This window comes from Rhodospirillales bacterium, from assembly GCA_016710335.1.
GTDB lineage: Bacteria > Pseudomonadota > Alphaproteobacteria > Rhodospirillales > Defluviicoccaceae > JADJXQ01.
Genome location: JADJXQ010000003.1, coordinates 1 through 57,234 on the forward strand (window position 1 = coordinate 1; position 57,234 = coordinate 57,234).

Here is a 57,234-nt window from a genome sequence, read left to right on the forward strand (position 1 = left end):
CAGCGGCGCCAGCACGGCGACGGCGAACGCGCGCCAAGGCGCCCACCACCGCAGGTCGGAGGCGTGCGCACCACAGCACGGAACGCCGCCGCGATGCATGCGACGCCTGGATCACGTACACGACCGCCACCGCCTCGTAGTGGCGAGCGCATCCAACGTCCAGCAGCTTGTGGTGCACGTGGTTGCGGTCGCCGCTGAACGGCGAGCGCCCTCCGCCAGGCGCACCGTCATCACCATCAGCGTGTCCACCACCGGTACGCCGAGGAGCAGCAACGGCAGTTCCGGATTGAGCGCCGGATCGGCGCCCGATGACCCAGCACGCCTCACACCGCCACCGTGAAGCCGACCAACGGGCGCCGGCAACGCCCGCGAAGACGTTGGCCGGGTGGGTGTTGAAGCGCAAAAAGCCGAAGATCCCGCCGATCACCGCGAGCCGCGATCAGGGCGTAGCCAGGAAGCCGTCCCCTTGTGCGGCAAGAACCCCGACGGCGAGCAGGCTCAACGCCGCACAGCCGCCGGCCAGGTCTTCCAGCGCCGTCGAACAGGTTAAAGGCGTTGGTGACTGCTCGCGAGGAGGAAGAGGGCCGTGACCGGATAGGTCGCCCACGGCGGCGCCGGGTCCATCCTGAAGAACGGCAGGACCCACCTCGAAGACGATCCCGCGGCACAGCGCCACCGCGACGGCGATGCCCTTACGGCCGAAGAACTGCCCACGCGTTCATGCCGCGGAAGTGCGTCGATGACGCTGAAGGCGACGACGACGGGGGCGTTTCGCGATATAGCGCCGGCCAGGGCATCGTCCACTTGGGAGCCTACATGAACATCGGCACCAGCGCCGCGCGGATGATGGCGAGCCTGCCGCGCAGCGCGGCACGGCGCTGGCATTGTGGACCTTGCGTTCGCCCGGCGCGTCCACCAGTTGCAGCCGCCACGTGAGCCGCATCAACAGCGGCAGCGCCACGAAGCTCGCGAAAGCGCAATGTTGGAAACTGAATATCAACACTTCGCGCCGCGGAATAATAGACCGAAGTGGGAATCCGCTCGCCGGGAAGAGAAACCCGTCCCTGTGTCCGTTTGAGGGTACGGACCCGTTTGATCTACCATACAGGCCCATGTGATCTAGTGCACAGACCCATTTGAACGATTCCGACGAATGGAGTTGTGCCTTAGAATCAATATGTTACGTGCGGTGGTGAATTCTTTGCATGCACCGCCCGCACTAGCGGGCGCCGCCGGGCAGCGTTCAGCCCCCTTGCCGGCGCGCGGCCCCGCCGCCGGCCCAGTGTCCCGCTGAGTTTCGGTCAGTTGCGATCCTTTCGCAACAGTGGCCCCGGCGGCGCACGCCAACACCATGACGTCGGCATTGTGCAAGCAGGGGGTTGCGGCCGGCGCGGGCGGGGCAGCAGGCATCGCCGCGACCGTGGTGCGCGCCGAGAAGGCTGTTGCTTTATCTTTGCCGGTGCGGTACAAACCGGCCCGCTGATGAGAAGGCTTTTTCGTCGTTCCGTCGGGAACAGCGTCGAGCGAGCCGCAACTACCTGCCGATCCAGGCTCAGAAGCAGCCGGCGGCCAAGACAAAAAAGAACAAGGATGGGCTAGAGGACGGGGGCGATCATGAGTGTCTATCTTTCTGTCTGCGCCGTCGCGGTGCTGGCGTGCGTCTATCCGCTTATGCCTGCAAATGCGGAGCATCCAGTTCCGCCAATGCACAACTAATTGGTGAGCGCGGCGAGCGGGCGGCGCCGGTTGCGGCTCAGGCGGCCGTGGCGCCGGCCGCGGCCAACCGCGTGCGCCGGGTCCTCGGCGGCCCTTTGTGGCGGCGCCGGCTGCGCCGGGAAGCCTCCGCCTCGCGTGCGGTGACGACGCGCTCCGGCTCGCGAGCGGCAACGACACGTTGACGGTCGGCACGCTGATCGCGGATCCGGCGAGCGCCGCCGCCGCGGTCGCTTCGACCCGGCGTCGACGCCGCTGCCCTTGAGCTGCCGGCGGAATGGCTGCTGGGCGCGGTCCTCTCGGCCTTGTCACCATCTCCCGCCGCAGCGTCGATCAGGCGCCACGGCCGGCGGACGCGGCCGTCCCCGTCGCTGCAGCCCTGCCGCGGCTGCTCCGCTTCGCCCGAAGCTGGCACTCCGCCCTAGCCGCCGCGGTTGCGCCGGGCGCCCGACCCGCGACCGCAACAAGCCGCGGCGCGGGTCCCGTGGCCCAGCCCGACGCCGAGAGCGACCTGCTGCCGGCCTGCCCCGCGCTCGCCGCCACCGCCATTCCGTCATGAGCGCCGACCGACCCGTCATGAATGGACTCCCCTGAGCGCCGAGGCCCCGCCGCGGCGCGAGAGACACGTACGACGACCCGCCGGCCATCCCGGCGGCAATGTAAAGTGCGAGCGCCCGCACTCCGGTGAACCCGCTTTCACCCGGAGTGCGGTAGCGTGGGGCAGGCACGGCAGCCGAACCGACGCCACGACCGGACTGTGCTTCCTCAGCCTTCCTCGATTGAGGTTTGCCAACCGTGGCGGAAGGTGCAGGCGAACGCACTTCGGTATCGTGAGTGGTGTCACGGTTCACCCTGCTGCGATTGAACTCGGTGAGGGCGAACTTGACTACAACACCGGCGGCAGGCCGACCACGTTGTGACGAAGGTCGCAAACCACCCCCTACTGAAACCGCCCGCTTTTGGCGACTCTGCACGGTCCTTCACTATGGCGTGCGTCTTGGGCGAGTTGCGATATGTCGAGATTGTCGTGCTTGGCCTGCTCCTCTTGAATCTGCATAAGGCTGTTCGGTGTCTTGGCCGCTGGGAACAGCGCTTCGTCATTCTGTTCTTGCTCGCGGCTTCCGCGCAGATCGTCTCGGACCTCATCAACGACGCATCCATCGACGGCACGTTGAAGCGTGCCGGAACCTACGTAATACTTGCGCTGCTGGTCATTGCGATAAAGTGGCTGTCTCGTGGAGACCCCGCGCGTCTCCGTCTGATACTGGCGGGCTACTGCATTTCCTACGTTTTCATCTTGTTGGTCGGACAGAGCGCTAGCAAGAACTATGGACTCCAACCCTGGCGACTCGGACTCGGCACATCGGCGACCATTTTTTTGTGCCTGTTGTCTACAATTCTCCACGCCTTCAACGGTTTGGCGGGCCCGCCCTTATCGGAATGGCCCTCGTGCATATAATTCTGGGCGCTCGCGGGATTCTACCGGACGAGCTACAGCTTAAAATGGAGCAGCAGTTCTCGAATCCCTACGGTCTGCTCGCGGCGGCGCGCCCCGACACGATCGCAGCGCTCTATGCCATATCGAAACGCCCGCTGCTTGGTTTCGGTTCGACCAACGTAGACTCGAACGTTTACGACTTCTGGGTCGATGTTTCCACTGCGAGCTATCTCGGGCAGGATAATTATTATTCGCTGATGCAAAACCACCAGGCACGCCAGTGGGAGCTCGGTACGCCGAGCCATAGCCACCTGTTCGGTGCCTGGGCCGACGCCGGCATCCTCGCAGCTCTTTGCTGGTTCGCGGTGCTTGGACTCTCCATCTATGTGCTTGCACGCAGCATGCTGTGGCGTAACCCTTACGCGCCTCTGTTCGTCTACATCACACTCGACACGATCTGGAACGTACTTTTTTCGCCTGGTCCGCACCGCATGGATGTGGCCCTTCACCTGATGGTGCTGGTTTATGCAGCTGAGGCCCTGAGATCGTTCGACGTGCGGGCGATTGCCGCCACCGCGATGTCGCCGACGCGAGGCTTCACATCCGCAGGCAACTTCGTGCGCCCGCTGCGCTGACGCCGGCGGAAAATTGGTATCTCTGTGGGGCTCTATGTTCAGTACGGCTGCGGGCTTAGCTGCCCTGAGGGCTGGTCCAATTATGACATCTCGCCCCGCCTGCGTGCCGAGAGGGCGCCAGCCATAGGTGGCATCATCCACGCTGCCGGTATAGCGCTTTTCCCGAAGGGTGTCATGTATGGGAGCATCGTTCAGGGCTTGCCGCTGAAGAACGCCTCGGCCGATGGCGTCTATTGCAGCCATGTCCTGGAGCACCTCGATCGTCAGAGCGTCGCGGTTGCGCTTCGCAACACCCACGCGATGCTAAGACCGGGCGGCGTGTTCCGTCTCGTCGTCCCCGATCTGATCTGGCGCGCCCGCCAGCTCGTCGAGGAATCCGAGGTTGGCCGACGCGATGCCGCCGACCGCTTCATGCGTATTTCCTATCTCGGCGAGGAGACCCCGATCAGGTCGTTGGTTCAGCGGCTACGGGCGGCCTACGGCAATAGCGCACACCGCTGGATGTACGATTATGGCCTTATGACCTTCCTGCTCGAGGAGTCGGGCTTTACAGCCATTCGCCGCTGCAAATTTGGGGATGCCGAAGATCCGATGTTCAACCGCGTCGAGGAAGTAGACCGGTTCTACGACAGCAGTAACGAGGAACTTGCTATCGAGTCGCAACGGCCGAGTTCATGAGGCTCGCCATTACCTCGGTGGCAGGCCATCCGCTGGACGTTGGGACGTGGTCGGCGGCGCCGGCCAACCTGTCGGCGGCGCTGAAGAGGCGGACCGTCGACATCGTCGCAGTGGACAGCTCGCTCCTGACGCGGATCGACAAGGCGGTGATGGCCGCGGGCAATAGCATGCGCGGCTACCCCTGGAACGCCGTAAGTTGGTTTGCTCCGGCGCGGCAGCGGCGGGGGGCGTACGTAGCCGAGCGTGCACGCCGCGCCGGCGCGGATCACGTTCTCTGCACCGGTTCGCTCGACGTGCCGCTCGGTACCGATGTGCCGTACTCGATCTGGATGGACAACACCTGGAACCTGCTCCGCAATAGCCGCGTCGCACCGAGATTCTCCACCACCGCCATGGACGAGGTCGACCGACTCGAGCGGTCCGCGCTTGCCGGCGCAGCCACTGTGCTCACTTTCTCCGCCCACGTGCGTGACGACGTCGTGGCCCACTATGAGGTGCCGAGCGAACGCGTCTTCGCTGTCGGCTGTGGCTCAGGTGAACTTGCTCCCTTCGAAGGCGAAAAGGACTACGCGAACGGCCACTTGCTGCTTGTCGCAAAGCACCTCTTCGCCGAGAAGGGAGGCGAAATCGTCCTTGCTGCGCTTTGAGATCATCCGGCGAGAGCGGCCGCAACACGACTGGTGTTGGTAGGCAGCCGGCAAGTGGTGGTGAGCTCAAGAATACAGCCGGCGTAGAGGCTTACGGGTTCGTAAAGCGCGAGACGCTCAGCCGTTTGTTTTATGGCGCGGCGATGCTTGTTCAACCGATGCTAGCTGATCCCTGGGGACAGGTTTATCTCGAAGCCATGAAGGCGCGCGCGATTGTCATTGGCAACAACGTCGCGGCATTGCCCGAGTTGACCGAGAACGGTCGGCTCGGCGTGCTCGTCGACGAGCCCAGCGCCACAGAGGTTGCTGCGGCAGTGCTGGCCACCTACGCTCGCCCGCAACACGAACTCGAACAAATTGCCCTGGAGGCACAGGAGCGAACACTGCGGCTATACAACTGGGATGCCGTTGCTGACCGCTTGCTCGCGGCATTAAGGGGCGGTGGCAACTTGAAACAAGTGTCATGATTGTCATCTGCAACGGGATGCTGCGCTCCGGCTCGACGCTCCAATACAATATTGCGGCTATGGTGCTCGAGACGAAGTACAATCTGGAACGTGTCGGATTCTTGGGCCACTTGATTAGGCCCAAGGAACGGGCCCGCCTCGAGTGGCTCAGGCAGTCCAATCGCTGGGCCATTGTAAAGACCCATGACCCGCCACTTCCGCAGGACTTTTACACCGACCGGGTCCACGTGTTGTTCAGCTATCGCGACGTGCGCGATATCGCCGCTTCGATCAAGAAGAAGTGGGCTTATCCCTTCGAGCAAATTCTTTCCGATCTTGATGCAACGATCGCGATAGAAAATTCCTTCGTCGACATTCCCGGCGTGCTCGTGCAGCCGTACGATCTGCTCTTTGCCGATATTGCCTCCGCGGCGCGCCAGATAGCCCACCAACTGGGTGTGGCGCTTGCGGATGAGCGGGTATTCACGATTGCTGATTTCCTTACAGCGGGTTCGCGCCAGGACGATATCAGCGGGAGCGGATATATCCTAAGGCGGCTCGCGTCGCGGATAATTAATCGCACAAACTACGACCCGGAGACATTGCTGCATAGCGACCACATCTCGGCATCCTGCGGGAACGATGGCGACTGGGCCAACCAGTTCTCAGCCAGCGAGATCGATGTTCTCAATGATCGGTATGCTGGTTGGCTCGCATCTCACGGCTATCCGATGCCATGACCAAGACTTCGATCGTTCAGTAGGTCTTATCGGGAACCGTCCTTGGATACTGCGCTTCTTAAAAGGCTCAAAGCGTGCTCGCGGATGACCATGCAAAGCAAGGCGCAGCTGCTTTGTCGGAGGCCCTGGAGCGCCGTCAAGCCATATGCGCTCGCGCGGGTGGGGCGCATCTGCTGCACCGAGGCGCAAACATTTTTTGGTCGCCGTATGCTCGTTGTCCTTCCTGAAATGGTTTCGGTAAGCATTTGGCGATACGGCGTATTCGAGCAAGACGTTGCGTTCTACATGATGCTGACGCTCAACCCCGGCGACACCTTCATCGACATCGGCGGCCACTTCGGCTTCTTCTCCATGCTCGGCCGCGAGCTGGTCGGGCCAGACGGAACCGTTGTCATCTTCGAACCGATGCTGGATACGCGCGCCATTCTTCAGGAGAACATGGAGCGGTTCGCGGCATCAGCTCGGCATCACCTGATCGCTGCGGCGGCAGGCTCGGCCCCAGGCAAGCTCACATTCAAGGATTTCGGCCTCGCAGGATCGGCCTTTGCTACGTCCGGCGCAGAGCGCAATGCGAATCTCGTCTTTCGGGGCGAGGTCGAGATCGACGTATGCACCGTCGCGATCCGGTTGTGAAGGAGCTCGGACTGACAAGCTGCAAGCTTGTGAAGATCGATGCCGAGAGTGCCGAGATGGATGTCGTGCAGGGCGCCCTCTCGACCATCGGGCGGCTTAAGCCCAGGATCGCTATAGAAACCGGCGACAGCAGCCAGAGCGGTAGCACGACCCGGCAAGTCCTCGACGTTCTCCTCGCGCAAGGTTATCTCCCGTACGAATTTCGGGACTGGGAGCTGCATCCCCATTCACCAAAAAAGAAGTACGGTTATCAAAATTTGCTGCTCGTCCACCCGGAGTGTGACGCGAACTAATGTTGGGTGTCGCTAGTCCAAAGCCATGAAGCAGCGTGAGGCCTTGGCCGCGGCAGAAGTCGAGCGACTCAGACGTGTTCGTTCCACTCTTTCGAAGCGCATCTCCCTCGGGGCTGGCCGCGCGGAGCAGCTCCAGCCCAGATCGGAGTTATGCTCGGCCTGCGCGCCTATCAGCTGGGACTGGGCTTCTTCATCTCCGTCGCTGTAGCCCGTTATCTCGGCCCCCATGAATTCGGTCGGCTGAGCTTCGCCATTCTCATCGTCACCATGGCGACACCGTTGGCGACATTCTCGGTTGAAAAGCTTGTCATGGGCGATTTGACATCTAACCGACCGGATAAGCCCGATATAGTCGGAGGCGCAACAGCTCTCCTATTTGGGCTCTCGCTCGTAACGTTCACTGCGGTCGTCGTTGCATCCTCCATGCTCGAAGGTGATCGCAGAGATTTCTGGTTGCGCGCGATCCTTGCCTGCTCTCTGCTCCTACAGGGCAAGACCATCTTGGAGGCTTTCATCCAGAGCCTTCGCTATGCAGAGTGGCTTGTCATCCTTAAAAGCATATCCCTCTCGGTGGCGGCGGTATGTCGAGTTTGGCTGATCGCGGGAGGTGCGGAGACGTTCTATTTCGCTGCAGTCAATGTCGGCGAGATGGCGATGTACTCGGCCCTTCTGTTTGTCAAAGCACGGAGCGACGGGTTCCGGCTTTCCCTGGGAGCGGACGCGCTGCGGCAGGCATCCGCTACTTTAAAGTATCGCCGTGGTATCTCTCCTCAACCCTTTGCATCATGGTATTCCTACGGGCCGATCAGTATGCCGTCGCGTCGCTGCGCGGCGAATTCGAACTTGGCCTATATGCGGCCGCGATCACAATCTCGCAGATCTCCTATGTCCTTGCCGATATCATCATGCTGACTTCGGCCCCAAAACTGACGCGCGCCTTCCACATCGATCCGGCAAATTTTAGGGCGACACTCCTAAAATCAATGGGCGCGATGGGCTTGCTGGCCGTACCGATCGCCCCTGGCTTCTCCGCACTCTCCGAACTAATCCTGCCCGCGGCCTACGGGCCTGCTTATTCCAGCGCCGCCGCGGTGCTAGGCGTACATGCCTTTGTAGCGATCCCTGTATATGTCGGCTACGTGCAACAATACTGGTACACCGTCAATGGCAAGATGCGCCTCCATGCGTTCAACATGTTTCTCGGCGCGACGCTCGTCGTGGGACTGTCCTACGGGCTCGTTTCCATGTTCGGCGCAGTCGGAGGCGCATGGGCGGTCCTCATCGCGCAATGCGCTGTCGCATTCGTATTGAACATGCTGCCTTTACTTCGCATCCCGGAGAGTGAATACGTTGGGGCGAGCGCCAAGAGGCGCTGACAGTTGGCGATCCCCGTCCTTCTCATGGCATTCAACCGGGCCGAGCCGACGCGGCAGGTCTGCGAAGCTATTCGCGTTGCTCAGCCAACAAAAGTGTATGTGGCCTGCGACGGCCCGCGTGCGCAAAAGCCGAGCGACGCAGAGTCTTGCAGCGCTGTCAGGCGCCTCGTCAGCGACTTTGACTTCGGCTGCAAGAAAGAGCTCAACTTCCAGGGTCAGAATCTCGGCTGCCGCGGCGGGGTTGCCGCGGCCATCAAGTGGTTCTTCGGGCGCGAGGAGGAGGGAGCGGTCCTAGAGGATGACATCGTTCCCGATCCGGCCTTTCTTCCCTTCTGCGAGGCTCTGCTCGATCGCTACAGGAGGGACACGCGAATATGGTCTATCGCCGGCATCAACCCGGTCGAGAGCGCAACGAGCAGGATCGAGGGCGACTATTTCTACTCTCGCTATTTCGAGGTTTGGGGGTGGGCGAGTTGGCGCTCGCGTTGGTCGAATTACGATTCGAAAATGGCAAACTGGCCGCGCGAGCGGGCGCGCTTCCGTGTCGGGTCTGGCTTGACAAGCCGGCTGCAAACCCCCCATTTCCGCCATTTGCTGGATGCCACCTATTCGGGTTTGGTCGACACTTGGGACTATCAACGGATCTATGAGCAAATCGCGGGCGGCGGGCTGTCGGTGGTTCCGAAACACTGGCTCGTAAAGAACATTGGCTTCTCAAAGGATGCAACACACACGACGCGTCCACCCCAGTGGCTTTCTGAACCCCGCGGTTGGACACCGCATGCTGTCCCGCGCGGTCCGGAAGAGGCAATATCCATTGAGGAATGGGACTACCTAATCGGTCGGGTGCGCTACGGCGCGGTTTTCTCGAGATATGTGAAGAACAGCGTCAGGAGATACGTGTTGCGTCTCCGCGGCCGTGCTAATATCCCGGGGACTAACCCTGATGTCGAATTTGGCATGACAAACGATCCTGAGTAAAGCCTAGATAAAAGAGATGTTCCTGGTGAAGTTGAATTTTTCGAACACAAAACTTGATTTACGTCGATCGATTTTCGGCTACTCGAAAGTGCAGCGTATTGTCTCCGCTTTGATCCGCAATAGGATAGTGTTCGCAAATAGGAAGAAGAAAGGCTGCTATCTGGACCTTGGATGCGGCCAGAATGTTAGCCCCGATTTCTGTAACCTCGACTACGGCTGGCATCCCGGCACCGACATCTGCTGGGACGTGACACGGGGGCTTCCCTTCCCAGAGGGGTATGTATCCGGCATCTTCTCGGAGCACATGCTGGAACATATCCCGTTTGCCGATGCTCTGAAACTCCTAGCGGAGTGTCGACGCATCTTGCGCAAAGGCGGCACGCTTCGACTTGTGGTCCCTGACGGGGAACTTTACCTCTCACAGTATTGTAAACACCAAGGAGGAAACAGGGCTTGCATGCCCAACGCTGACAGCGACAAGACTTACTTTGCGATCGTAACTCCAATTGTTAGCGTTAACCGCATTTTCAGGTTCTACGGTCATCAATTTATTTGGGATTATGAAACGCTGCGGCTGGCATTGTATCGTGCAGGATTCGAGAATGTCGAGAAGCGTACGTTTGGAGAGGGCGCCGATGTACAACTGCTTCGCGACACTCCAAGTCGTAGCGTTGAGTCTTTGTATGTCGAGGCAAGTTGAGGACAAAGAGTGAGGCGCTGAATGCACCGGCGGTGTCTAGGCGTAAAAGCCTGAATTGGGGGGCGCATGTCGAACCTGAGAAAGTTGGTGCGCAGGACGGGGCTGATGCCGCTGATCAAGCCCATCGCCCAGAGGTTAGTCAACCTTTTCGGTTTTACGTTGCTGCAGAGTAGGCAGGTGCCGAACGCGCTCTGGAACGGCTTGAGCACCTATCCGATGCGCACCATCCTTGATATCGGCGCCTGTCGCGGCGGATTCGCGCGCGAAATACTTCATGAGAACTTCCCAGCGGCCACCATCCACAGCTTTGAGCCCTCTCCTGTCGCGTTCGAGACCCTGAGAGTCGTCGGCGCCAATTCAGGGGGGGCGATCGTCGCACACAACTTCGGTCTCGGCGAGCAGGCTGGCACTATGACGCTTTGCTCGACGGTCGAATCGCTGCCGTCATCCTCTTTGCTGCCGTCGACAGCGGAGAACACGACGGCATTTCCGCAGATCCGGCGCACAGAGGACCTAAGTGTCGAGCTCAAGGTGCTCGACGACATCGCTTCTACTCTGAAGCCGTCCATCGCGGACGACCTGCTCGTGAAGATTGATGTGCAAGGGTTCGAGGACCGTGTCATTCGCGGCGGGAAGAAGACGATCGCGCAGGCAAGGGCCGCTATCATTGAGGTGCAAGTCGCTGGGCTTTACGTCGGTCAACCCTCTTTTCGCGATCTGTTTCTGCTGATGGACGAAGTCGGCTTCGCCTTCATCGGCGTGCTCGATCAGTACTGCGACTCAGATGGCCGTGTGCTCTATTTCGACGCTGTTTTCCTGAAACGGTGAACCGGACAGTTACTTTGCTCCCATGACTGCTCCGTTCCTGTCCATAGTGACTATCTCGTTCAATCAGGCGCAATACGCACGCCAGGCGGTCGAATCCGTGCTGTCGCAGCAGGGCGACGACGTCGAGTACATTGTCGTGGATCCGGGTTCAACCGACGGTAGCCGCGAGATCCTTGCCGGGTATGGCCACGCTATCGACCATTTCGTCTTCGAGCCCGACAACGGCCCTGCCGACGGCCTCAACAAAGGCTTTGGGCGTGCAACGGGCCGATGGATACCTCCTAAACTCTGACGATTTTCTTCTCCCTGGTGCCATCGGGCGCCTGCGCACGGCATGGCAGGAAAACCCGGACGCGGATGTGTTACTTTTTCGAGGTTGGATGGTCGATGGTGATGGCCGGCCACTGAGGGAGATGGTGCCGACCCCGCTCAGCGTAAACGCGCTGGTGCATGGCCGCGCCGTGATCGTCCAGCAGGGCTTTTCATTCCGCATGTCTACGTTTCGCGACATCGGCGGGTTTAATCCGTGCAACTGCTCCTGTTGGGATTACGAGATTCTCTGCCAACTGGCGCAGCGGAGAGTTGGTTTCCGGCTTTGCCGCGACCGGATCGGGGTTTTTCGGTTACACAGCGGTAGCCTGACCGGTGGCGTTGCGGGATCCGCCCACGAGGCGAGGTATCGAGAGGATCTGGAACGCGTCCATAGGAATGTTCTGGGCAGAGATCCGGTTTGGCTTATGCGATTATATCGGGCGCTCGGTCCTGCCATCAAATACCTGAAGCAACCAACTCAAGCACTGGCGTTGGCGGAAAGCCGCTTGTTGTCGAGACGGCTCGCGCGTCGTTGGCAGGCTGATAATCGAGACTCGAAAACCGAACGGCTCTTCGGATGACGTCGATCGCGGTGGCGTGGATGGGGATGCCCGACTACGCGGCGCGGTGCATTAAGGCTTTTGTCGACGACTTTGGCGGGGATGTGGAAGTCGTCGCAACGCGGCCAGATGTACCAATTGCAGGAATGGAACGTTCGCTTGGGCAGACAGTGCATTGGATAAGGAGCGACTGCCGCGGCCTTTGTTGGCAGGATCTCGGTATCAACCGGCCCGACATCCTGCTCCAGGGAGGCTACTCTGTACCCTCGTTCCGCTCACTAGCGGCGGATGCTCGCAGCATCGGCGGCAGGGTGGTGTTGGCATCAGACATCAACTGGCAGGGTACCCTGCAGCAACGCTTTGTCGATCGGTTACGACACAAGTTGCTGTTTCGCCGGAAGTTCGACGCGGTAATGACGCCAGGTGCCGCTGGAATTCGGTACATTCGTGCCATGGGATACTCTGCAGACCGGACTGTGCCCGGCTTGTATGGCGCAGATCCGAGCCTGTTTAACGGTGGCGCGCCGTTGATCGAACGATCGCAGACTTTTCTGTTCGTCGGCCAATACATCGCGCGCAAGAACGTTCTCGATCTTGCCGAGGCGTTCTTGAGCGTCGTCGAGGATCATCCTGACTGGAGCCTGGTACTGTGTGGCAGCGGCTCGCTACATTCTGCGATCCCGGTCCATCCTACGATCCGCGTTCTTGATTTTCTTCAGCCACCACAACTTGCCGAGTTGATGCGCCATTCGCGTTGCGTGGTGCTGCCGTCACTCGAGGAGCACTGGGGCGTCGTGGTACACGAGGCGGTGCTTTCGGGTTGTGCTTTAGCTCTCGCCAATGTGGTCGGTGCGGCCCCCGATTTCGCGCGCCCGGAAAACTCAGTGCTGTTTAGACCCGGCGACAAAATGGCGATCGCGTGCGCGCTGCGCCAGATCATCTATTGGGACGATGCGCATTGGGCCAAAGCCGAGGCGACGTCGCGGGCTCTTGGAGTGCAATTCGGGCCGCATCGATTTTCAAGTGAATTACGTCAGCTTATCGACCGGCTCCTAAAAGCTTAAGCATCGTGCGGAAACCTCGCATCCGATACCCTCGCATGTTCTTCGACTTGGCACGCACTCTAGAAATCTCATGTATTGTGAGTCTACCCTGTTCCAGCGCCATGTATACTATGTTGTAATGCGCCTGCTTTACGTGTCCCCTAGCTATTACCCCGCCGTGCGATATGGGGGTCCTATTGTCTGCGTTCACGCTTTAGCGCAGGCTGTGGTGGAACTGGGGCACGAGGTGCACGTCTATACGACGAACATCGACGGCGACTCGAATTTGGACGTGCCTTTAGGTCAACATGTAAAATCGGCGGGGTACACGTTTGGTATTTTCCTGTTGGTGTGTTCCGACGTGTCTGCCGATCCCGTGCAATGCATCGTGCTCTACGACTGAACGTGCCAAAGTTCGATGTTCTGCACCTACATTCAATCTTTCTTTGGCCGACCACCGCAGCGGCAGTGTCGGCGAGAATGCATCGGAAACCATACGTTCTCACCACGCATGGGATGCTTGTTCCGGATCTCATCTGGCGAAAGAACTGGATGGCGAAAATGGCATGGATCAGTCTCTTTGAGAGGCGGAATATCGAGAATGCAGAGGCCATCCACTTTACGTCACAACATGAGGAAAAGGAATTCCGGGCGTTACGGCTGAAGCATCGGCGAGCTGTTGTGATACCAAACATCGTTGATCCACCGCATGCGGATGATCTGATAAAGAGTGGTGGTAATTGGCTTCCCAATAGCCGCTTCATTCTATTCCTTGGCCGAGTGAGTCAAGAAAAAGGGCTGGACAGGCTGATTCCCGCAATGGCCGCAGTCCGCGATGCCGATCTCGTGATCGTGGGAAACGATGAGGAAGAATACCAGCGCTCACTCAAAGGGCTGGCTTTCCGTGAAGGGGTCGCCGATCGGGTTCATTTTCTTGGCCCCGTACATGGGCCCGAAAAGTGGAGCTGGCTTAGGGCGGCGGCAATGCTTGTGCTGCCCTCGTATTCTGAGAATTTCGGTATGGTCGTGCTGGAGGCGATGGCCGTCGGTTGTCCGGTCGTTGGTCACGCCGGAGGTTGGGCTACATGCTGACACTGTGCGGGCTTCAGGGAGCGGCGTTGTTGTCGATGGCGCGCCACAGAAGCTCGCCGAAGCCATCAACCACTTGTTGCGTGACGACGCTGCTCGGGCGGCAATGGGTGAGGCAGGCCGCCGAACCGCGCGCGAGGAGTTCAGTTGGAGCGCAATCGCGGAGCGGATGGAGCGCGTATATATGGATTGCCTGCAATCAAAGCAGCTAAGCGATCACCCATCCGCCGGCAAGACGCTGTAGTGACCGAGCCCCTCCTCTCCGTCATCGTCCTGACTAAGGACGAGGAGGCCAACCTGCCGGCCTTGCTGGCGTCGCTGGAAGGACTGCCGTGCCGCGTGTTCGTCGTCGATTCCGGCAGCACCGATCGAACGATCGAGATCGCGCGCTGCGCCGGCTGCGAGATTGTCGAGCATCCGTTCGAAAACTATGCCGCTCAACGCAACTGGGCATTCGACAACCTCCCGGTCACGACGGCCTGGACGCTCTGCCTTGACGCTGACGAGCGACTGACCCCGGACCTGAGAGTGGAGATCGCCGGCGTGTTGGCATCCGACACACCCGGCTTCGATGGCTACATGCTCAGGAAGCAGACCTGGTTCATGGGCCGTTGGCTGCGACACGGTGGACAGTACCCGTCCTGGCATTTGCGCCTTGCCCGCATCGGCAAGGTCCGCTGCGAGGATCGACTGTACGATCAGCACTACGTCGTCGATGGCAATGTCCGCAGGCTCGAGAACGACTACATCGACATTCTGACCGATAATCTCACGAGTTGGACCGACCGCCATAACCGTTGGGCCACGCTCGAAGCGAGAGAACTCCTTTCTGATCAGGATCGCGTCCAGATCCAGCCCCGCTGGTTTGGAACGCCCATCGAGCGCAAACGCTTTTTGCGCATGAAAGTTTACAGAGCCTTCCCGCTGTTCGTCCGACCCCTCTTCCTTTTCTTGTTCGACTACGTCATCCGCCTCGGTTTTCTCGACGGTCGTCCAGGTCTCGTTTTTCATGTCCTGCAACGCTTTTGGTTCCGCTTCCTCGTCGACGCCAAGCTTTGGGAGATGCGGTTGAACGGTAGCAGAGGAAGGGGGACGAGCCAGTGACGATGGATCCGCACGCGGTGTCCGAATACCGGTACGCCGACGCCCAGCCGACCTGCGCCCACGCCTACCTCTGGGATGCACTGCGCTCCATCGTCGAAGAGCACGCCTTTCGCGACCGCCGCGCGTTCGATCTCGGTTGCGGCAGCGGCGCGACGGCGAACATGCTCTCGGAAATGGGCTTTGAAGTCACCGGCGTCGATACGTCGAGGTCCGGGATCGACAATGCCAGAAACGCCTACCCGGATCTGCGGTTCGCCCTCGGGAGCGCCTATGACGATCTGGCGGCGACATACGGGACGTTTCCGCTCGTGGTCAGCCTCGAAGTGGTCGAACACCGCGCGACCCGCGGCGCTTTGCCCGCAGCTTTTATGCTCTCCTGGAGCCGGGGGTAGGGGGTCATCTCCGCCCTACCATGGTTACCTCAAGAACCTTGCCCTCGCGGTAACCGGAACGTGGGACCGGCATCTGACGGCCCTGTGGGACGGCGGACACATCAAGTTCTTCTCGATGGCCACCTTGCGCGCGGTCCTGGAAGAAGCCGGCTTCTCCGACATCCGCTTCCAGCGCGTCGGCCGCATCCCGCCCCTCGCCAAGTCGATGATCGCCGTCGTCCGCAAGTCCTGACACCACTCGCATAGGTTCATCCGTGCCCCACATGCCCATCCTCGGCCTGAACGCCTACCACGGTGACGCCTCGGCGTGCCTCGTCGCCGATGGGCGCATCGTCGCCGCGGCGGAGGAGGAGCGGTTCCGGCGGGTGAAGCACTGGGCCGGGTTCCCGTCCGAGGCGATCCGCTACTGCCTCGCCGAGGCCGGCATCGGGCTCGGCGGTATTGAGCACGTCGCCGTCAATGCCGACCCCCGCGCCAGCTTCCTGAAGCGGGCCCGCTATGCGCTGACCCAGCGCCCGGACCCGCGCCTCATCGTGGACCGCATCCGCAACCAGGCGAAGCGGCAGTCGGTCGAGAACGAATTGCGGCAGGCGTTTCCGGACGCCGCCTTCCATGGCAAGGTGCACCGGGTCGAGCACCATCTGGCGCACCTGGCCTCCTGCTTCCTCGTCTCGCCGTTCGAGGAGGCCGTCACCGCCTCGGTCGACGGCTTCGGCGATTTCTCCAGCGCCGCGTGTGGCGTCGGCCGCGGCTCAAAGATCCGCATCGACGGCCGCGTCTCGTTCCCGCACTCGCTCGGCGTCTTCTACCAGGCGATCACCCAATACCTCGGCTTTCCGCACTACGGCGACGAATACAAGGTCATGGGCCTCGCTCCCTACGGCGCGCCGCGCTACCTCGCAGAGATGCGCAAGGTCGTGCGCCTCGACGGCGACGGCGGCTTCCGCCTCGACACCGCCTACTTCCGCCACCACCGGGAGAAGATCGCATACGAATGGTCGGGCGGTTCGCCCACCGTCGGCACCCTGTTCAGCGACGCCCTCCCTGGCCTGTTGGGGCCGGCGCGGAAGCCGGGCGAGCCCCTCGAGGACCGCCACCGGGACATCGCGCGCTCCGCCCAGGCCATGTACGAGGAGGCGTTCTTCCATCTGCTCGACACCCTCCACGCGCGCTACCAGGTGGGCGCGCTCACCCTCGCCGGCGGCTGCGCCATGAACTCCGTCGCCAATGGCAAGGTGCGGCGCATGACGCCGTTCAAGCGGGTCTACATCCAGTCGGCGGCCGGCGACGCCGGCGGCGCCATCGGCGCGGCGATCCACGTCTCGCACGCGCTCAACGGCAACGGCGCTCGACCGGCCGCAGCGTCGCATCCGGATCCGCGTTTGATGGCGGCCTCGTCGACGCCGCTTCGTCCTGGACCACGCCTCGGTCCGGCGTGCAGCAACGGGGAGGTTGCCTCGCTGCTGGAAAGCCGCGCGGGCGAACTGCGCGCCCAAGGCTGCGACGTTGCCCACATCAGCAACGAATCCGAGCTTTGCCGGCAGACGGCGGAGGCCGTCGCCGCGGGCCTGGTCATCGGCTGGTTCCAGGGGCGGATGGAGTGGGGGCCGCGGGCGCTCGGCAACCGCTCCATCGTCTGCGATCCGCGCCGCGCCGACATGAAGGACATCCTCAACTCCAAGATCAAGCGGCGCGAGTCCTTCCGCCCCTTCGCGCCGTCGATCCTCCGCGAACACGTCGCCGAGTGGTTCGAGGAGGAGGCGGACGTCCCCTTCATGATGCAGGTGTTCCAGATCCGCGAGGAGCGGCGGGCGCAGATCCCGGCCGTCACCCACGTCGACGGCTCCGGCCGCCTGCAGACCGTCCACCGCGCCACCAATCCCCGCTACTATGCCTTGATCGAGGCGTTCCGCGACCTCACCGGCGTGCCGATGGTCCTCAACACCTCCTTCAACGAGAACGAGCCCGTCGTCTGCCGTCCCGAGGAGGCACTCGACTGCTTCCTCCGCACCCGCATGGACGTGCTGGTTGTTGAGGATTACTTCATCGAACGGTGTGCCGGTGACTGACAATACGACATTGTTGATGCCTCGCGGGGGCTTAACCTTCCTCGCCCATCTACTTCCGTATTCAGTTGCCACGTTGGCAGCGCTTATCGCCCTATACGCAATATTCGGCGGCCAAGGCCAAGATTTCGAAAACTTTGCTCTCGGTGAAGAAAACAAAGCTGCATATGGCGAATACGAAGGCGAGCCCATTCATTGTCACGATGTGACGGACGCTGAGCGATGTCTGGCACCGGCGCGGGAACGCGACTTGGCGCGTTCAATCCTCTGGCTCGGCAACTCTCAGCTTCACGCCATCAATCAAATGAAGCCGGGCGAGCGGCCCGCATCGGCGCTGCTTGCTGAAAGGTGGCGCCCGCGCGGAGTCGAGGTCCTGGCATTCAGCCAACCAAATGCGTCGCTCCGTGAGCACTATATCCTGTTCGAGTATCTTTTCGCTCAGCGGCGGTTTACGATTTTGGTTCTGCCCTTGGTATTCGATGATACACGCGAGAATACAATCCGCTCCGAAATCGCGGCAGCCATCGAGACGCCAAGCGTTCGTGAGCGACTTGAGGAGGAGCCGATCGGAAAGGTAGTTCTTGAGCAGCTTTCGTCGGATGCGACTGAAGATGAGTCTGGCTCTCCTACTACACTCCAAGACAGAACAGAAGCATGGATCACCGACCGCCTCGAAGACTGTTGTCGTTGGAAAACCTTAAGTTTACAGGGGCGCGGCCAAATAGCGCTCGATCTCTTTTACTTTAGAAACCTCGCGTTCGGCATAACGGCTAGCAGCAAACGCCGTGTTATACCCGCGCAACTGGCTTTGAACCTCGAAGCTCTCGATGCACTGCTGCGAAGGGCGGAAGAAGCGGGGACGAAGGTGATCGCATACGTCGTACCCCTGCGTTCCGACGTACCACCGCCGTACGTCGAAGCCGAGTACGCCAGCTTCAAGGGGACAGTCGGCGAAATGGTGCGTGCGCATAGCGGTATCTTTGTGAATCTTGAGGGACTCGTACCCGGTGAGTTCTGGGGCACGAAGGACTCAACCGATCTGACGGGCGGCCAGGAACTGGACTTTATGCATTTTCAGTTCGCCGGTCATGTACTATTACGGGATGCAGTCAGCGGTTCTTTAAAAGACCAATTACAATGATCTTCAATTCATTTGTATATGTTGTTTTTCTCATCGTTGTTGTCGCGTCGTATTGGCTTCTTGCACGGAAGGCGCGACTTATACTCATCTTTCTGTCGAGCATAGTGTTTTATGGGTTTTGGCGATTTGATTTTGTGCCGCTACTTCTGATTTCGGTTGTGACAGACTATGTGGCTGCTTTGGCGATATACAGAAGTCACACCGCCCTTCATCGCAAAGTTTGGCTAGGAGTGAGCCTTTGTATCAATCTCGGGCTTCTTGGATTCTTCAAATACTACTATTTTTTTGCGGATTCGCTCAGCGGTCTTGGGGCGCTCGCGGGTGTTAATATATCGCCGCCGGCTCTCGACATTTTATTGCCCATAGGCATAAGCTTTTATACGTTTCAGTCGATCAGCTACACCATCGATGTTTACGCGGGTTCATTAAACCCTGCCGGGAGTTCGTTCTCTTCGCAAATTACGTGATGTTTTTCCGCAACTCATCGCGGGCCCGATCCTGAGAGCGCGAGAAAATTATATGGCAGTTGGATGTTCGGCCGAAGTTCGAATCTGCCAACATCTTGATTGGCATCGAGAGAATATTGGGCGGACTCTTCCTGAAAGTGGTGCTTGCTGATAACATCGCTGGCTTCGTTAATGACGGATTTGCGGTCCCGGCAGGGGAGCTTTCGGCGATCGATGTGATGACACTCGCGTTTTTGTTCGGGTTTCAGATCTATTTCGATTTCGCGGCGTATTCGCACATTGCATTGGGCTCGGCTCGGCTCATGGGGATCACGTTTCCCGAAAACTTTCGCTATCCGTATCTCGCCAGCTCGCCGCGGGAATACTGGAGACGGTGGCATATCACGCTGTCGAGCTGGATCCGCGACTACTTGTACCTTCCGTTAGCCGGTGCGCAAGTTGAAGACAGATCCACCGGCGGGCTCGCCGCCGCGACCCTCCCTGATCAGAGAGCGACGACGTCTGGATCGAGAGCCTGGGTCGCGTTGTTCCTGACCTGGGCGATCATGGGTCTGTGGCATGGCGCGGCGTGGGCTTTTGTGCTGTGGGGACTGTGGCATGCCGGCCTGATCGCGATATACCGCGTGTCCGGTCCGCTCCGAAGCCTGTTCCCGGGTCGGATAGGGGAGGTTGCAGGCTGGCTGTGGACGCTACCGTTGGCGATGCTGGCCTGGATCCCTTTCCGTACCCAGTCCATTGATGAAACTCTGATCATGTGGGGTCATCTTCTGGAGCCGAGCCGCTGGCTCTATCTTGGCCTGCGGGAAAACTACTACTTGATCGCGGCGATCGTCATGATCCTTGTAATCACCGCGCCCTATGTCGTAAGGACTCTATCAGCCCTTAAAGAGTCAAACGGCTTTGCGGCGAATGCGGCGCACACGGCTGTTCTTACTGTCGTTATCGCACTGGATCTTCTATACCTTCGGCCGGTAAACCAGTTCATATACTTTCAGTTCTAGTCGTGTACAATGGTTGTAACGGGAATCCGGCTGGATTCCCCATCGTCCTCAACACCTCCTTCAACGAGAACGAGCCCGTCGTCTGCCGCCCCGAGGAAGCCCTCGACTGCTTCCTCCGCACCCGCATGGACGTGCTGGTGATCGGCGACTGGCTGGTGCGGCGGCGTCAGCAACCCGGCTGAGCCCCGCGCGCCGCCGCTTGATTCGGCGCGTCTCTTGAACCTGACCGTCTCCTTGCCGTAAAGTAGGGAAGTACGGCATGAAGTAAGGTACCAGAAGGAGCGTCTGCGATGGCGACCGCCACGATCACGACGAAAGGGCAGACCACGATCCCCAAGTCCGTGCGGGAGTGTCTGCACCTTTCGCCCGGCGACCGGGTGGAGTTCATTGTCCAGGATGACGGCACCGCGCTGATGGTCCCGGCGACGCTGACGCTGACGGACCTGAAGGCGGCCATCCCGGCGCCACCCCGCAAACTCGGTCTCCGCGACTTTGAGGACGCCATCCACAGGCATGCGGCGGAACGGACCCACCGGCGGTGAAGGGGCTCGACACCAACGTCGTTCTGCGCTTGCTGCTGCGCGACGACTTGGAGCAGGCGGTCGCCGCCGACGCCTTCGCTGAGGCCGAATGCTCGGCAGAGACGCCGTGCCTGATCAACCGGATCGTGCTGGTTGAGATCGCCTGGGTGCTGCAGAGTGGGTACGGAGTCGCCCGCCCGCAGGTGGCCGCGATCATTGAGGGCATCCTCCGCACCGAGGTGTTCGCAGTTGAGAACGCACCCGAGGTCTGGGCGGCACTCCGGGACTACCGCCACGGCCGGGCGGACTTTGCCGACTGCCTGATCGGGCGCACCAACCGCGCGCGCGGCTGCGGGATCACGGCAACGTTCGATAGGGCGGCGGCGTCCCTCGACGGCTTTGTCCTTGTCGCCACTGCTGGACAGGACCCGAGGAGCTGAGGGGGCGTGCGCCGAACTCCGACCCGCAAGGCACCAGAAGGAGCGAACGCCATATGATCAAAGTCGCGCGCAGGTTAACAACATGATCCCGATTGCTCATCCCGGCCGTCTGCTCAAGCGCGAGCTGGACGTCCTTGGGCTCAGCGCGTCTCGGCTGGCGCTGGATCTTGCCGTTCCCGCCGGACGGATCACCGACATTCTCGATGGCCGGCGCTCATCACCGCTGATACGGCGGTTCGCCTTGGCCGATACTTCGGCAACGGTGCGCAGTTCTGGCTCGATCTGCAGGGCCAGCATGACATCGCCAAGATAGAACGCGATCTCGGGGCGGACATCGCCCGCCGGGTGCATCCGGCCGAGGACACCGCCGCCTGAGCGCCCCCCCACCGCGGCCCTCGACCGCTTCCTCCGCACCCGTGCCGGTCATCTTCCTCAACCGCTATTTCCACCCCGATCATTCGGCGACGAGCCAGATGTTGTCCGAACTGGCGTTCGGGCTCGCCGCGGCGGGCCTTGATGTCCGCGTCATCGCCAGCCGCCAGCGCTACGACGATCCCGGCGCAGGCCTGCCGGCGCGGGAGACCATCCGGGGCGTCCAGGTGCACCGGGTCGCCACCACCCGCTTCGGGCGCTCCTGGCTGCCGGGGCGGGCGCTCGACTACCTCACGTTCTACCTCGCCGCCGCCTGGCGACTCTGGAGGCTCGCACGCCGGGGCGACGTGGTCGTTGCCAAGACCGACCCGCCGCTGCTCTCGGTCGTCGCGGCGCCGGTGGCGCGTCTCCGCGGCGCCCGCCTGGTCAACTGGCTGCAGGACGTGTTCCCAGAAGTGGCCGAAGCCCTGCACGTCGGCGGCCGCGCCGGCCGCCTGCCGTTCGCCCTCCTCCGCCGGCTCCGCGACCGTTCACTCCGGGCCGCGGCCGTCAACGTGGTCCTCGGCACGCGCATGGCCGAGACCCTGCAGCGCCGGGGGATCCCCGCCGACCGCATCCGCATCGTCCCGAACTGGGCCGACGGCGCCGCCGTCCGCCCGGTCGCGCCCGCCGGCAATGCGCTTCGCGCCGCATGGGGCCTCGACGGCTGCTTCGTCGCCGGGTACTCCGGCAACCTCGGCCGCGCCCACGAGGTTGACACCCTCGTCGACGCCATGGTCCGGCTGCAGCCCACATCCCCGTCCGCCCGCGGCGGGGACGCCGCCGACGACCCTGCAATCCGGTTCCTCTTCATCGGCGGCGGTGCCAGGACGCCGCAAGTGCAAGCGGCGGTGGAACGGCACGGGCTCCGCAATGTCCGCTTCGAGCCGTACCAGCCGCAGCAACGCCTCGCCGAAAGCCTGTCGGCGGCGGACGTGCACATCGTCTCGCTGATCCCCGACCTCGAAGGCCTCATCGTCCCCAGCAAGATCTACGGCATCGCCGCCGCCGGCCGCCCGGCCGTGTTCGTCGGCGACCCGGACGGGGAAATCGCGCGCATGCTCGCCGGGCACGGCATCGGCGTGACGGTGCCGCCGGGGGACGGCGAACGGCTGGCGCAGGTGCTGACGGACCTTGCCGCCGATCCAGAGCGCTGCCGCGCGATGGGCGGGCGGGCGCGCGCGGTGTTCGAGGACCGCTACGACAAGCCCCGGGCGGTCGCGGCATGGCGGGAGTTGCTGGCCGGCCTTGCCTGACCGGCTCGCGCGTCTACGCCTTCGCCGCGTGCTCCAGGTTCCACCGGTACGTGTTCTCCACGAACCACCGGTACGTCCCCTCCAGCCCCTCCCGCAGGCCGATCGTCGGGCGCCAGCCGAGGGACTTGATCCTGTCGGCGGCCATCAGCTTGCGGGGCGTGCCGTCGGGCTTCGACGGGTCGGTGACGATGTCGCCCGTGAAGCCGACCACGTCGGCCACCAGCCGCGCCAGCTCCAGGATCGTCACGTCCTCGCCGGAGCCGATGTTGACGTGCTCCGCGTCCGAGTACACCCGCATCAGGTGCACCAGCGCGTCGGCGCAGTCGTCCACGTGCAGGAACTCGCGCCGCGGCGCGCCTGTCCCCCAGATCACCAGCGTGCGGTCGCCGCGGATCTTCGCGTCGTGCGCCTTCCTGATCAGCGCCGGCAGCACGTGGCTGGTCGCGAGGTCGAAATTGTCGCCGGGGCCGTAGAGGTTGGTCGGCATCGCCGCGATGAAATCGCAGCCGTGCTGGCGGCGGTAGGCCTGGCAGAGCTTGATGCCGGCGATCTTGGCGACGGCGTACCACTCGTTGGTCGGCTCCAGCGGCCCGGTCAGCAGCGCCGCCTCGGGGATCGGCTGCGGCGCGAACTTGGGGTAGATGCAGGATGAGCCGAGGAACAGCAGCTTCTCGACCCCCGCCTTCCAGGCGGCATGGACGATGTTGGCCTCGATCATCAGGTTGACGTAGAGGAAGTCCGCCGGGAAGGTGTCGTTGGCGAGGATGCCGCCCACCTTCGCCGCCGCCACGAAGACAGCCTCCGGCCGCGCCTCGGCCATCCACCCCTCCACCTGGTCCTGGCGCACCAGGTCGACCGTCTCGCGGCCGGCCGTCAGGATCTCGCACCCCTCCCGCTCCAGCCGCCGCAGCAGCGCCGCGCCGACCATGCCGCGATGGCCCGCGACCCAGACGCGCTTGCCCGCGAGGTCGTAGCGGCCGTTCGTCACGTTCCTGCTCGCTTCCCGATCACGACGATTTTACGCGCCCGCCCGGTCACGGCGATCCTACTCGCCCGCCCGGTCACGGCGATCGCGCTCGTTCGCGACCGCTTTGAGGTCGCACGTCACCATCTCCGCCACCAGGTCCGGGAACGGGGTTTGGTGTTGCCAGCCGAGCCGCTCCCGCGCCTTGCTCGGATCCCCCAGCAATTGCTCCACCTCGGTCGGGCGGAAGTAGCGCGGGTCGATCTTCACCAGGATGTCGCCGGGTCGGCATCGAAGCCGATCTCGTTCTCGTCGCGGCCGCGCCACCCGATCGTCCGGTTGACCTGTTGGAAGGCGAGCTCGACGAACTCCCGCACCGAGTGCATCTCGCCGGTGGCGAGCACGTAGTCGTCGGGCTCCCGCTGCTGCAGGATCCGCCACATGCCGTCCACGTAGTCCTTGGCGTGCCCCCAGTCGCGCTGGGCGTCGAGGTTGCCGAGGTAGAGGTGCTTCTGGAGGCCGAGTTCGATGGCGGCGACGGCGCGGGTGATCTTGCGCGTGACGAACGTCTCGCCGCGGGTCGGGCCCTCGTGGTTGAACAGGATGCCGTTGGAGGCGTGGAAGCCGTACGCCTCGCGGTAGTTGACGGTGATCCAGTACGCATAGAGCTTGGCGGCGGCGTAGGGCGAGCGCGGGTAGAACGGCGTCGTCTCCCGTTGCGGCACTTCCTGCACCTTTCCGTACAGCTCCGAAGTGGAAGCCTGATAGAATCGCACCCGGTCCTTCATGCCGAGAATCCTGATGGCCTCGAGCAGGCGCAGCGTGCCGAGCGCATCTGCATTGGCGGTGTACTCGGGCGTCTCGAAGCTCACCTGCACGTGGCTCTGGGCGGCGAGGTTGTAGATCTCCGTGGGCTGCGCCTCCTGCACCAGCCGGATCAGGTTGGTGGCGTCGGTGAGGTCGCCGTAATGCATGAAGAAACGCGTGGGGTCATCGTGCGGATCGACGTAAAAGCCGTCGACCCGGGCGGTGTTGAACGACGACGACCGCCGCTTGACGCCGTGCACCGTGTAGCCCTTGTCGAGCAGCAGCTTCGCCAGGTACGCCCCGTCCTGTCCGGTAACGCCGGTGATCAGCGCAACGTTCGTAGACTCAAGAATCTGCTAGCCCCCCATTGCATGTTGCTCAGGCGAATGGCTTCGCACTTGCCCGCGCGCAGGCATGATAGCCGCCGCCGACGGCCCGCGCGAGCGCTATTTTTCCCCGTCTCGCGCTACCCGTTGACGGCGCGGAGGCGCGACGCCACGTGCGCCGGGGGCTTGAGGGTGCGGAACGGCAGCACGGTGATCTCCGGCATGCGGGTCGGGAAACGGCGATAGCCGGCGACCACCAGATCGGTCGCCTCCAGAGTGATGTCTTCGACGACGCGAAACGCCCAGATCACGTCGCCGACCTCCACCTGGCCCGCGGCCATCCGCCAGTAATCCGTTTGCATCAAGTCCTCGAGCGCGTCGGAGGTTACGTACTCCCACAGCCGGCGATGGGCGAACGTCTCGAGCGGGCGCAGGGACATCGGCGAAAACGACATGATACCTCCTTGGACCTTTGAACCGGACGACGAGGCGCCGACCGGTGGCGACATCTGAGCCAGGATGAATTCCTGGCGTAGAAAATGTACCTGATTTGTTCCAGATCAAGGGAATTCTTGCCGACGATCGTCGATTTTCTGCGCGCCTGCGCTCGCGCCGCCGGGAGGGCCGCGTCCTTGACCGGCCGGCGCCGGGGACCTATGTGCCTTGAATTGCTCTGCCCGGTAGGGCGGGTCAGCAAAGCGTGACCCGCCGCACCGCTCGACCCCGTTTACGCATACATCCGCATACATCCGCATACATCCGCATACATTCTCGACGTCGAAACGGACACATTTCCATTATTCGCAATGCCTTGACCCCGAAACGCACGACTCGAACCGACACAAACCGCGGAAAACCATTCCGGAATGGCGATTGCGAGCATGTTCCATGAACAAACTCGCAATCGCGTCGTCTTTCAATGGTATTCGCGAGCCCGGCTGAAGTATAAGGTCAGATCCGCCAACTAGAAGCTGGCCTGAAGGTAGCCTATGACACGCGCTTCGCAGAACTCCGTTCCGCCGAAGCAGTCGTTGTCGGAGAGATCGGTGTCGACGTAGCTGACGCCGAGCGTCAGCATCTTGTAGGTCATCGCCGCGCCTAGAGACCACGTCCAGTAGTCAGGGGTTCCGAAGACGTCGTTGTCCTGGATCCACTGGCGGCCGAGCCCAGCGGCGACATCAAGCCCCAAGCCATATTTGGTCATGCTGTCCGGCAACGGGATGCCGACTGTCGTCGTCGCCTGCAGGTAGTGGGCGCTGCCGGACGACGCAAAGTAATCAGGGGAGTAGTTGTAGCCCAGGCCGACCTCTATAGTGTCGGTGATGGCGCGGCTGACGCCGGCGGTCAGCTCGAAGAAGTCGTAGTTCAGCGAATCGGAAGCGCCGGGATAGAGGTAGCCGATGACGCCCCCGTGCCAGTCCAGGCCCATGGCGCTGCCGGACAGGCCGCCGTACAGGTCGAGTTCCAGCGAGGCTTCGTCGCCGTCGTTGAAGTCGACATTCGATCCCCAGACGCCGAGATACAGCGCGGTTTCTTTGAAACCGGTATCGAGTTCGTAGTCGATCCCTCCCTGTAGTGCCAGATTGTCGTCAGACTGCGAAATCCCGCGAAACTGATAGTCGCTGAAGATGCCGACGTTGGCGCTGAACTCGCCCGGGATGCCGGCGTCCTGAGCGACGACCGGAACCGAGACGAGGCCGAGCAATGCTGCGCCCACAAATGGGGCGGACTTGAGAGTTTTCATGGGGGGTGGTCCTCTTATTGGTCTTGGATTTCGATGTTGGTGTGTCACCTCGCGCCACTGGAAGCAGGATGCGTGCCACTCCCGGCCGGGCCTGTTGATGTCCTCAGCGGCCGCGCGAACCGGGGCGCCAGCACACGAAATCAATGACTTGAACCGGAAGTGTGGATTGCGCCGGCGCCGGGGCCTGCGCAGCCGATGCACGGACTGCCTGTTTTTACGTCACCAAAACGCAATGCCTTGGAATGCGTCAATCACCGGCGCGTCACAACGCCGGGGGCGCCCGGGTTGTGCACAAGCCCATGTTTGTGAGACTGTTCCCGGCCGGCCGCACGGAACGCACGGCAGTACGGCAGAGACGGTGACCGCACCTGCAATAACACAACGCTGTCAAGGCGTTACGGAGTTGCCCAAGAATGAGGCAGACCGCAGAAGCCTCAGGGATGCTTGTCTTTTTTTCGTCACACTGGAATTTGCCAACAGGCTTATCCCCAGCGTCCGTGGATGATCTTCTATGCTCCGGTCATATTGGCGGCAGACCGGGGAGCGCGCCACGTCGGCCGCAACCGAAAAGCCACGGAAAGGCAGCCGATGAACAGGGTTCCGGCGCGCTCGTTGTCCGACCAGTGCACGAGCGGGAAGCCATAGGCGCGCATGTGCGCGGCGCGATAATCTTTCCAAACGAGCGTCGGGCGGTGGCGCCAGTCGATGCGGCGCAAGGCTCTGCACACGGCCTGCATTCTCGCTTTTTCCTCGTGGTGGTTCCGGTTCTGTCTGGGTGTTTTAGGCGAAAATCCTTTGCAACAAGTGAACGCCCGGCAACAATCGGCGGGCCAAGAGGGAGGGAAGGACACGATCATGCTGTCCTACGAGACGGTGCTTTGCAGCAGCGGCGACGGCGTCGCCGAAATCCGCCTCAACCGGCCGGAGCGGCTCAACGCTGTGATCGAGCAGCTTTATGACGAGGTGCTCGCCGCTCTCGACGCCGCCGAATCGGACCCGGAAGTGCGGGTGGTGGTGCTGACGGGCGCGGGCAGGGCGTTCTGCGTCGGCGCCGACCTCAAGGCCCATGCCGCCGCGCACCGCAGCGATATCCAGAAACGCCAATACCTTATCAAGGCCAACGCCGTCTGCCGGCGGATCCGCGCGCTCGCCAAGCCGGTGATCGCCGCCGTCAACGGCTACGCTTTGGGCGCCGGGGCGGAAATGGCGGTGGCGGCGGATTTCATGCTGATCAAGGAGCAGGCCCGCATCGGCTTCCCGGAGGTCGGCATCGGCACCTTTCTCGGCGGCGGCGTCACCCACGTGCTGCCGCGGCTGGTCGGCCTCGCCAAGGCGCGCGAGCTGATCTTTACCGGCGTCCGCGTCGACGGCCGCGAGGCCGCAGCCATGGGCCTAGCCACACGGGCGTTGCCCGACGACCAGTTCGAAGCCGGCGTGCGCGCCTTTGCCGCCGAGATCGCCGCCAAGGCGCCGCTCTCCATGGCTCTCGCGAAACAGCACCTCAACGCCGGGACGCGGGACTACGACACGGCATTGGTCACCGAACTGGAAGGCATCCTCGCCTGCATGATGACCCGCGACTGGCAGGAAGGCATCGACGCCTTCGCCGAAAAACGCGCGCCACGGTTCAGGGGGGAGTAGGGATGACCCGCGGCGCCCTAAATTTCCTCGCTCCCCGCTCGATCGCCGTCATCGGCGCCTCCAGGGATCCGACCAAGCGCGGCTACCAGGCGCTCCGCTATTTGATCGCCGACAACTTCCCGGGCGGCATCTTCCCCATCCATCCGAAGGAGCCGGAAATCCTTGGTATCCCGGCGTATCCGTCCGTCGCAGCGGTGCCGGAGCCCATCGATCTCGCCCTGGTGTGCACACCGGCGCGCACCCTGCCGGCGCTGATGGAAGATCTGGGCGCCAAGGGCGTGCGGGGCGCCATCGTCGTTGCTGGCGGCTTCGCCGAGGCGGGAGACGAAGGCGCCCGCATCCAGGCGGAGATGCTCGCCGCCGCCCGCAGACACGGGGTGCGCATCATCGGCCCCAACACGTCCGGCGTCTTCAATCTGCCTTGCCGCATGAACCTGGTCGGCATGCCGGACGTCAGGCCCGGCGGGCTCGGCATCGTCTCCCAGTCCGGCAACATGGCGCTCTCGATCGTCACCGAGGCCACCGCCGGCGGGCATCTTGGCTTCTCCACCTACGTCGGCGTCGGCAATCAGGTCGACGTCCGCTTCAACGAATACCTGCGTTACCTGGGCGACGACCCGGCAACCGACGTGGCGATCCTCTACGTGGAGGGCTTCCGGCACGGCCGCACCTTCCTTGAAGTCGCCCGCGACGTGACGCAGCGGAAGCCGGTCGTGGTCTACAAGTCGGGCCGCAGCGAAGCCGGTCAGGCATCCGCGCGGTCGCACACCGGCGCCATGGCGGGCAGCTACGCGATGACCGCCGATCTGCTGCGCCAGGCCGGGATCACGGTGGCGGCCCAGGCCGACCACGTGGTGCCGCTGGCAGAGTCGCTGAGCCTTCTGCCGCCGCCGGCGTCCAACCGCGTCGCCATCCTTGCCGACGGCGGTGGCCACGCCACCATTGCCGCCGACGCCATGGTCGAGGCCGGCATCGCCATGCCGCCGCTCTCCAACGATACCCGCGCCAGGCTGGCGGCGCTGCTGCCGCCGGCGGCGTCGCTGGTCAATCCGGTCGACGTCGCTGGCGGCACCGATAGCAATCCCGGCGTGTTCGCGGACTGCGCCGCCGCCATACTGGAAGACCCCAGCATCGACGCGCTGCTGATCGTGGGGCTATTCGGCGGCTACAAGCTGCGGTTCGCCGCCAGCCTCGGGCCGATCGAGAACGAGACCGCGATCCGCCTCGGCGCGCTGCTCCGCCGCTTCGGCAAGCCGATTCTCCTGCAGAGCCTCTACGCTCCGGTCAAACCCGAGGCGTTGCAGATCCTGCGCGGCGCCGGCGTGCCTGTGCACCACTCGGTCGAGACCGCCGTCACATGCCTCGCCGGCCTGATCGATCGTGGCGCGGCCCGCCGCCGCAACGCCGCAGAAGCGCCGCCGGCAAAGGCTGAGCCGCCCGCCGATGCGGCGGCGATCATCGTCCGGTGCCGCGACGCAGGTCGGCGCTCGCTGCTGGAGCCGGAAGCGATCGACCTGCTGACCCTGCACGGCATCGCTACGCCGCCCTATGTCCTCGCCCGCAGCGAGGATGACCTGGCGGCGGCGACTGCCGCGTTCGGCGCGCAGCCAAAGGCAATGAAGATCGTTTCGCCGGACATCCTCCACAAGACCGAGGCCGGCGGCGTGCGATTGACGTTGCGGCACGAGGACACCCTGCGCGAAGCCTTCCGCGATATCGTCGACGCCTCTCGCCGCTACAAGCCCGACGCCCGCGTCACGGGCGTGCTCGTCACGCCGATGGCTGCGCCTGGAATAGAAGTGATCATCGGCGTCACCGACGATCCAATCTTCGGTCCCGTCATGATGTTTGGCCTCGGCGGGACCTTCGTCGAGGTGCTGAAGGACGTCACGTTCCGGGCCATCCCGCTTACCCCCGCCGACGCCGCGGAAATGCTCGACGGCATCCAGGCGAAGCGCATCCTGGACGGCGTCCGCGGCGCTCCCCCGGTCGACCGCGCCGCACTGGTCGACCTGATGGTCAAGATCTCGTCGCTGATCCAGTCCCACCCCGAGATCGCCGAACTCGACCTCAACCCCGTGTTCGCCCATCCTGCCGGCCTTACCATCGCCGACACCCGGATCATCCTGCGCGATCAGGGGAACGGCGTGCAGGGTTGAACGCGCGGCCGCATCCTGCGCCCGCATCCCGAGTGGCAGGCAGCCGCTCACTCCTCGTCCTCGATGCGCTCCATGTCGTCGTCGGAGAGGCCGAAGTGGTGGCCGATCTCGTGGATCAGGACGTGGCGAACGATGTGCTCCAGATTCTCACCGGTGTCGCGCTGGTAGGCGAGGATCGGCCTGCGGTAGAGAAAGATCATGTCCACGTCGCGCGGCGGATCGGAGACGCTTCGGCGGTCGAGCGACACGCCCGAGTAGAGACCGAGCAGGTCGAACGGGCTTTCGAGCCCCATCTCCTGACGGATCTCGGGGTCCGGGAAGTCCTCGACGCGAATGAGAACCCCGTCGGTGTAGCGGCGGAACGGCTCCGGGATCGTTTCCAGCGCTTCCGCCGCCATGGCCTCCATGTCGCGGACGCTCGGCGTCAGGCTTGGCAGGGTGGAGCGCGTGCGGATCATGCTTCTTAAATGGGAGAGGGCGCGAAAAAGGCCACCGCGCATCGCGATGGCCTCTTCGCGCAACCGCGCGGTTGCGGTTCACGCCTAGTACATGAACTGGCCGCCGTTGACCGACAGGGTCTCGCCGGTGATCCATTCGGCGTCATCGGAGGCGAGGAACGAAACCGCCTTGGCGATGTCCTCAGGCTGGCCGATGCGCGCCATGGGGATTTTCTTGACCTCGCCGTCCAGGATCTCCTTCGGCATCGACGCGGTCATCTCGGTAAGGATGAACCCGGGGCAGATGGTGTTGGCGGTGACGCCGCCGCGCGCGACCTCCAGGGCAACGGAGCGCGTGAAGCCGATTACGCCGGCTTTCGATGCCGAATAGTTGCTTTGGCCGAATTGGCCGCGCTGGCCGTTCATGGAGCTGATATTGATGATCCGCCCCCAGCCGCGCTCGACCATGCCGCCGGCGCAGACGTTGCAGGTGTTGAACACGCCGCCGAGGTTGACCGCGATCACCGGATCCCAGTTCTTGTCGCGGGTGAACTTGACCATGCGACCGTCGCGGGTGATGCCGGCGTTGTTGACGAGGATGTCGATGGGACCGACCTCTTCTTCGATCTTCTTGACGCCCGCTTTCACCGACTCGTGGTCGGCGACGTTGATGTTGTAACCGGGAATGCCCGTCTCCTCGGTGAACGACTTGAGCTGTTCCTCGACCACGTCGCAGACGACGACGGTGTGGCCCACGTCCTTGAGCCGCTTGGCGATGGCCGCCCCGATGCCGCGAGTGCCTCCGGTTACCAGTGCCACACGTGCCATAGATCCCTCCTCCAAAAGTTGATTTAGAAATAGTCCCTCGTCCGCAATGCCATAAGCGCCGGCGAAACGTGCTTCTCGAGGCCCGGACCCAGGACCATGCAAGCATCAAAAGCCTGCAGTTCCAGCCCGAACGGCCGTCCGCGACGTTTTAGTGCCCGTCTCGCCGCTTGGCAAGGAAACCACCCGCCGCAGTGCGCCGGGGCGACCAGCGAGGCGCAAGACCCAGCTCATCTTGCGGGTCGGTGCGCGCCCGGCTTATCCTGCAGATCGATCTGCGCCGAGGCTGCCGGCGATGCTCGACCTCTCTATCTCTATGGCGGACGCTGCTCAATGATCGTCATCTCTATGGCGGACGCTGCCGCCGCCCGGTCTCACTGGATCGACAGGTCGATGCGGAAGCCGGAGGTCTTTCCGGTGTCGGCGTCGTTGCCCATCTGGTAAACGCGGATGGTGTAGTCGCCGTCCGAGGGCAGCGGTACCGTGGTGCTGTTGCCGTTGATCGAGCTGTTGTAGATCGCCTCGCCCGACGATCCCGGCGGTAGGATGTTGAAATAGACCGAACCGGTGCCGTTAGTTCCGTCCACGGTCAATTCGACAAACAACTCCTGCCCGGCCTTTGCGCTCAGCATGTAGTCGACGAAATCGTCGGCTTCGATGGTGCCGTTGACCATCGTTCCGAAATTGCCGGGCTCGAATTTCACGACGGATTTCATTTGCGCAAGGGCCGGCGAGGCAAGCGGGGCTGCCAAGGCGAGGACAAGCGCGAGGATAGAGAGGGTGCGGTTCATGCTCTGGGCTTTCGAGGATGGGGTCAAGGTTCAGATGGGGTGTCCGGGTCCAGACGTCTGCGCCGGACCGTTCGGGCCCGGCGCAGCGGTCGGCTTACTCGGCGATTGCCAGAACGAAATCGCTCCAGCGGAAGATGCCGCCAGCGGCGGCATCGGTAAACTCCACTTCCTCGGGGCCATGCATCCAGTTAGACTGACCGCGCTTGCCGGCGAACAGGAACGGCGCGCTGTCGCCCATCTGGACTTCGAAGATCGTGTTGCTGCCGCTTTGGGACTGCTTAACCGTACACGTCCCCTCTTACAGTGCGACGCCTTCGGCGGTATTCGTGAGCTTGCAGGTCGCGGATTCGGAGAAACTCTGCGCCGACGCGCCGCTGGACAGCAGGAGGCCGAGTGCCAGGGCGGTCAGTGTCTTGTAGAGCATAGTACTTCCTTGTGTTGTGAGTGGGTGCGCGAATCGGATCGTTCCACCAGTCGGCATGGCGGCTGATCAGTACCCCGTGCCGCGTATCGTGTAAATCCATCGTCGCGGTCGTTTGCCCACGTGGCTACTCAACGCTGACCTTGCCGTCGGGCATTACCTCAATGATCGTCGTTCAGATCACGGACACTCACATCACTGCCCCCGGCCGGCGCATCGCCGGCGGCATCGACACGGCGCCGGCGTTGACGCGCTGCGTCGATGCCGTCAACGCCCTCGATCCGCAGCCGGACGTGGTCGTCATGAGCGGCGACCTCGTCGACAGCGGCCGGCGCGAGGACTACGAGCATTTGCGCCGATTGCTGGCGCCGCTGCGGGCGCCGGTCCATCTGCTTCCCGGCAACCACGACAAGCGGGAGCCGCTGTGCGAGGTGTTCGGCGATCTCGCCTATCTGCCGGCTGCGGGGCCGCTCGACCACGTCGTCGACGACTTCCCGCTGCGCCTGGTCTGCATGGACACCAGCGTGCCAGGTGCGGTGCACGGCGAACTCGACCGGGAGGCATTGCAGTGGCTTGATCGGTGTCTCGGCAATGCCGCCACGCGGCCGACCATGGTGTTTCTGCACCACCCGCCGTTCGCAACGGGCATTGCCGCGATGGACGACAGCCGCTTGCGCAACTCGGACGACCTTGCCGAGGTTCTCGGCCGCCATCCGCAGGTTTTGCATGTGGCCTGTGGTCACGTCCATCGGGCGATCCACACGCGCTGGCACGGCATCCCGGCCAGCATCGCCCCCAGCCCGTCGCACGCCGTCGCCCTCGATCTGCGCGCCGCCGCCGATCCCGCCGTGCTCCTCGAACCCGGAGCGTTCCACGTCCACGTCTGGCATCCGGATCCGGGGCCGTGGGGCGCCATCGTCACCCACATTGCCTATAGCGGTTCCTGAGGGCACAGGGAGAGGCGCGGAAGCCTTGGCTTCGTGAGGGCGGGGCCGGTAGGATGCGCGCGCTTGTGCCGGTCTCGCGCCACTGGCCCATCTCCTGAAAAGAGGTCATTTCGATGAAGTACGCCGTAATCCCGGTCACCCCATTCGTTCAGAATTGCTCGCTGGTCTGGTGCCCGGAGACGATGAAGGGGGCCGTCGTCGATCCCGGCGGCGACATCGACCGCATCCTTGCAGCGGTGTCCGACAAGGGCGTCACGATAGAAAAGATCCTGCTGACCCATGGCCATCTCGACCATGCCGGCGGCACCGCCGACTTGGCGGAACGCAAGGGGGTGCCGATCGAGGGACCGCATGTGGACGACAAGTTCTGGATCGACGGCATGGCGCAGCAGGCGATGATGTTCGGCGTTCGCGGCGCACGCTCGTTCACGCCCGACCGCTGGCTGACGGCGGGCGAAACGGTCGGCTTCGGCAAGATCACGCTCGAGGTGCGCCACTGCCCCGGCCATACCCCCGGGCACGTGATCTTCTTCCACAAACCGTCCCGGCTCGCCTTGGTCGGCGACGTGCTGTTCGCAGGCTCGATCGGCCGCACCGACTTTCCGAAAGGCGACCACGCCACCCTGATCCGCTCGATCCGCGAGCAGTTGTGGCCGCTCGGCGACGATGTCACTTTCATCTCCGGCCACGGCCCGATCTCGACATTCGGCACCGAGCGCCGCACCAACCCCTTCGTCGCCGACCACGCCGCCACCACGTTCTGACCGCCGCTCCGCCGCCTTCCGCGGCAGTGCGCGCCGCGCCCGCCGCTTGTGGATAAGCTGCACTTTCTTGTTGAGAAAGCCGGGAACTACAACCTCGGGCGGTGACTTGGCGGCCCGGATGTGGAATCCTGCCGCTCATGAACGCGCCATCACGTGAACCCTCCGACGCGGCTCCGGCAGCAACGGCCGCGCCGTTCGTGCATTTGCGTGTGCACACCGCCTATTCCCTGTCCGAAGGCGCGATCCGCGTGGGCGCACTGGCGACGCTGTGCCGGGAGCACCGCATGCCGGCGGTCGCCATCACCGACACCAACAACCTGTTCGGCGGCATGGAGTTCTCGGGCGCTTTGGCCAAGGTCGGCGTCCAGCCCATCATCGGCTGCCTGCTCGGGGTTCAGCGCGAACAGTCCGAGCGCCGCCGCATGCAGGCGCCGCAACGACCGAACGAGGCGTGCGAGTCCGTCGTCCTTCTCGTCCAGAACGCCGCCGGCTACCGGAACCTGTTGAGCCTGCTGGCGATCGCCCATCTCGGCGGGGGTAGCGATGCGGAGGGCGAGGCAGCGCCAGGCGCCGGGCCGGCGGTGCCGCTCGGCGCCCTTGCGGCCTATGGCGGCGGCCTGATCGCGTTGACCGGCGGACCCTCGGGCCCCGTCGGACGGCTGCTCGCTGCCGGCCAGGCCGACGCCGCGGAAGCGGTGCTGCAGCAGCTCAAGGCAGCGTTTCCGAACCGGCTCTATGTGGAGCTCATGCGCCACGGCATGGAAGTGGAGCGCCTGATCGAGCCGGAGCTGATCGCCCTCGCCGAGCGCCACGGCCTGCCGCTGGTCGCCACCAACGACGTGTTCTTCGCCGACCGCGACATGTTCGAGGCACATGACGCGCTCCTCTGTATCGCCCAGGGCTGCCACATCGCCGATCCGGAGCGCAGGCGGCTGACGCCCGAGCATCACTTCAAAAGCGCTGCCGAGATGGCGGAGCTGTTTGCCGACCTGCCCGACGCGGTGGAGAACGCCGGACTGATCGCGCAGCGCTGCGCCTTCATGCTGTCGGTCGTCAAGCCCATCCTGCCGGCCTACGACCCGGGCGCGGCGGAGAGCGAGGAGGATCAGCTTCGTCGCGAGGCGAGGGCGGGGCTGGAGCGTCGGCTGCAGGCCCATGTCTTCGCACCGGCAATGACGGTCGAGGCGCGCGACGCGTCGGCGCGGCCTTATCGGGAGAGGCTCACTTACGAGATCGGGGTGATCTGCGAAATGGGCTTCGCCGGCTACTTCCTCATCGTGGCCGATTTCATCCGCTGGGCGCGGGAGCATGAAATCCCGGTGGGGCCCGGGCGCGGCTCCGGCGCCGGCTCGCTGGTGGCCTGGGCGCTCACCATCACCGACCTCGACCCGCTGCGCTTCGGCCTCCTGTTCGAGCGGTTCCTCAACCCCGAGCGCGTGTCGATGCCGGACTTCGACATCGACTTCTGCCAGGACCGCCGCGACGAGGTCATCCGCCACGTTCAGGAGAAGTACGGCCGCGACCGGGTGGCGCAGATCATCACCTTCGGCAAGCTCCAGGCGCGGGCGGTGTTGCGCGATGTGGGGCGGGTGCTCGGCCTCTCCTACGGTCAGGTCGACCGCATCTGCAAACTGGTGCCCAACAACCCGGCCAACCCGGTGTCCCTTGACCAGGCCATCAACGTCGAGCCGCAACTGCAGACGATGATCGCCGAGGACGAGGCCGTCGCACGCCTGGTCGGCATCGCGCGCAAGCTGGAGGGGCTCTACCGCCACGCCTCCACCCACGCTGCCGGCGTGGTCATCGGCGACCGCCCGCTGCAGGACCTGATCCCGCTCTACCGCGATCCGCGCTCCGACATTCCGGTCACAGGCTTCAACATGAAATGGGTGGAGTGCGCAGGGCTGGTCAAGTTCGACTTCCTCGGCCTCAAGACGCTGACCGTGCTGGAAGGAGCGGTACGTCTGGTCGCGGAGGGGGAGGGCGTACGCCTCGACCTTTCCAACCTGCCGCTCTCCGATGCGAACACATTCGAGATGCTGGGTCGCGGCGACACCGTCGGGGTGTTCCAGCTGGAAAGCGCCGGCATGCAGAACGTGCTGCGGAAGCTCAAGCCGGACACGCTGGAGGACATCATCGCCGTGGTGGCGCTCTACCGCCCCGGCCCGATGGACAACATCGACAGCTACATCGACCGCAAGCACGGCCGCGAGCAGGTCGATTACCTCTACCCGACCCTGGAGCCGATCCTCAAGGAGACCTATGGGATCATCATCTATCAGGAGCAGGTGATGCAGATCGCCCAGGAGCTGGCCGGCTACTCGCTGGGCGCCGCCGACCTGTTGCGCCGGGCGATGGGCAAGAAGATCAAGGCCGAGATGGAGGAGCAGCGCCAGATCTTCGTCTCCGGAGCGGTGGCGCGCGGCGTGCCCCAGCACCGCGCTTCATTCATCTTCGATCTGGTCAACAAGTTCGCCGGCTACGGCTTCAACAAGAGCCACGCGGCGGCATACGCCGTCATCGCCTATCAAACCGCGTACCTCAAGGCCAACCACCCGGTGGCGTTCTTCGCCGCCTCGATGACCCTCGACCTCGATCATCCCGACAAGATCAACGGGTTCCGCCAGCAGCTGGCCCGCACCGGCATCCGCCTGCTGCCGCCGGACATTAACGCCTCGGACGCCACGTTCGCGGTGGAGGCGTGCGCCGAGTCCCTCGACGGCAAGGCGATCCGCTATGGCCTCGCCGCGATCAAGAACGTCGGGGGCGGAGCGATGGGGGCGGTCGTCGAAGACCGCCGGCGCGGCGGTGCGTTTGCCGACCTGGAAGACTTCGCCCGGCGCATGGGTGCATCGCAGATGAACAAGCGCCAACTGGAGAACCTGGTGAGGGCCGGCGCCTTCGACACCCTGGACGGCAACCGCCGCCGCCTGTTCGAGGGGATCGAGGGCTGGCTGCGCGCCGCCGCCGCCATGGAGGACGAGCGCACCAGCGGCCAGCTGGGCCTGTTCGGCGGGCCTGCCGCCGTCGCCGGCAGCCGCCGCCTTCAGTTGCCGGCGGTCGAGGACTGGCCGCCGATGGAGCGCCTCAAACAGGAGTTCGATGCGCTCGGGTTCTATCTCTCAGCCCATCCACTGCACGCCTACGAGCGCGTGTTGCGGCGCCGCAAGGTGGTCGCGTACGGGATGCTGATGCGCGAGGCCAGGGCGGGGCTGGTGGTCCTGGCCGGAACGGTGACTGCGAAGAAGGAGCGGACCTCCGGCCGCGGCAACCGCTTCGCCGTCGTCGAGTTCTCTGATGCGTCCGGTGTGTTCGAGGTGCTGGTGTTCTCGGAACTGCTGGCGACGGCACGGCCTTTGCTCGAAGCCGGGCGATCGTTGCTGATCAAGGCGACGGCGCAGGTAGAGGGGACCGCGATCCGCCTTCAGGCCCAGTCGTTCGAGCCGTTGGAGGACCTGGCGGCGCGGACCCCGTCGCAATTCGCGGTGATCATCGGCTCGCGTCAGCCCCTGGCTTCGATCAAATCCGTTCTCGACGACCACCGCGGCGGCCGCGGCCGGGTCAAGCTCGTCTCCTCGCTCGACGACGGCCGCGAGGTGGAAGTCGCACTCCCCGAAAGCTACGCCGTCGGCCCCGCCGTCCTGCCCGCGCTCCAGCGCATCCCCGGCGTCTACGAAGTGCAGGAGCTTTAGTTCCGGAAGGCCGGATGAAGCGCCGGTCATAAATCCGGGAACACACTGCCATTGGCACGAGCGCCTCCCGGACTGCGTCTCCCTCCTCCCGGAATACGCGCTCTGCGCCGTCAGCTCTTCTTCTTGTGCTCCGGCTTGTTCTTCCTTGGGCCGGAGGCCAGGTCCTTCAACTCACTCTTGCTCATCGAGTCGTGCATGCTCTTCGAGGGCCCCTTCAGGTCGCTCTTGTCCTTGTCTCCCTTCTTGGCTGACAGAGCGACCCCGGCCGCCTTCTGCTGCGCTTTCGACTTTGCGGGCATTGTCACCTCCACCGCAATGCTCAACACGCCGGCCATCCGGCAGCGCGCAAACGCCGATGTCGCGCTAAAGTTCCGGCGACGCGGCGTCATGGCGTGTGCCGGCGCTTGTATTGTACCGGCGGGGACGCTATCAAGGACGCTTACATCACACGCGGGCGTCCGGCCCGGGTCGTGCTCGGCCCGCGGTCGTTCCGGTGTCTTCGCGCTCCTGCCGCAATAGGATCGGGCCATGCAGGATTGGGCCGATAGTGTCCGGGCAGGTGTTCGAGATGATGCTTCGCCCGCGGCGGCTGAACCGGAAAAGGACAGGACACCATGGCACTCCCCACGTTCACCATGCGCCAGCTGCTGGAGTCTGGCGTTCACTTCGGACATACCACCCGCCGCTGGAACCCGGACATGCGGCCCTATCTGTTCGGCGTGCGCAACGGCATCCACATCATCGACCTTGGACAAACGGTGCCGATGCTGCACCGCGCCCTGGTGGCCATCCGCGACGTCGTCGCCGGCGGCGGCCGAGTTCTGTTCGTCGGCACCAAACGGCAGGCCAGCGAGATCCTCGCCGAGTCGGCGACACGATGCGGCCAGTATTATGTCAACCACCGCTGGCTCGGCGGCATGCTGACCAACTGGCGCACCATCTCCCATTCCATCCGCCGGCTGAAGGAGCTTGAGACGCAGGCTGCGGGGGGCATGGCGGGACTGACCAAGAAGGAATTGCTCAACCTGACCCGTGAGCGCGACAAGCTGGAGCGCGCGCTCGGCGGCATCAAGGAGATGGCGGGACTGCCTGATATTCTGTTCATCATCGATACCAACAAGGAAGCCATTGCCGTCGCAGAGGCCAAGAAACTCGGAATTCCGGTCGTCGCGGTCATCGACTCCAACAGCGATCCGAGCAGCATCAACTTCCCCATCCCCGGCAATGATGATGCGCTGCGAGCGGTTAAGCTTTATTGCGAGTTGATGGCCGATGCGGTTCTCGACGGCATTCAGCAGGAAATGACCGCCGCCGGCGTGGATGTCGGTGCGCTCGATAATGTCGAGGAGCCGGGATTGGACGAATTCGCCGATGACGATGACGGCCTGTTCTCGCAATCCGGTGATCAGGGAGATGCGCGGTCACCTGCAGTGGATGCAAGCGCCGAGCTTGAGCCGGAGGCCGACGGCGAACGCGCGCCGGCATCCTGAGATACCTTCTGCGGTCGGGCGGAGCGGTGGTGCAGGCCCGACGTCGACGTGAATTCACCGGAGGATGATTGATGGCTGAAATATCAGCGGCTCGCGTCAAGGAGCTGCGCGAGAAGACCAGCGCCGGCATGATGGACTGCAAGCGCGCCCTGGCCGAAAGCGACGGCGATTTGGAAGCGGCAGTCGATTGGCTGCGCAAGAAGGGGCTGACGGCTGCTTCCAAGAAAGCTGGCCGGGTAGCGGCAGAAGGACTGGTCGGGGTCGCTTTGTCAGGCACCACTGCCGCCATGGTCGAGGTCAACGCGGAGACTGATTTCGTCAGCCGAAATCAGGACTTCCAGGCATTCGTCAAGACGGTGTCGGAAATCGCCTTGGGCAGCAGCGACAGCGTGCAGGCATTGACCAGTGCCGCCTATCCCGCCTCCGGACGCACCGTCGCCGACGAGTTGCTGCACCTGATTGCCACCATCGGCGAGAACATGAACGTGCGGCGAGTGGCAAAGCTCGACGTCGAGCCGGGCATTCTCGGCTCGTACGTTCACAACGTGCAGGCGCCCGGGCTCGGCAAGATCGGCGTGCTGGTGGCGCTGGAGACGGAGGGTAATGCAGCCGCCCTCGACACCTTGGCGAAGCAGATCGCCATGCATGTGGCGGCCACCGCGCCGCAGGCGGTGTCCCGCGATGATCTGGATCCGTCGGTGATCGAGCGGGAGCGCAACATTCTGGCCGAACAGGCGCGGGCCAGCGGCAAGCCGGAGGCGGTCATCGAGAAAATGGTCGAGGGCAGGCTGCGCAAGTTCTACGAGGAAGTGTGCCTCGTCGATCAGGCGTTCGTCATGGACCAGGACAAGACCGTCGGCGAAGTCCTGGACGCGATGGCGAAGGAGGCCGGCACAGCGGTGCGGATAGCGGGCTTCATGCGCTTTGCCCTCGGTGAGGGCATCGACCGCAAGACCTCGGATTTTGCCGATGAGGTCGCCAAGACAGCGCGCCGATGAGCGCGATTCCGGAGGCGGTTCAGGCGTGGCCCAATGATTGAGCAGGACACAACGGGCGCCAGTCCGGTGGCTGAGGGCTCGGGGCCGGCGTATAAGCGCGTCCTGCTGAAATTGTCCGGCGAGGCGCTGATGGGCGCGCGCGGCTACGGCGCCGACATCCATGTCCTCGAACGTGTTGCCGGCGAGATCGGCAGCGTCCGGGAACTCGGGGTGCAGATTGGCCTGGTCATCGGCGGCGGCAACATCTTTCGCGGCCTCTCCGAAGCCGCCAAGGGGATTGAGCGCACCAGCGCCGATCATATCGGAATGCTGGCGACAGTGATGAACGCGCTCGCCCTGCAGAGCGTTCTGGAGCGGCGCGGCATCGACACCCGGGTCATGTCGGCGCTGCCCATTAACCCGGTGTGCGAGCCCTACGCCCGCCGCCGCGCGGTTCGTCACCTGGAGAAGGGGCGGGTGGTCATCTTCGCCGCCGGCACCGGCAACCCGTTCTTCACGACCGACACGGCGGCGGCGTTGCGCGCCGTCGAGGTCGGCTGCGACGTTCTCCTCAAGGGCACCCAGGTGGACGGGGTCTACAGCGCCGATCCGAGGGTCCACCAGGACGCTGAGCGCTATGAGCACCTGACCTACCAGGACGTCCTCACTCGCAACCTTGGCGTGATGGATACGTCGGCGGTCGCGCTGGCACGAGAGAACAAGGTTCCCATTCTTGTTTTTTGCGTTCACAATCCCGGCGCGTTGGCCGATGTCGTGGCCGGCCGCGGCCGGTTCACCATGATCCATTAACCTCCAACAGGCACGATTGGGTGATCGTCAACAGGGGAGACCGTCGTGGACAGGCCGGAAATCGGAGAAGTCAGGAAGGATGTAGACCGGCGCATGCACGGCGCCATCGAAGTGCTCCAGAAGGAGTTGGGCGGGTTGCGCACCGGCCGCGCCTCGGCCAGTCTCTTGGAGCCGATCACCGTCCAGGCCTACGGTGCCGAGATGCCGCTTTCCCAGGTCGGTACCATCGGCGTTCCGGAGGCGCGGATGCTGACGGTACAGGTATGGGACCGGAGCCAGGTCAAGGCCGTGGAGCGAGCGATCCGTGATTCCGGCCTGGGGCTCAATCCCTCGGTGGACGGCCAGCTGGTGCGCATCCCCATTCCGGTGCTGACCGAAGACCGACGCGCGGAGCTGGCCAAGGTTGCGGGGCGCTATGCCGAAGAAGCCAAGGTGTCGGTCCGCAACATCCGCCGTCACGCACTGGATGAATTCAAGAAAGCCGAAAAAGAAAAGCTGATATCGGAGGACGAGCAGCGGGACTACATGACGCAGATCCAGGAACTGACCGATAAGCACATCAAGGCGGTTGACGAGGTCCTGGACAAGAAGGAACGCGAAATCATGCAGGTCTAATGCTATGGAAGTTGCAGCTCGCAGCAAACTCGAACCCCCGCCGCCTGATCACGTCGCGATCATCATGGACGGCAACGGCCGCTGGGCGCGGGCCCGCGGTCTGCCCCGAACGGCGGGGCACAAGCGCGGCGCCCGCGCCGTCAAGACCGCCATGGAAAGCGCCATTTCCTTGGGCGTGCGCTATCTCACGTTGTTCGGCTTCTCCTCGGAGAACTGGAAGCGGCCGGCCGACGAGGTCCAGGACCTCAAGGGCCTTTTGAAGTACTATCTGCGGAACGAGGTCGATTTCCTCAACAAGAACGGCGTTCAGCTTCGGGTCATCGGCGAGCGGCAACGCTTCGGCGACGACATCGTCCGGCTCATCGAGCAGGTGGAGAACGTGACCGCCCCGAACCGCCGCCTCACCGTGACGATTGCGCTGAGCTACGGCGGACGGGCGGAGATCGTCGCGGTGGCGCGGCGGCTGGCCGCCGAAGCGGAGGCCGGCAGGCTCGATCCTACCGAAATCGACGAGCAGCTATTCTCCCAGCGCCTGTACACTGCCGGAATGCCGGACCCTGATTTGCTGATCCGTACCAGCGGGGAACAGCGCATCAGCAACTTTTTGCTTTGGCAGCTGGCGTATGGGGAGTTCGTGTTCATCGATACTCTGTGGCCGGACTTCTCCCATGATCATTTCGCGGATGCCTTGAGGGAGTTCCATCGCCGTGAACGGCGTTATGGCGCCGCCACTGCCTGAGCGCCGGCCGAGCGCCGCCAACGTGGTCCTGACCCGGTGCCTGTCAGCGGTCGTGCTTGCCGTTCCGGTTCTTGCGGCGGTGCACTTCGGGTCGCCCTTTTTTGAAATCTTGGTCGTCATTGCCGGGACGGCGGTCGCCGCCGAATGGTGCAGGATGTGCAGTGTGAGAGACCGCTTGGCGTGGACCGCGGGGCTTGGCGGAACCATTGCCGCGGCGGTCGTTGCTGAAGCATGGGCCGGCTGGCCGGCAGCGATTGCCGTCATCGTTGCTGCCACCTTGGCGATTCACGTCCTGGTGATGCAGGGCGATCGGCGCGGGCAGCGAGATCGGCGGGGCTGGATCAGCGCTGGTGTCACGTATATCGGCCTCCCGAGCCTGGCGATCGTTTGGCTGCGCGGTGACGAGGTCGGCGGGCGCGACATCGTCCTCTGGCTGTTGCTGGTGGTGTGGGCGTCGGATATCGGCGCTTACGCTGCCGGACGGACGATCGGCGGGCCGCGTCTCGCGCCGCGGCTCAGCCCGAACAAAACCTGGGCAGGCCTCGCCGGTGCTCTGGCGGCGGCGGCAGCGGCCGGCGCCGGAACCGCGGTCGCCCTCGGCGCCACCGACGTTTGGCAGGTCATGCTGATCAGCGCCGCGCTGGGTGGCGTCGCGCAGGGCGGCGATCTGCTGGAATCCGGCATCAAACGCCGGTTCGGCGTCAAGGATACCGGCGCCTGGATCCCCGGACATGGCGGACTCCTGGATCGGGTCGACGGGTTGATGGCGGCGAGCGTCGCCCTGGCGCTGATCGTAGCCACCGGGAACGGCAGTGTGCGGCCATGGATCTAAATGCTGCTCCGGCCGACGCTGCCGAACACAGGCCGCGAAGCGTCACCATCCTCGGCTCCACAGGCTCCGTCGGTTGCAACACCGTCGAACTGGTTGAATCGCGGCCCGAGGCATTCGAAGTCGAGGCATTGACCGCCAACCGCAACGTGGCCTTGCTGGCCGAGCAAGCGGTGCGGCTGCGGGCGCGGTTTGCGGTGGTGAGCGATGCCGCAGCTTATCGCGACCTGAAGGAGGCGCTGTGGGGCAGCGGCATTGAGGCTGCGGCCGGGCCGGCGGCGGTGATCGAGGCGGCAGCGCGGCCGGCCGAATGGGTGATGGCCTCCATCGTCGGCGCTGCAGGTCTGGAGCCGACCATCACCGCGGTGCGCCGCGGCGTGACCGTCGCCCTCGCCAACAAGGAATGCCTGGTCTCCGCCGGGGACGTGATGGTGCGCGAAGTGGCGCAGTACGGCGCCCGCCTGATCCCGGTCGATTCCGGAGCACAGCGCCATCTATCAGGTGTTCGACTTCGAGAACGCCGATCAAGTCGACTCCCTGATCCTGACCGCCTCGGGCGGGCCGTTTCGCACGTTCGATGCGGCGGCCATGGCTGCGGTGACGCCGGCTCAGGCGGTTGCCCATCCCAACTGGAACATGGGCGCCAAGATCTCCGTGGATTCCGCGACGATGATGAACAAGGGACTCGAGTTGGTGGAGGCTTACCATCTGTTCCCGGTCGATATGTCCCGCATCGACATCGTGGTGCATCCGCAGTCGGTCATCCACAGCCTGGTCGCGTACGTGGATGGCTCGGTGCTCGCTCAGCTCGGCACCCCCGACATGCGGACGCCCATCGCCTTCGCCCTCGCCTGGCCGCGACGCATGTCGACGCCGGCGCCGCGGCTCCGTCTCACGGACATTGCCGCGCTTACCTTCGAGAAGCCGGACGAGCAACGGTTCCCCTGCTTGCGGCTGGCGCGGGAAGCCCTACATGTTGGTGGCACGGCGCCAACCATCTTGAATGCCGCCAACGAGGTTGCGGTGCATAGTTTCCTGGCCGGAGACATCTCCTTCCCTTCGATCGCCACGGTTGTCGAAGAGACGCTGGAGGCCTTGCCAGCTCGCGCGCTGGAGACGCTGGCGGACGTGTTCGATACGGACGCGACGGCACGGGAGTGGGCGCGGACACTGATCGCCAATACGGCAGTTCGCGCCGTCGGCTCTGCTTGATAAGGAGCGATTTTCGAGCGCCCATGGACATCCTCAGCTACATCGTCGACTGGATCGTTCCGTTCGTCGTGGTGTTCACCATCCTGGTGTTCGTGCACGAGTTGGGGCACTACTGGATTGCGCGGCGGGCCGGCGTGCGCATCGAGACGTTCGCGATCGGCTTCGGACCCGAGTTGTTCGGCCGCCGCGACAGCCACGGCACCCGCTGGAAGGTATGCGCCATCCCGCTCGGCGGCTACGTCAAGATGTTCGGCGAGCAGGATTTCGAGAGCAACGACGCCGACATGCCGATGACGGCGGAGGACCAGGCGGTGTCGTTCCATCACAAGCGCCTCGGCCAGCGGGCCGCTATCGTTGCAGCCGGGCCGTTGGCCAATTTCGCGTTCGCCATCGTCCTGCTCACCGCGCTGTTCACCGCTGTCGGGCTGCCATTCCCCCTCGCCAGCGTCGGCCAGATCCAGTCCGGCAGCGCCGCGGCCGAGGCCGGGTTCGTGCAGGGTGACAGGATTCTCAGGGTCAACGACGAGGACGTCGCGTCGTTCGAGGATTTGCGCAGCATCGTCCGCGACAATCCGGATCGGGCATTGCGCTTTGAGATCGAGCGCGGCGGCGACACTCTCCTGCTGACCGCCACCCCCCAAGCGGTCGCGGCCGATGCGGCCGGTTCGGATTCGGGCGCGACAGGGAAGGTGGGTCTTCTCGGTGTGTCGCCGGACCCTGCCCAGATCGGGTATCAGCGACTCAACCCCTTCGAGGCCGTGGCGACCGCATCGCAGCGCACCTGGGATCTCACGACGCAGATCCTCGGCGCCCTCGGGCAGATCATCACCGGCAGCCGCACGGCGGAGGAACTGGGCGGGCCGTTGCGAATCGCTCAGCTTTCCGGGCAGATGGCGCAGGGCGGCATGGTTAGTCTGGTGTTCTTCATGGCCGCGTTGTCGATTAACCTCGGCCTCATCAATTTGTTCCCGGTGCCCATGCTGGACGGCGGCCACCTTGCGTTTTATGCGGTCGAGGCGGTGCGCGGCCGACCGCTCAACCAGAAAATTCAGGAATATGGTTTTCGCTTCGGCCTGGTCCTGGTATTGCTCTTGATGATTTTTGCCACCTGGAACGATCTGGTTCAGCTTCAGGTGGTGGAGTTTTTCAAGAAGCTCGTGACGTAGAGAACTGGGGTCGGGATTCTACAATGGCCCGCCGGGCTCTCAATCGAGCACAAGGTCGCGGGGGCGGTCGGTGGCATACTTCGGCGTCAGGCTGGCAATTCTGATCGTATGCGTCGTGACGGGATGGAGCCTGCCGCTGGCACGCCTCCAGGCGCAGACGCCCCCGTCCCAATCGGGTGACCTCATCCGGGCTATCGAAGTTGAAGGAACGCAGCGCGTCGAGCCAGGCACGGTGCGCTCGTACTTGCTGGTGCAACCGGGGGACCGCTTCGATCCGGCCCGCATCGATCGCTCCCTCAAAAGTCTGTTTGCGACGGGCCTGTTCGCCGACGTCGCCATCAACCGTCGGGGGGACACCCTCGTCGTCAGCGTGACCGAGAACGCCATCATCAACCGCATCGCGTTTGAGGGGAACCAGCGCGTCGACGACGCCACGCTCGAATCTGAAATCAGTCTGCGGCCGCGCCAGATCTACACGCGCTCCAAGGTGCAGGGAGATGTGAAACGTCTGCAGGAACTGTATCGCCGAACCGGTCGGTTCGGCGCGACCGTCGAGCCCAAGGTCATCGAGTTGCCGCAGAACCGCATCGACTTGGTGTTCGAGATCAGCGAGGGCGACGCGACGGAGATCGAGAGCATTCGGTTCGTCGGCAACAAGGCGTTCAGCGATTCGGAACTGCGCGATGTGGTCCGTACCCGGGAATCGGCTTGGTGGCGGTTCCTTTCGTCCGACGACACCTATGATCCGGACCGCCTTGCGCTCGACCAGGAACTGCTGCGTCGGTTTTATCTGTCGGAGGGCTACGCCGACTTCCGGGTGCTCGCCACCAACGCCTCGCTGACGCAGGACCGCAGGAGCTTCTTTCTGACCTTCACGGTCGACGAGGGCGAGCGCTACAAGTTCGGCGAAATCGAGGTGGCGTCGTCGTTGCGCGGGCTCGATCCGGCAACCACCCGCGAAGCGGTCACCGTCGAACCCGGTGACTGGTACGACGCCGACGAGGTGGAGCGCAGCATCGAGGCCCTCACCGACATGGTCGGCACGCAAGGGTATGCCTTCGTCGACGTGCGCCCGCGCATCAATCGCGACAGGGCCGAGAGGTCGATCGACGTCGCTTTCGAGATCGGCGAAGGGCCGCGGGTGTTCGTGGAGCGCATCAATATCTACGGCAACGTCCGCACCGTCGACAAGGTGATCCGCCGCGAATTCCGGGTGGTGGAGGGCGATCCGTTCAATACGTCGCGGATCCAGCGGTCTCGGCAGCGGCTGCGTAACCTGGACTACTTCGAGAGCGTCGAGATCGAGCAGCTTCCGGGTAGCGCTCCCGACAGGGCGGTGGTCAACGTCAACGTCGAAGAGAAGTCCACCGGCAGCCTGTCGCTCGGCGCCGGCTTTTCGACGACCAGCGGCGTCATCGGCGACATCACGCTCCGCGAACGCAACCTCCTCGGGCGCGGGCAGGATCTGCGCGCCCGGGTGCTGATCGCGGAGCGCGACAGCCAGGTGAGCATCAGCTTCACTGAGCCGTATTTCCTGGATCGCGAGATAAGCGCCGGCTTTGACGTATTCTACCTGACCATTGACCGGCAGGAAGAAGCGTCGTTCGACGAGACGTCGATCGGCGGTGCGGTGCGGTTCGGCTATCCGCTGACAGAGCACCTGGACCAGAATTGGCGCTACACGCTGAAGCAAAGCGAGATCGAGAACGTGCCGGACACCGCCTCCCCGTTCATCAAGGCGGAGGAGGGGGAGGACTACGTTTCGGAGGTCTCCCAGTCATTGGTGTACGACCGGCGCAACAGCCTGTTCTTACCCACTAATGGTTACCTGGCGCAGTTCGACATCGGGGTCGCCGGTCTCGGCGGCGACGTTGCCTACCTGCGGCCGGTGGCCACTGGCGCGTACTATGTGCCGCTCACCGACAGCGAGCGGTGGGTGCTGGGCTTCCGCGGGTCGACCGGCTATGTCTACGGTATTGGCGACGACGTGCGGCTGTTCGACCGGTTCTTCGTGGGCGGCGACGATTTGAGAGGATTCGCGACGGCGGGCGTTGGGCCGCGCGACATCTCGACCGACGACGCCCTCGGCGGCCAGTGGTTCTACACCGGCACCGTCGAGCTCGGCTTCCCGCTGCCGGTGCCGACAGAGTTGCCGCTGCGGGGACGAATCTTCACCGACTTTGGCAGCTCCGGAGCCCTTCCGGACGACGTTTCCGGACCCACCGTTGCCGACACCGCCAGCATCCGCGCCACTGTCGGCGCGGGGCTGACCTGGACCTCGCCATTCGGGCCTATCGGCATCGACGTCGGCGTCCCCTACCTCAAGGAAGACTTCGACGAGACCGAACTGATACGGATCAATCTGGGCGCGCGGTTCTAGATCGTGGTCCGTCGCCGCACGAGCCTGCTGTGGGCGCTCATGGTGCTCCTGTGTCTCGTGCTCCTGTGCTCCATGGAAGGAACGAGGGTCCGGGCCGCCGAGCCGCCCGTGCCCCTTAAGATCGCCATTCTGGATGTGGATCGGGTGCTGCGCAGCGCCGCCGCCGTCAATGACATCCACGACAACATGCGGCAGTATCGTGACGCCTACCGCAATGAGATCCAGCAGGAGGAAGACGCCATTCGCGCCGCCCATCAAGCGCTTGGCGACGCGCGCAAGGAGTTGTCCCAGGGGGACTACGACGAGCAGCAGCGGGTGTTGAACGAACGGGTCAGTCGCGCCCAAGCGATGATGCAGGAACGCCGGCGCATGCTGGACGAAGCCCGGGCGAAGGCGATGAACGAGGTGCAGGCCGTTCTCAACACGATCGTCGCCGAGATCGCCACCGAGCAGAACGTGACGCTGATCCTGCGCAAGGACCAGACGGTCCTTGTGGCGACGCAGTTCGAAATCACCGACGAGGTGTTGCGTCGCCTCGATGCGCGGTTGCCCACGGTCCAGGTGCAAAGCCTGGAACTAAAGTGACAGGTGGGGCATTGCATGGCGGATCCGCGATTCTTCAAGGTTTCCAACCCGTTAACCCTCAGTGACCTGATTGCGGTGAGCGGAGCGGCGCCGGTCGGCGATGCCGATCTCGCCCGCTCCTTCACCGACGTTGCAGCGTTGGATGCGGCAGGCCCGGAGGAGGTGAGCTTCTTCGAGGATCGGCGCTACGCGGAGGTGTTGGCGGCAAGCCGCGCCGGCGCCTGTCTGCTGCGGCCAGAACATGCCGACAGGGCACCGCCGGGCATGGCGTTGTTGACGACGCCTCAGCCGTCGCTGGCATACGCGCTTGTCGCCGCGGCGTTTTATCCCGAACTTGCCGATGACGGCGGTGTCGACGCATCCGCGGTGGTCGACCCATCGGCATGCCTCGGCCGCGGATGCCGCGTCGAGCCCGGCGCGATCATCGCCGCCGGCGCCGAGATCGGCGAGGACTGCCGCATCGGCGCCAACGCAGTTATCGGGCCCGGCGTCGTTGTCGGCGCCGGCTCAGCCATCGGCGCCTGTGCCTCGCTGGCGTACTGCATCATCGGCGCCCGCACCATCGTGCACGCCGGAGCACGCGTCGGGCAGGACGGGTTCGGGTTCGTCCCAGGCGCGGGTCGGCACACCAAAGTGCCGCAGCTGGGGCGGGTCATCATCGGCGATGACGTAGAGATCGGCGCCAACACCACAATCGACCGCGGCGCCGCCAGCGACACCGTCATCGAGTCGGGAACCAAAATTGATAATCTCGTTCAGATCGGCCATAACGTGCGCGTCGGACAGGCCTGCCTGATTGTAGCCCAGGTCGGCGTGTCCGGCAGTACGCGCATCGGCAATGGTGTGATGATAGGGGGTCAGGCAGGGTTCGCCGGCCATACCCAGGTGGGAGACAAGGCGCGCATCGCGGCCAAGTCCGGCATCATGGCCGACATTCCAGCGGGGCAGGCGGTGATGGGCTATCCGGCCGTAACCGTGCGGCAGTTTTTTCGTCAGGTGGCTGCCTTGGCGGAGTTGATCAAAAAGAAGGGCGCGTAGGCGATGGATATGGATACCACGCTCGCCGAGGGGGTCACCTTCGACCTCGAACGAATTAAACAGCTGATCCCACATCGGTATCCGATGCTGATGATCGACCGCGTCGTCGATGTCGTCACCAACGTCCGCGCCACCGGCATCAAGAACGTCTCGATCGACGAACCGTTCTTCCAAGGCCACTTTCCGCGCCACCCCGTGATGCCGGGGTGCTGATCATCGAGGCCATGGCGCAGACGGCCGCCTGCCTTGTGGTCTCTACGCTCGGTCCCGAGAAGGAGGGCCGACTGGTCTACTTCATGACGATCGACTCGGCCCGCTTCCGCAAGCCGGTCTTCCCCGGCGACGTCATCTATCTGCACGTGGAGAAGCAGCGTAACCGCCGCAACGTCTGGAAGTTCAAGGGAGAGGCCAGGGTGGACGGCGTGCTGGTCGCCGAGGCGACGTATGCGGCGATGATTCGGGATGAGTGAGACGTGACGTGACGTCTATTCATCCCACTGCGATCGTCGAGGACGGCGCCAAGCTGGAGGACGACGTATCCATCGGGCCCTACAGCATCATCGGCGCCGACGTCGAACTGGCTTCTGGCGTCAACATCGGCCCGCACGTCGTCATCGGGTGCCGGACCTCCATCGGCGCCAACACCCGCGTCTTTCCGTTCGCGTCCATTGGATTGCCGCCACAGGACCTGAAGTTCCAGGGCGAGCGATCGCGTCTCGAGATCGGATGCAACTGCATCATCCGCGAGCATGTCACCATCAATCCCGGCACGCATGGCGGCGGCATGGTGACGCGGATCGGCGACAACTGCCTGTTAATGGCGGGCAGCCACGTTGCTCACGACTGCCGCATCGGCGACCACGTCATTCTGGTCAATTGCGCCACCCTCGGCGGGCATGTGGAGATCGGCGACTGGGCAATCGTCGGCGGCTTGTCGGCGGCGCACCAGTTCACCCGCATCGGCCGACATGCAATGATCGGCGGCATGAGCGGCGTCGAGAACGACGTGATCCCTTACGGGCGGGTGGTAGGCAACCGCGCCCGCCTGCACGGCCTCAACATCGTCGGATTGAAGCGCCGGCAGTTCTCGCGGGACCAGGTGAATGCGCTCCGCCATGCCTACCGGCTTTTGTTCGCCCATGAAGGCACCATGGTTGAACGCCTGGAGGACGTGGCGCAACTGTTCCGCGACAACCAATTCGTCATGGAGATCGTCGATTTCATCCGCGCCGAGTCGCCGCGCGGGATATGTCAGCCGGGCTCTCAAGATGCAGCCTAAGCTCGGCATCATCGCGGGCGGCGGCGATCTGCCGGTCCGCATCATCGACGCCTGCCGGGCGTCCGGCCGTCCCCATTTCGTGCTCGCCATCGAAGGACATACTCCGCCGGAGACCGTCGAAGGCGCCCCCCATGCTTGGGTTCGCCTCGGCGCCGGCGGCAAGGCGCTGAAGATCCTTAAGAAGGAGGAGGTGCAGGAGTTGGTCCTGGCCGGCCCTGTGCGCCGCCCGTCGCTGTCGGAGCTGAAGCCCGATCTGTGGACCGCAAAATTCCTCGCCAAGGTCAGCGGCAAGGCCCTCGGAGACGACGGCCTGCTCGGCGCTGTGGTGAATGAATTGGAACGGAAGGAAGGCTTTGTGGTGGTTGGCGCCGAAACCCTGCTGCCGAGCGACCTCGCCGCCGATGGCCTGCTTGGGAGCATCGCACCGGATGCCCAGGCCCTGCGGGACATCGCGCGCGGAATCGAAGTGGCGCGCGGCCTCTGCGCCCTCGATGTGGGTCAGGCGGCGGTGGTTCAACAGGGCATGGTGCTGGCGGTCGAAGCGCTGGAGGGGACGGACGCCATGCTCGCCCGCGCTGGCGTCCTGCAGCGTGAAGGGCCGGGCGGGGTGCTGGTCAAGGTCGGTGGCGCCAAGCGGGAAAGCCGGGCGGACCTTCCGGCCGTTGGCGAAAGCACCGTTGAGGCGGCCGCGGCGGCGGGCTTGCGCGGGATCGCGGTGGAAGCGGGGGAGGCGCTGGTGATCGACCGCGAGCGCATGGTGGCCGCTGCCGATGCGGCAGGCCTGTTCGTGGTCGGTGTCCGCAGTGAAGGGCGCGACACAGACGCGTTCCCGTGACGTGGGCGCCGGCGCGGATCGTCCTCCGCTGATTTTCCTGATCGCCGGCGAGCCTTCGGGGGATGTGCTCGGCGCCCGACTGATGGCGGCGCTCTCCGCCCGGTTAGGTGACCACGTGGCGTTCGACGGCATCGGCGGCGCCCAGATGAGCGCCGCGGGCATGGTCAGCCGATTTCCGATGGAAGACCTGTCGGTGATGGGCGCGGCGGAAATCGTGCCTCGCCTTCCGAAACTGCTGCGGCGAATCCGGGAAACGGTGGCGGCGATCAAGGCCGCCCGTCCCGACGTCGTCGTCACCATCGATTCCCCGGGATTTTGCTTTCGGGTCGGCAAGCGCCTCCATGGCTCCGGCATCCCCATCGTCCACTTCGTGGCGCCGCAAGTGTGGGCATGGAAGGCCCATCGCGCCCGCGAAATCGCGGGGTTCCTGGATCACCTGTTGGCGCTGTTGCCGTTCGAGCCGCCGATCTTCGAGGAGGCCGGCCTGCCGTGCACCTTCGTCGGTCATCCGGTGGTGGAGAGCGGCGCCGGTTCCGGCGACGGCCGTCTTATGCGTGCGCGTCTCGGACTCGGAGCGAATGAACCGCTGGTCTGTCTCCTCCCCGGCAGCCGGCAGAGCGAGACGCGGCGGCTCATGCCGGTTTACGCGGAGACGGCGGCGAGACTGCTGCAGCAACGCCCAGTGGTGCGCTTCGTCCTGCCGGCGGTGGACGCGCTGCGCGCCGACATTGCCTCCGAGGTCGAGCGTTGGCCGGTGACGCCCGGACGCGTGCAGCTCTGCCCGGCGGCGGAACGGTTCGACGCGTTCGCCGCCGCCGATGTCGCCCTGGCCGCCTCGGGAACCGTGTCGCTCGAACTGGCGATGGCGCGCACGCCTATGGTCATCACCTACCGCCTCAACCCCATGACGGCGTGGCTGGCGCGCCGCGTCATCCGCGTGCCGCACGTGAACCTGATCAACCTGATCGTTGACGAGGCGGTGGTGCCGGAGCTGCTGCAGAACGACTGCCGCCCGGACCGCGCCGCCGCCGAGTTGATCCGCCTTCTCGACGACCCTTCCACCCGCGCCCGCCAACGCGGCGCCGCCGACCGCGCCATCGCCGCCCTGAGGCCCGTCGCCGGCACCCCCAGCGCCCGCGCCGCCGATGTCATCGCTTCGGTTGTCGCGTCCGCCGGTCGCCGGTAATTGTAGACGCGCCCCGTGCCCTAGCGCGCGCCTGCGGCGCGGTCCCTGAGGGCTGCCGTCAACGCCTGCATGATAGGCGTTGCGGCGATGGCGGCGACCGGGAGGCGGAGGCGGCGGCGCCAGTTGGGATATTCGTCGACGGTCCCCGGCAGGTTGATCTGCTCGCTCTCACCCGTCACGTCGTCGATCTGCACCATCAACAGGCAGGCGGGGGAGCGCGACAGATATGCGTGTACGGCGGCGACCAGATCGGGTCCCATGCCGGCAGCAAGCACGTTGCTCGGCTTCGCCTGCAACAATTGCTCGTCGGCGAGCGCTTCCGCGAGCAAGCGCCGATCGCTGTCCCGGCTTGCCCGTTCGCTCGCCTCGACCGCAGGCGACGGATAGAGCTGTAGCCGCTGTTTGAGATCAATATCGGCTCCCTCCCAGAAGCCGGCGAGCGTCGACAGGTCGTGGGTGGTGACGCATGCCAGACCCTTTTCCGGGTAGGCGTCCGGCCGCTTGAACGCCTCCCCGTCCTTCTCGAAATAGAGCACGCGGTAAGAGAGCACGTTGGCGGCGGTCATGCGATCGCGAAATCCGTCCGGCACGGTGCCGAGATCCTCGCCGATCACCAGGCACCGGTTGCGATGGCTCTCCAGCGCCAGAATACCGAGCAGATCCTCGAACCTGTACTGGACGTAGGCGCCGTCTGCCGGCGTTTTGCCGACCGGGATCCAGAACAGATGCATCAGCCCCATGGCGTGGTCGATGCGGAGCGCCCCGGCATGGCGCATGTTGGCGCCGAGCATGGCGATGAACGGCTCGTACGCCCGCTCCACCAGACCGACCGGACTGAGTGGCGGCGTTCCCCAATCCTGCCCCAGCATGTTGAACGGATCGGGCGGTGCGCCGACGCTGGCCTGGGTGACGACGACCTCCGGTGCGCTCCAGGCGTCCGCTCCGCCGGGATCGACGCCGACTGCCAGGTCTTGATAAATGCCGATCTCCAGACCCGCCGCCTGCGCTCGTTCCGCCACCGTCTGCAACTGCCGGTCGGCTTCCCACTGTAGATACATGTGGAACGACACGCGATCCTGCTGTTCCCGCGCAAACGCCGCTACCTCGGGGGACTCCGGATTCCGATACGGTTCCGGCCACTCCTGCCACCGCCGACCATCGAAATGCTCCGACAACGTCTCGAAGATCGCGAAGCGGCGGAGGCGCTCGCCGCCGCTTTCGCAAAACGCAGCATATGCCTCCCTGGCTGAAGAGGGCCCGCGCTGCTCGAAGCACCCATGCACGGCCGCGAGGGCCGTCAGCTTCCGTCGCGCGACCGATGCGTAGTCCACGAACGGCGCATCGGCTGCCGTTCCCGGGACGGAAGCTGCGGCCGCGGCTTCGGCGCAATCTGCAAAGCCGGATGCGGCTTCCACGTCCAGGTACAGCGGGTTAAGGAACTGGCGGCTGCTGGGAGAGTAGGGGCTGATCTTGCCAGCGTCGGCGGGGAACAGCGCGTGCAGCGGATTGACGCCCACCGACGCCGCCCCGAGTCCCGCCGCCACCTCAACAAGCTCGGCCAAGCTGCCGAAGTCGCCCATGCCCCAGTCGCGGCGCGAGCGCAGCGTGTAGAGATGGGTCGCCAAGCCCCAGCGCTTGCCGTGGTCTTCCAGGCACGCCGGCATGTAGCACCGATCCGGCACCACCATCAGCGTCAGCGGCCGGCCCGCGATGCCGACCAGCCGGCAGTGGTGGTAGCCCATGGGCAGGGGCTTCGCCAGGGTCAGAAGACGGCGCTCCATGGGGCGCTGGGCCACGGTGCGTCGCTCAGCCAGCGGCAGACTCGGAGGATCGACGTCGATGCGATGGAAAGCACCGGTCTCCTCGGTGATCTCCAGGGTCAGGTCCGCGCCGCCGTCATCCACCGGCAACGACACCGGTACGACGACGGATGTTCCCTCGCGGACCACCAGCACCGGCGGCAGCGGGTGCTGCCAAGAGTCGTCTTCCAGCCGGCGCATGCTGTCGGCCACTTGGGCGTCGTCGTCGGCGGGTATGCCCATGGCGGCGAGAAGCGATCGCTTGGTCTGGTCGGAGGCCTCGTGCAGGGTCCCCCAGATGTCGTAATAGCGGGGCTCGATCCCCGCGAATTCGGCCAAACGGTCGAGGGCCCTGCCGTCGGTCATGGTGTTCGGTCCCGGCATTGTCAGATATGATCGTGGAGGAGGGCGCAGGATCGCCCGGGCAGTGCATAGTCGGCACCCTCACCATACCCGGCGTGGGCCTCCGGTTGCTCCGCCCCTGGTGCTGCGGACGTGGTGTCGAAGACGCGCCGCCATCTGCCGTGAAGGCGGGGCGTCGGCAGCGTGAACGTGACCGGCTCGGCGCCGCCGTTCAGAACCAACAGGAAATGGTCTTCGCCGCCGCCGTCGTCGTCCAGTGCAGGACGATACAGCTCCATGCCGAAGCAGCGGGCATGCGGCGCCGACCAGTCGTCGGCCGTCATCTCCCGGCCCGACGGCGCCCGCCAGGCAACATCCTTGAGGCCGTTCTCCGTCGGTGGCTTGCCGGTCAGGAACTGCGCGCGCCGGAAGATCGGATGCTCGCGCCGGAGCAGCAGCAGCCGGCGCACGAAGCCGCTGAGGGCGGCGTCATCCGCGGAAATGGCGGCCCAGTCCACCCAGCCGATCTCGTTGTCCTGGCAATAGGCGTTGTTGTTACCGTGCTGGGTGCGGCCGAACTCGTCGCCGCCGGTGATCATCGGAACCCCCTGGGCGAGCAGCAGCACCACCAGCATGTTGCGCTTTTGGCGTTCGCGCAGCGCCTGCACCGCCGCATCCTCTGTCGGCCCTTCGACGCCGCAGTTCCAACTGAAATTGCTGTCGGTGCCGTCGCGATTGCCTTCGCCGTTGGCCTCATTGTGCTTGTGGTTGTAGCTGACCAGGTCGTTGAGGGTGAAGCCGTCGTGAGCGGTGACGAAGTTGAGGCTCGACCACGGCCGCCGTCCCTTGTGCTGGAAGCGGTCTGACGACCCGGTCAGCCGCGACGCCAGATCGCCCCTGGTGTGATCGTCGCCTTTCCAGTAGCGGCGCACGGTGTCGCGGAACTTGTCGTTCCATTCCGCCCAGCCGGGCGGAAAGTTGCCGACTTGATAGCCGTCCATGCCGAGATCCCATGGCTCGGCGATCAGCTTGACGCGCGACAGCACCGGGTCCTGGGCGACCGCGTCGAGAAACCCCGAATAGGGATCGAAGTGGGGTTCTCGCGCCAACGTGGTGGCGAGATCGAAGCGGAAGCCATCGACGTGCATCTCCTGGACCCAGTAGCGGAGTGAGTCCATCACCATCTGCAGCACCCGCGGATGGGCGAGATTGAGGGTGTTGCCGCAGCCGGTGAAGTCCCGGTAGCGGCGCTTGTCGTCGGCGAGCAGATAGTAGGCGGCATTGTCGATGCCGCGGAAGGAGACAGTCGGGCCGAAAGCGTCGCCTTCGCCGGTGTGGTTGTAGACTACGTCGAGAATGACCTCGATGCCGGCGCGGTGCAGGTTGGCCACCATCGTCTTCATCTCGCGTCCGCCGCGGCGGCTGTGAAGGCGGTGGTCGGCCGAAAAGAAGTTGACGGAATTATAGCCCCAGTAGTTGTGGCGGCCGGCCACCGCCAGGTGCGGCTCGTCTACGATGGTGTG

55 protein-coding genes and 6 pseudogenes (1 of these 61 only partly in view) are annotated in these 57,234 nt (G+C 64.1%); 49 read left to right on the top strand and 12 right to left on the bottom strand.

From position 1 onward, the window contains the following. Nucleotides 1-111: 111 nt before the first annotated feature. The gene (locus IPM60_05695; protein ID MBK8907395.1) at nucleotides 112-327 is read right to left on the bottom strand and encodes a hypothetical protein; all 216 of its coding nucleotides are present in this window, start codon (nucleotides 325-327) and stop codon (nucleotides 112-114) included. A 1,486-nt stretch (nucleotides 328-1,813) separates the two neighbouring features. Here IPM60_05695 and IPM60_05700 point away from each other — a divergent pair. The 29 genes and pseudogenes from IPM60_05700 (at nucleotide 1,814) to IPM60_05840 (ending at nucleotide 22,911) form a co-directional block, all read left to right on the top strand. After that, nucleotides 1,814-1,978, top strand: a complete 165-nt coding sequence (locus tag IPM60_05700; GenBank protein ID MBK8907396.1) for a hypothetical protein — start codon at nucleotides 1,814-1,816, stop codon at nucleotides 1,976-1,978. Between the two features lie 12 nt (nucleotides 1,979-1,990). Beyond that, a complete protein-coding gene (locus IPM60_05705; protein MBK8907397.1) occupies nucleotides 1,991-2,272 on the top strand; it encodes a hypothetical protein in 282 nt (93 codons plus the stop codon). 438 nt (nucleotides 2,273-2,710) lie between these two features. Then, nucleotides 2,711-3,172, top strand: a complete 462-nt coding sequence (locus IPM60_05710) for a hypothetical protein (protein MBK8907398.1) — start codon at nucleotides 2,711-2,713, stop codon at nucleotides 3,170-3,172. A gap of 44 nt (nucleotides 3,173-3,216) precedes the next feature. Beyond that, the gene (locus IPM60_05715; protein ID MBK8907399.1) at nucleotides 3,217-3,786 is read left to right on the top strand and encodes a hypothetical protein; all 570 of its coding nucleotides are present in this window, start codon (nucleotides 3,217-3,219) and stop codon (nucleotides 3,784-3,786) included. A gap of 174 nt (nucleotides 3,787-3,960) precedes the next feature. After that, the gene (locus IPM60_05720) at nucleotides 3,961-4,464 is read left to right on the top strand and encodes a methyltransferase domain-containing protein (GenBank protein ID MBK8907400.1); all 504 of its coding nucleotides are present in this window, start codon (nucleotides 3,961-3,963) and stop codon (nucleotides 4,462-4,464) included. Next, nucleotides 4,461-5,111 (top strand): hypothetical protein, encoded by a 651-nt coding sequence (locus tag IPM60_05725; protein ID MBK8907401.1) that lies wholly within the window; start codon nucleotides 4,461-4,463, stop codon nucleotides 5,109-5,111. Before IPM60_05720 ends, IPM60_05725 begins: the two co-directional genes overlap by 4 nt. Next, nucleotides 5,108-5,578 (top strand): glycosyltransferase family 4 protein, encoded by a 471-nt coding sequence (locus IPM60_05730; GenBank protein ID MBK8907402.1) that lies wholly within the window; start codon nucleotides 5,108-5,110, stop codon nucleotides 5,576-5,578. Before IPM60_05725 ends, IPM60_05730 begins: the two co-directional genes overlap by 4 nt. After that, nucleotides 5,575-6,297 (top strand): hypothetical protein, encoded by a 723-nt coding sequence (locus IPM60_05735; protein MBK8907403.1) that lies wholly within the window; start codon nucleotides 5,575-5,577, stop codon nucleotides 6,295-6,297. The genes IPM60_05730 and IPM60_05735 overlap by 4 nt, the downstream gene beginning before the upstream one ends. A gap of 42 nt (nucleotides 6,298-6,339) precedes the next feature. After that, a complete protein-coding gene (locus IPM60_05740) occupies nucleotides 6,340-6,930 on the top strand; it encodes an FkbM family methyltransferase (protein ID MBK8907404.1) in 591 nt (196 codons plus the stop codon). Continuing rightward, on the top strand, nucleotides 6,906-7,223 hold the full coding sequence (locus IPM60_05745) for an FkbM family methyltransferase (GenBank protein ID MBK8907405.1): 318 nt from the start codon (nucleotides 6,906-6,908) through the stop codon (nucleotides 7,221-7,223). The genes IPM60_05740 and IPM60_05745 overlap by 25 nt, the downstream gene beginning before the upstream one ends. 581 nt (nucleotides 7,224-7,804) lie before the next feature. Next, nucleotides 7,805-8,599, top strand: coding sequence for an oligosaccharide flippase family protein (locus IPM60_05750; protein MBK8907406.1), 795 nt, complete (start codon nucleotides 7,805-7,807; stop codon nucleotides 8,597-8,599). Nucleotides 8,600-8,602: 3 nt separating this feature from the next. After that, entirely contained in the window at nucleotides 8,603-9,580 is a 978-nt protein-coding gene (locus tag IPM60_05755) for a hypothetical protein (protein MBK8907407.1), read from the top strand. 16 nt (nucleotides 9,581-9,596) lie between these two features. Further along, nucleotides 9,597-10,280, top strand: coding sequence for a methyltransferase domain-containing protein (locus IPM60_05760; GenBank protein MBK8907408.1), 684 nt, complete (start codon nucleotides 9,597-9,599; stop codon nucleotides 10,278-10,280). 105 nt (nucleotides 10,281-10,385) lie between these two features. Then, the gene (locus IPM60_05765; protein ID MBK8907409.1) at nucleotides 10,386-11,108 is read left to right on the top strand and encodes an FkbM family methyltransferase; all 723 of its coding nucleotides are present in this window, start codon (nucleotides 10,386-10,388) and stop codon (nucleotides 11,106-11,108) included. 22 nt (nucleotides 11,109-11,130) lie between these two features. Further along, nucleotides 11,131-11,400 (top strand): glycosyltransferase, encoded by a 270-nt coding sequence (locus tag IPM60_05770; protein ID MBK8907410.1) that lies wholly within the window; start codon nucleotides 11,131-11,133, stop codon nucleotides 11,398-11,400. After that, nucleotides 11,366-12,001: a hypothetical protein gene (locus tag IPM60_05775; protein ID MBK8907411.1), complete on the top strand. Its 636-nt coding sequence runs from the start codon at nucleotides 11,366-11,368 to the stop codon at nucleotides 11,999-12,001. The genes IPM60_05770 and IPM60_05775 overlap by 35 nt, the downstream gene beginning before the upstream one ends. Continuing rightward, entirely contained in the window at nucleotides 11,998-13,044 is a 1,047-nt protein-coding gene (locus IPM60_05780; GenBank protein MBK8907412.1) for a glycosyltransferase family 4 protein, read from the top strand. Before IPM60_05775 ends, IPM60_05780 begins: the two co-directional genes overlap by 4 nt. Before the next feature lie 330 nt (nucleotides 13,045-13,374). Continuing rightward, a complete protein-coding gene (locus IPM60_05785; GenBank protein MBK8907413.1) occupies nucleotides 13,375-14,115 on the top strand; it encodes a glycosyltransferase in 741 nt (246 codons plus the stop codon). After that, entirely contained in the window at nucleotides 14,084-14,356 is a 273-nt protein-coding gene (locus IPM60_05790; GenBank protein ID MBK8907414.1) for a glycosyltransferase, read from the top strand. The genes IPM60_05785 and IPM60_05790 overlap by 32 nt, the downstream gene beginning before the upstream one ends. Further along, nucleotides 14,356-15,216, top strand: coding sequence for a glycosyltransferase family 2 protein (locus tag IPM60_05795; GenBank protein MBK8907415.1), 861 nt, complete (start codon nucleotides 14,356-14,358; stop codon nucleotides 15,214-15,216). Before IPM60_05790 ends, IPM60_05795 begins: the two co-directional genes overlap by 1 nt. A gap of 2 nt (nucleotides 15,217-15,218) precedes the next feature. Further along, nucleotides 15,219-15,840 (top strand): annotated as a pseudogene (locus IPM60_05800) (class I SAM-dependent methyltransferase). Between the two features lie 31 nt (nucleotides 15,841-15,871). Beyond that, the gene (locus tag IPM60_05805; GenBank protein MBK8907416.1) at nucleotides 15,872-17,677 is read left to right on the top strand and encodes a carbamoyltransferase; all 1,806 of its coding nucleotides are present in this window, start codon (nucleotides 15,872-15,874) and stop codon (nucleotides 17,675-17,677) included. After that, entirely contained in the window at nucleotides 17,670-18,815 is a 1,146-nt protein-coding gene (locus IPM60_05810; GenBank protein ID MBK8907417.1) for a hypothetical protein, read from the top strand. Before IPM60_05805 ends, IPM60_05810 begins: the two co-directional genes overlap by 8 nt. Continuing rightward, nucleotides 18,812-20,283, top strand: a pseudogene (locus IPM60_05815) (MBOAT family protein). The gene IPM60_05810 and the pseudogene IPM60_05815 overlap by 4 nt, the downstream one beginning before the upstream one ends. Beyond that, on the top strand, nucleotides 20,241-20,465 hold the full coding sequence (locus tag IPM60_05820) for a hypothetical protein (protein MBK8907418.1): 225 nt from the start codon (nucleotides 20,241-20,243) through the stop codon (nucleotides 20,463-20,465). Before IPM60_05815 ends, IPM60_05820 begins: the two are co-directional and overlap by 43 nt. Nucleotides 20,466-20,573: 108 nt before the next feature. Continuing rightward, complete coding sequence (locus tag IPM60_05825; protein MBK8907419.1) at nucleotides 20,574-20,825, top strand: type II toxin-antitoxin system PrlF family antitoxin; 252 nt, start codon at nucleotides 20,574-20,576, stop codon at nucleotides 20,823-20,825. Further along, nucleotides 20,822-21,244, top strand: coding sequence for a type II toxin-antitoxin system VapC family toxin (locus IPM60_05830; GenBank protein ID MBK8907420.1), 423 nt, complete (start codon nucleotides 20,822-20,824; stop codon nucleotides 21,242-21,244). The genes IPM60_05825 and IPM60_05830 overlap by 4 nt, the downstream gene beginning before the upstream one ends. Nucleotides 21,245-21,326: 82 nt before the next feature. Next, nucleotides 21,327-21,619: pseudogene (locus IPM60_05835) on the top strand (HigA family addiction module antidote protein). Between the two features lie 41 nt (nucleotides 21,620-21,660). Continuing rightward, nucleotides 21,661-22,911, top strand: coding sequence for a glycosyltransferase family 4 protein (locus IPM60_05840; GenBank protein MBK8907421.1), 1,251 nt, complete (start codon nucleotides 21,661-21,663; stop codon nucleotides 22,909-22,911). Nucleotides 22,912-22,924: 13 nt separating this feature from the next. Here the strand turns inward: IPM60_05840 and IPM60_05845 are convergent, their stop codons facing one another. From IPM60_05845 to IPM60_05860, 4 genes and pseudogenes are all read right to left on the bottom strand, one after another. Next, complete coding sequence (locus IPM60_05845) at nucleotides 22,925-23,839, bottom strand: GDP-L-fucose synthase (GenBank protein ID MBK8907422.1); 915 nt, start codon at nucleotides 23,837-23,839, stop codon at nucleotides 22,925-22,927. 117 nt (nucleotides 23,840-23,956) lie between these two features. Continuing rightward, nucleotides 23,957-25,035, bottom strand: a pseudogene (gmd, locus tag IPM60_05850) (GDP-mannose 4,6-dehydratase). 113 nt (nucleotides 25,036-25,148) lie between these two features. Further along, nucleotides 25,149-25,463 carry a hypothetical protein gene (locus IPM60_05855; GenBank protein MBK8907423.1) on the bottom strand — a complete coding sequence of 105 codons (315 nt, stop codon included), beginning with the start codon at nucleotides 25,461-25,463 and terminating at the stop codon, nucleotides 25,149-25,151. Between the two features lie 509 nt (nucleotides 25,464-25,972). Further along, entirely contained in the window at nucleotides 25,973-26,752 is a 780-nt protein-coding gene (locus IPM60_05860; GenBank protein MBK8907424.1) for a hypothetical protein, read from the bottom strand. A gap of 858 nt (nucleotides 26,753-27,610) precedes the next feature. Here IPM60_05860 and IPM60_05865 point away from each other — a divergent pair. Both IPM60_05865 and IPM60_05870 read left to right on the top strand, forming a co-directional pair. Next, on the top strand, nucleotides 27,611-28,393 hold the full coding sequence (locus IPM60_05865) for an enoyl-CoA hydratase/isomerase family protein (GenBank protein ID MBK8907425.1): 783 nt from the start codon (nucleotides 27,611-27,613) through the stop codon (nucleotides 28,391-28,393). A 2-nt stretch (nucleotides 28,394-28,395) separates the two neighbouring features. After that, the gene (locus IPM60_05870) at nucleotides 28,396-30,552 is read left to right on the top strand and encodes an acetate--CoA ligase family protein (GenBank protein MBK8907426.1); all 2,157 of its coding nucleotides are present in this window, start codon (nucleotides 28,396-28,398) and stop codon (nucleotides 30,550-30,552) included. Between the two features lie 47 nt (nucleotides 30,553-30,599). Here the strand turns inward: IPM60_05870 and IPM60_05875 are convergent, their stop codons facing one another. The 4 genes from IPM60_05875 to IPM60_05890 all read right to left on the bottom strand — a co-directional run bounded on the left by IPM60_05875 (nucleotide 30,600) and on the right by IPM60_05890 (nucleotide 32,843). Continuing rightward, nucleotides 30,600-31,010: a metallopeptidase family protein gene (locus tag IPM60_05875; GenBank protein MBK8907427.1), complete on the bottom strand. Its 411-nt coding sequence runs from the start codon at nucleotides 31,008-31,010 to the stop codon at nucleotides 30,600-30,602. Nucleotides 31,011-31,094: 84 nt separating this feature from the next. Beyond that, nucleotides 31,095-31,817, bottom strand: a complete 723-nt coding sequence (gene phbB, locus IPM60_05880; protein MBK8907428.1) for an acetoacetyl-CoA reductase — start codon at nucleotides 31,815-31,817, stop codon at nucleotides 31,095-31,097. A 371-nt stretch (nucleotides 31,818-32,188) separates the two neighbouring features. Then, complete coding sequence (locus tag IPM60_05885) at nucleotides 32,189-32,605, bottom strand: hypothetical protein (GenBank protein MBK8907429.1); 417 nt, start codon at nucleotides 32,603-32,605, stop codon at nucleotides 32,189-32,191. 94 nt (nucleotides 32,606-32,699) lie between these two features. Next, on the bottom strand, nucleotides 32,700-32,843 hold the full coding sequence (locus IPM60_05890) for a hypothetical protein (protein ID MBK8907430.1): 144 nt from the start codon (nucleotides 32,841-32,843) through the stop codon (nucleotides 32,700-32,702). Between the two features lie 347 nt (nucleotides 32,844-33,190). On the opposite strand from IPM60_05890, the gene IPM60_05895 reads away from it, so the two are divergent. The 3 genes from IPM60_05895 to dnaE all read left to right on the top strand — a co-directional run bounded on the left by IPM60_05895 (nucleotide 33,191) and on the right by dnaE (nucleotide 38,429). Further along, entirely contained in the window at nucleotides 33,191-33,973 is a 783-nt protein-coding gene (locus tag IPM60_05895; GenBank protein ID MBK8907431.1) for a phosphodiesterase, read from the top strand. A gap of 113 nt (nucleotides 33,974-34,086) precedes the next feature. Next, nucleotides 34,087-34,737, top strand: a complete 651-nt coding sequence (locus tag IPM60_05900) for an MBL fold metallo-hydrolase (protein ID MBK8907432.1) — start codon at nucleotides 34,087-34,089, stop codon at nucleotides 34,735-34,737. A gap of 137 nt (nucleotides 34,738-34,874) precedes the next feature. Next, nucleotides 34,875-38,429, top strand: coding sequence for a DNA polymerase III subunit alpha (dnaE, locus tag IPM60_05905; GenBank protein MBK8907433.1), 3,555 nt, complete (start codon nucleotides 34,875-34,877; stop codon nucleotides 38,427-38,429). 110 nt (nucleotides 38,430-38,539) lie between these two features. Here dnaE and IPM60_05910 read toward each other — a convergent pair whose 3' ends face one another. Further along, nucleotides 38,540-38,728: a DUF3008 family protein gene (locus IPM60_05910; GenBank protein ID MBK8907434.1), complete on the bottom strand. Its 189-nt coding sequence runs from the start codon at nucleotides 38,726-38,728 to the stop codon at nucleotides 38,540-38,542. A gap of 315 nt (nucleotides 38,729-39,043) precedes the next feature. Between IPM60_05910 and rpsB the strand changes: the two genes are divergently transcribed. The 15 genes and pseudogenes from rpsB (at nucleotide 39,044) to lpxB (ending at nucleotide 53,570) form a co-directional block, all read left to right on the top strand. Beyond that, nucleotides 39,044-39,919, top strand: coding sequence for a 30S ribosomal protein S2 (gene rpsB, locus IPM60_05915; GenBank protein ID MBK8907435.1), 876 nt, complete (start codon nucleotides 39,044-39,046; stop codon nucleotides 39,917-39,919). A gap of 71 nt (nucleotides 39,920-39,990) precedes the next feature. Continuing rightward, complete coding sequence (locus IPM60_05920; protein MBK8907436.1) at nucleotides 39,991-40,917, top strand: elongation factor Ts; 927 nt, start codon at nucleotides 39,991-39,993, stop codon at nucleotides 40,915-40,917. A 33-nt stretch (nucleotides 40,918-40,950) separates the two neighbouring features. Next, entirely contained in the window at nucleotides 40,951-41,706 is a 756-nt protein-coding gene (locus IPM60_05925) for a UMP kinase (protein MBK8907437.1), read from the top strand. Nucleotides 41,707-41,799: 93 nt separating this feature from the next. After that, nucleotides 41,800-42,321, top strand: coding sequence for a ribosome recycling factor (frr, locus tag IPM60_05930; GenBank protein ID MBK8907438.1), 522 nt, complete (start codon nucleotides 41,800-41,802; stop codon nucleotides 42,319-42,321). A 4-nt stretch (nucleotides 42,322-42,325) separates the two neighbouring features. Beyond that, nucleotides 42,326-43,060 carry a di-trans,poly-cis-decaprenylcistransferase gene (gene uppS / locus IPM60_05935; protein MBK8907439.1) on the top strand — a complete coding sequence of 245 codons (735 nt, stop codon included), beginning with the start codon at nucleotides 42,326-42,328 and terminating at the stop codon, nucleotides 43,058-43,060. 22 nt (nucleotides 43,061-43,082) lie between these two features. After that, on the top strand, nucleotides 43,083-43,892 hold the full coding sequence (locus IPM60_05940; protein MBK8907440.1) for a phosphatidate cytidylyltransferase: 810 nt from the start codon (nucleotides 43,083-43,085) through the stop codon (nucleotides 43,890-43,892). Then, nucleotides 43,883-45,101 (top strand): annotated as a pseudogene (locus IPM60_05945) (1-deoxy-D-xylulose-5-phosphate reductoisomerase). Before IPM60_05940 ends, IPM60_05945 begins: the two are co-directional and overlap by 10 nt. Before the next feature lie 23 nt (nucleotides 45,102-45,124). Continuing rightward, nucleotides 45,125-46,267, top strand: coding sequence for an RIP metalloprotease RseP (gene rseP / locus IPM60_05950; protein MBK8907441.1), 1,143 nt, complete (start codon nucleotides 45,125-45,127; stop codon nucleotides 46,265-46,267). Between the two features lie 70 nt (nucleotides 46,268-46,337). Then, nucleotides 46,338-48,647, top strand: coding sequence for an outer membrane protein assembly factor BamA (gene bamA, locus IPM60_05955; protein ID MBK8907442.1), 2,310 nt, complete (start codon nucleotides 46,338-46,340; stop codon nucleotides 48,645-48,647). 3 nt (nucleotides 48,648-48,650) lie between these two features. Continuing rightward, nucleotides 48,651-49,232 (top strand): OmpH family outer membrane protein, encoded by a 582-nt coding sequence (locus tag IPM60_05960; protein ID MBK8907443.1) that lies wholly within the window; start codon nucleotides 48,651-48,653, stop codon nucleotides 49,230-49,232. A 15-nt stretch (nucleotides 49,233-49,247) separates the two neighbouring features. After that, nucleotides 49,248-50,270: a UDP-3-O-(3-hydroxymyristoyl)glucosamine N-acyltransferase gene (gene lpxD, locus IPM60_05965; protein ID MBK8907444.1), complete on the top strand. Its 1,023-nt coding sequence runs from the start codon at nucleotides 49,248-49,250 to the stop codon at nucleotides 50,268-50,270. 9 nt (nucleotides 50,271-50,279) lie between these two features. Then, a pseudogene (gene fabZ, locus IPM60_05970) lies at nucleotides 50,280-50,740 on the top strand (3-hydroxyacyl-ACP dehydratase FabZ). A gap of 8 nt (nucleotides 50,741-50,748) precedes the next feature. Further along, nucleotides 50,749-51,549 carry an acyl-ACP--UDP-N-acetylglucosamine O-acyltransferase gene (gene lpxA, locus IPM60_05975; GenBank protein ID MBK8907445.1) on the top strand — a complete coding sequence of 267 codons (801 nt, stop codon included), beginning with the start codon at nucleotides 50,749-50,751 and terminating at the stop codon, nucleotides 51,547-51,549. Continuing rightward, complete coding sequence (lpxI, locus tag IPM60_05980) at nucleotides 51,539-52,384, top strand: UDP-2,3-diacylglucosamine diphosphatase LpxI (GenBank protein ID MBK8907446.1); 846 nt, start codon at nucleotides 51,539-51,541, stop codon at nucleotides 52,382-52,384. Before lpxA ends, lpxI begins: the two co-directional genes overlap by 11 nt. Further along, a complete protein-coding gene (gene lpxB / locus IPM60_05985) occupies nucleotides 52,320-53,570 on the top strand; it encodes a lipid-A-disaccharide synthase (protein ID MBK8907447.1) in 1,251 nt (416 codons plus the stop codon). The genes lpxI and lpxB overlap by 65 nt, the downstream gene beginning before the upstream one ends. Nucleotides 53,571-53,590: 20 nt before the next feature. Here the strand turns inward: lpxB and malQ are convergent, their stop codons facing one another. Both malQ and glgX read right to left on the bottom strand, forming a co-directional pair. After that, nucleotides 53,591-55,735 carry a 4-alpha-glucanotransferase gene (gene malQ, locus IPM60_05990; protein MBK8907448.1) on the bottom strand — a complete coding sequence of 715 codons (2,145 nt, stop codon included), beginning with the start codon at nucleotides 55,733-55,735 and terminating at the stop codon, nucleotides 53,591-53,593. Nucleotides 55,736-55,755: 20 nt separating this feature from the next. Next, a protein-coding gene (glgX, locus tag IPM60_05995) for a glycogen debranching protein GlgX (GenBank protein MBK8907449.1) crosses the window boundary here: on the bottom strand, nucleotides 55,756-57,234 show its 3' portion. Its footprint extends 639 nt past the window's final position; the window shows 1,479 of its 2,118 coding nt (coding positions 640-2,118); its start codon lies beyond the right edge, outside the window; the stop codon is at nucleotides 55,756-55,758.

Coding starts and splice junctions, on each gene's coding strand:
- IPM60_05895 (MBK8907431.1), top strand. CDS start 33,191: ATGATCGTCGTTCAGATCACGGACACTCACATCACTGCCCCCGGCCGG.
- malQ (MBK8907448.1), bottom strand. CDS start 55,735: ATGACCGACGGCAGGGCCCTCGACCGTTTGGCCGAATTCGCGGGGATC.
- IPM60_05925 (MBK8907437.1), top strand. CDS start 40,951: ATGATTGAGCAGGACACAACGGGCGCCAGTCCGGTGGCTGAGGGCTCG.
- IPM60_05890 (MBK8907430.1), bottom strand. CDS start 32,843: ATGGGCGACAGCGCGCCGTTCCTGTTCGCCGGCAAGCGCGGTCAGTCT.
- IPM60_05770 (MBK8907410.1), top strand. CDS start 11,131: ATGACTGCTCCGTTCCTGTCCATAGTGACTATCTCGTTCAATCAGGCG.
- rseP (MBK8907441.1), top strand. CDS start 45,125: ATGGACATCCTCAGCTACATCGTCGACTGGATCGTTCCGTTCGTCGTG.
- frr (MBK8907438.1), top strand. CDS start 41,800: ATGCACGGCGCCATCGAAGTGCTCCAGAAGGAGTTGGGCGGGTTGCGC.
- IPM60_05875 (MBK8907427.1), bottom strand. CDS start 31,010: ATGATCCGCACGCGCTCCACCCTGCCAAGCCTGACGCCGAGCGTCCGC.
- uppS (MBK8907439.1), top strand. CDS start 42,326: ATGGAAGTTGCAGCTCGCAGCAAACTCGAACCCCCGCCGCCTGATCAC.
- IPM60_05845 (MBK8907422.1), bottom strand. CDS start 23,839: ATGGTCGGCGCGGCGCTGCTGCGGCGGCTGGAGCGGGAGGGGTGCGAG.
- dnaE (MBK8907433.1), top strand. CDS start 34,875: ATGAACGCGCCATCACGTGAACCCTCCGACGCGGCTCCGGCAGCAACG.
- lpxI (MBK8907446.1), top strand. CDS start 51,539: ATGCAGCCTAAGCTCGGCATCATCGCGGGCGGCGGCGATCTGCCGGTC.
- IPM60_05780 (MBK8907412.1), top strand. CDS start 11,998: ATGACGTCGATCGCGGTGGCGTGGATGGGGATGCCCGACTACGCGGCG.
- IPM60_05705 (MBK8907397.1), top strand. CDS start 1,991: ATGGCTGCTGGGCGCGGTCCTCTCGGCCTTGTCACCATCTCCCGCCGC.
- IPM60_05720 (MBK8907400.1), top strand. CDS start 3,961: ATGTATGGGAGCATCGTTCAGGGCTTGCCGCTGAAGAACGCCTCGGCC.
- lpxD (MBK8907444.1), top strand. CDS start 49,248: ATGGCGGATCCGCGATTCTTCAAGGTTTCCAACCCGTTAACCCTCAGT.
- IPM60_05910 (MBK8907434.1), bottom strand. CDS start 38,728: ATGCCCGCAAAGTCGAAAGCGCAGCAGAAGGCGGCCGGGGTCGCTCTG.
- IPM60_05725 (MBK8907401.1), top strand. CDS start 4,461: ATGAGGCTCGCCATTACCTCGGTGGCAGGCCATCCGCTGGACGTTGGG.
- phbB (MBK8907428.1), bottom strand. CDS start 31,817: ATGGCACGTGTGGCACTGGTAACCGGAGGCACTCGCGGCATCGGGGCG.
- IPM60_05860 (MBK8907424.1), bottom strand. CDS start 26,752: ATGAAAACTCTCAAGTCCGCCCCATTTGTGGGCGCAGCATTGCTCGGC.
- IPM60_05825 (MBK8907419.1), top strand. CDS start 20,574: ATGGCGACCGCCACGATCACGACGAAAGGGCAGACCACGATCCCCAAG.
- IPM60_05745 (MBK8907405.1), top strand. CDS start 6,906: ATGCACCGTCGCGATCCGGTTGTGAAGGAGCTCGGACTGACAAGCTGC.
- IPM60_05870 (MBK8907426.1), top strand. CDS start 28,396: ATGACCCGCGGCGCCCTAAATTTCCTCGCTCCCCGCTCGATCGCCGTC.
- rpsB (MBK8907435.1), top strand. CDS start 39,044: ATGGCACTCCCCACGTTCACCATGCGCCAGCTGCTGGAGTCTGGCGTT.
- IPM60_05765 (MBK8907409.1), top strand. CDS start 10,386: ATGCCGCTGATCAAGCCCATCGCCCAGAGGTTAGTCAACCTTTTCGGT.
- IPM60_05855 (MBK8907423.1), bottom strand. CDS start 25,463: ATGTCGTTTTCGCCGATGTCCCTGCGCCCGCTCGAGACGTTCGCCCAT.
- IPM60_05805 (MBK8907416.1), top strand. CDS start 15,872: ATGCCCATCCTCGGCCTGAACGCCTACCACGGTGACGCCTCGGCGTGC.
- IPM60_05760 (MBK8907408.1), top strand. CDS start 9,597: ATGTTCCTGGTGAAGTTGAATTTTTCGAACACAAAACTTGATTTACGT.
- IPM60_05750 (MBK8907406.1), top strand. CDS start 7,805: ATGTCGAGTTTGGCTGATCGCGGGAGGTGCGGAGACGTTCTATTTCGC.
- lpxB (MBK8907447.1), top strand. CDS start 52,320: ATGCGGCAGGCCTGTTCGTGGTCGGTGTCCGCAGTGAAGGGCGCGACA.
- IPM60_05885 (MBK8907429.1), bottom strand. CDS start 32,605: ATGAACCGCACCCTCTCTATCCTCGCGCTTGTCCTCGCCTTGGCAGCC.
- IPM60_05735 (MBK8907403.1), top strand. CDS start 5,575: ATGATTGTCATCTGCAACGGGATGCTGCGCTCCGGCTCGACGCTCCAA.
- IPM60_05900 (MBK8907432.1), top strand. CDS start 34,087: ATGAAGTACGCCGTAATCCCGGTCACCCCATTCGTTCAGAATTGCTCG.
- IPM60_05920 (MBK8907436.1), top strand. CDS start 39,991: ATGGCTGAAATATCAGCGGCTCGCGTCAAGGAGCTGCGCGAGAAGACC.
- IPM60_05715 (MBK8907399.1), top strand. CDS start 3,217: ATGGAGCAGCAGTTCTCGAATCCCTACGGTCTGCTCGCGGCGGCGCGC.